Raw genomic sequence first — 57,671 nt, 5'->3', positions numbered from 1 at the left:
AAGAAGGATACGTTCCCAGATCAAACAGCTGTTGCTGGCACTTGCGATTTTTTAAAAGCACTAATCGTCTGTCGTTAAAACGATCTTGCAGAGCTTCAAGGAAAGTCAATGCACCATCGGTTAAAATTTCCGGATGATAGTTCTTTACCTCCTTAGAGAAGCTAATTTTTTGACTAAGGTTTGTCTGAGTTTCCATAGTTTTTGTTTTTAAATGCCCATTATGGGCTTCCATCACTATATTGTCTTAGTTAAACAATGTTATAAAAGATCTATTTGTCAAGAACTAGTTCCAGACTTTTCTCGCTGTTGGCTGTATCAAATTGATTACTGGTATTTTTAGCTCCACCAGCCTTTAAGGCTTTATCGCCAGCAAAGAATGTTTTATGATCATCCCCTAAATCTGAACCTGCCATTCGTTGATGTTTTACACAAGCTACGCCTTTTCTTATTTCTTGACGTTGTACAGAATCCACATAAGCTAACATTCCCATATCTCCAAAATAGCCTTCTACCAGGTCATTCATATGTAATGCTGTAGTATGATATGTTGGTAATGTAATTAGGTGGTGAAAAATACCAGCTTCGCGAGATGATTCTTCCTGAAATGTTCGAATCATTTCGTCTGCTCGGTTTGCTAATTCAGTACCATCATATTTTGCATCCATTAGCTCAGCGCGGTTATAAGCAGAGGTGTCTTTACCTAATTCCACCATAAGATCATATGCCTGTTGACGGAAATTGATGGTCCAGTTGAATGATGGCGAATTGTTATACACTAATTTGGCGTTTGGTACTTTTTCTCGTACTCGATTTATCATATGTGCGATTTGCTTCACATTTGGAGTAGGAGTTTCAATCCATAATAAGTCAGCACCGTTCTCCAAACTCGTAATACAATCCAATACAACACGATCGATATTAGATCCTTTTTTAAATTTGTACAAACCATTAGGTAATCTTACCGGTCGAACTAGTTTGCCATTTCGTTTGAATAGTACATCATTTTCATTAATATCTTCTAAAGTAACTTCTTCAGCATCGATAAAATCCATATACTGTGAAGCCAAATCTCCTGTTACTGTAGAAACCGGAAGTTTCTGTGTTAAACCTGCTCCTTCAGAATCGGTTCTGGCAACAATTACACCTTCGTCTACTCCTAACTCTAAGAATGCGTATCGGAGTGCATTTAACTTAGCGACAAAATCTTCATGCGGAACAGTTACCTTACCGTCTTGGTGACCACATTGCTTTGCGTCTGAAACCTGATTTTCGATTTGAAGCGCGCATGCACCAGCTTCAATCATTTTTTTAGCTAAAAGATACGTTGCTTCTTCATTACCAAATCCTGCATCAATATCTGCAATAATAGGTACAACATGTGTCTCAAAATTGTCGATCTCATCTTGAACATCTTCTCCGGCATCCAGACGACGAAAAAGATCATTTAGTTCTACAGCGTCGGCTTGGCGCAAGAATGTGTATATTTCTTCGATTAATTTAGGAACTGAAGTTTTTTCGTGCATCGACTGATCTGGTAAAGGCCCAAACTCAGACCGTAATGCTGCGACCATCCATCCCGAAAGATATAGATATGTTTTATTAGTGGTGCCCTTATGCTTTTTTACAGCGATCATTTTTTGTTGGGCCACAAAACCATGCCAGCACCCTAATGATTGTGTGTAGTTTGCACTATTGGCATCATACTCGGCCATGTCTTTACGCATGATAGATGCTGTATATCTGGCAATATCTAGCCCTGTTTTAAATCTGTTTTGTACAGCAATACGTGCTGCATTTTCTGGAGTTATAGTTGCCCAATTATCTCCGTGTTTAGCTTTTAGATTGCGTACAGTGTCAAGTACCGAATTGTAAGTAGCCATAATTTTGTTCTTTAAAATTTATTTTAAGGGTTAACGTAACTAAATCGTTTGAGTGAACAATATTAAAAAAAAGTTTTTTATAATACAAGCGAACGTTCGCTAAATGTGAATTTTTTCTTTTTTCGTTATTTACGCAGAAATTACTATTTTTGATCTTATGGCAATAGCAGAAGAATATATTAGATTAATTTTCGGACTGAAAATCAAGCAGATACGCACAGAGAAAGACTTGTCTTTATTTGGATTATCTAAGTTAAGTGGACTGTCAAAATCGTATTTGAACGAAATAGAAAAAGGGAAAAAGTATCCTAAAACCGATAAAATTATTAAGTTAGCAGAGACTTTAGAGGTGCCGTATGATCAATTGGTATCTCTAAAACTAGATAAAAACTTAGCTCCTATTGGTGAGATTTTGCAGTCTGGAATACTTGATGAAATTCCTTTAGAATTGTTTGGAATACAACAAAGTGATCTCATCGATATTATTGCGAATGCTCCCTCTAAGGTAAATGCATTTATTAGCACGATTATCGAGATTGCTCAGCACTATAATATGAGTCGTGAAGGATTTTATCTGGCTTCGTTACGATCATATCAAGAGGCGCATAATAATTTCTTCAAAAATCTTGAAGACAAAGTCATCAAATGTGCAAACTCGTATCAATTGGATCTAGAGGGTAAGATCACCTCAAATGAACTAGAAGAAATTCTAAAGGAAGAATATGGATATACGATTAATGAAGCGGGTATTCCTGAAGAAGAAGAGTTGGACAATTTACGATGTGTATTTATTCCCGCGACAAAGACATTATTGTTGTCGGATAGAGTTGATGAGGCCCAAAAAACCTTTATTTATGCTAAGGAACTGGGATATCAATATCTCGAAATTACTGAGAGACCTTATACTTTTTCCTGGATACGATATGATAATTTTGAAGAAGTACTACATAATTTTTATGCATCGTACTTTGCCGGGGCTCTCATAATTCCTAGAAATCATCTAAGAAACCATCTTAAAGAGCTTTTTGCAATGAAACGATTCTCTGAAAAGGCTTTTCATAAGATTATGAATATGTATAATGCGTCTCCAGAATCTTTTTACCAGCGCCTTACCAACGTGTTGCCCAAAGATTTTGGGATGCAAAATGTGTTTTTCCTACGATTTACTCATCAACTAGGAGTAGAGAAGTTTAATCTGGTTAAAGAATTACATATCACACATCAGCAGCAACCCCATGCTAACGAGATTAATGAGCATTATTGCAGACGTTGGATGGCTATAAAAACGTTGCAACGCACGGCAAATGAAGATTTGGATTATGCTTTTAATATACAAATATCAGATTATGCAGATACCGATCAGCAATACTTGGTGTTTACTTCGGCAACAAAAGATCCTTTCAGAAAAGATTATTATCGTAGTATAGGAATCGGCTTTTTAATCTCACCAGCTCTGGAAAAAAAGATTGGCTTCGTAAATGACTCCAAAATTCCTAAAGTAAAAGTTGGAGTAACTTGCGAGTCTTGTTCGCTGACTGATTGTGAAGTAAGGATGGCTCCACCAAAACGATTACTCGCTAAAGAAAAATATAAGAGAACAGCTAGTTTGGTTGAAGATATAGTTAAACAATATTCGAAATAGTCCCTGTATTATAATTTCTAATTCTCATAAAGGCGATATTACTGTTTCTTTGTTAGAGAATCTATAAAGTGTTTTCGATAATCTGAAGGAGCAGTGCCATATTCTTCCCTAAAAATTTTGGCCAGATAACTTTTGCTGGAAATCCCTGCTAAATCTACTATTTCAGACATTGAATACTCTGTGTTTAAAACCAGATCTTTTATAAGATTGAGTCGTGTTTGCTTTATGTATTGTTTTACAGAAGTACCATATAAACTCTGAAAACCTTCTTGTAGCTTATTTGCATTCAGGCCTACTTCAGAAGCAATTTCAGCTATATTATCTAGTTTGGAGATTCTTTTTCTGATTAATTCCGATGCTAGTTCTATTTGTTTAATTTCAGTTCTTCTTAAAATGTTTCTTCCGGATATATCATTTAAATCATCTTCATATTGAAGAATTTGTTCTGTGAGCATCTGATAAGCTTTTCCTTCTAAAAAGAGTTTCTTTAAAAAATCCCCTCCTTGAAAAGTCTGCATTTCTCTAAAAAGATCAGCTAATTTAAGACTATAGAAACCATCATGATAAAATAATTCTTTGGCTTCAATATCGTTAAAAAGCTTTTGTAGTTTATCATCCATGGTCACAAGTTCACATTGAATTTTCTTTTGAAATTCGTTTCTTGTAATTTCTAAACTATTAATAATGGTATGTGTCTTGGGTTTGAAACAAAGTATATGTCCATTAAATAAGTCACTTGCCACTATGGCCTCTTGATATTGTACAATTTCATGTTGATCATCATAACCTTCAAATCGATGCTCGAGAGAACCTTCTAAACAGTATAAAAATTTAAGTGGATGAACTTTGTTAATGGTGAAATGAAACTCAACTTCTTCTTCAAAAATGCAGTCATATTGTACAATACCCATTCCTCCTTCAAAATTAATTCCTCGAATATTTCCTTTCCCAATATGTTCGGGAAGGTTTAGAAAATACTCCCCGCAACTCTGTTCATAAGTCGTTTCAAAAGCTTCGGCAATATTATTTATAACCTCCTTGATAGGAAGAGATTTTACTTCGATAAGCATCATTGTTGTTTTTGGTCGGAAATAGTTCGTTTATATTTTGAAAAATTTACGAAGTCAAAGTTTAAATTATGTCTTCAATTACCAAAAATTATAACCCTATCGATAATTGTAAGTTCTGTACTTTTTTTACGTTTATCTAGAGCTTATGTAATTTGAAACTTAAAAATTCGCAATAAAAGGTATTGAATAAGAAGATTATGTAAACTTTAATGAAAGTTATGTAATAGAAATAAGTGTAATTATAACGAAATTTACTTTTGTTAATTTTTAAGACATGAAATTTTTTCTACTAATATTTTTATCAGGCTTTACAATATTTGCCTTAAGTTCTATGACCGTTTATGAGTTAATCGATAATGATTTGGACGCTAAGACAAGTTTTGTGAATTCTGGCGACATTGATGATAAGGTAGGTTTTTCGATAATCGATAAAGAAGATTTTCCAATTAACACAAGTTCAAGAAATAAAATAGTATTTCCTGTTGAGATTACCGAAAATTATGACGTTGATGCTACGTATGATATGGGTGTTGATGTAGAAGGATTAAAGTAAATAGGCCACCACTCGAAAAGAGTTCTATATATAAAAACCCGTTTTGAAATTTTCAAAACGGGTTTTTTCTATATCATATTCAGCTTGTCAAAAGTTTTTTAAAAATAAGCTAAATTACTTCGCTGTCGTTTGCACGATCTAACTACATCATTCCTGGCATACCTCCGCCCATTGGTGGCATTCCGCCACCGCCAGCAGGAGCTTCTTCCTTGATGTCAGTTAATGCACATTCTGTAGTCAAGATCATACCTGATACTGAAGCAGCATTTTCAAGAGCGATGCGTGTCACTTTTTTAGGATCGATGATCCCAGCTTTAAGCATATCTACGTACTCTTCAGATTTTGCATCGTAACCAAAATTGTCTTTACCTTCAAGAACTTTGGCAATTACTACAGATCCTTCTCCACCAGCATTTTCCACGATAGTTCTTAGCGGAGCTTCAATAGCACGATTTACAATCTGTACGCCAGTAGCCTCGTCTGCATTTTCTGTTTTAATTTTATCTAATACTGCTTTTGCTCTTACTAAGGCAACACCACCACCAGCAACGATACCTTCTTCTACAGCTGCACGAGTTGCGTGAAGTGCGTCATCCACACGGTCTTTCTTTTCTTTCATTTCTACTTCCGAAGCAGCACCAACATATAACACAGCTACACCCCCTGCAAGCTTAGCTAGACGTTCCTGTAATTTTTCTTTGTCATAGTCAGAAGTAGTAGTTTCGATCTGTACTTTGATCTCATTAACCCTAGCTTTGATTAATTTTTCATCGCCAGCACCGTTTACTACTGTCGTATTATCTTTATCGATCGCTACTTTTTCTGCAGTACCTAAATCTTCAATAGTAGCTTTTTCAAGAGTGAAACCTCTTTCCTCAGAGATTACCGTACCTCCTGTAAGAATGGCAAGGTCTTCTAACATTGCTTTACGTCTATCTCCAAATCCCGGAGCTTTAACAGCAGCAATTTTTAAGGCACCACGTAACTTGTTTACCACTAATGTAGCCAAAGCTTCTCCATCAACATCCTCTGCAATAATTAAAAGAGGTTTTCCTGTCTGTGCAACTGGTTCTAAAATTGGCAATAAATCTTTCATTGCAGAGATCTTCTTGTCATATAATAAAATATATGGATTTTCAAGATCTGCCGTCATTTTTTCACTATTTGTAACAAAATAGGGAGAAAGATATCCTCTGTCAAATTGCATACCTTCTACGATATCAACAGTAGTATCTGTTCCTTTTGCTTCTTCTACAGTAATCACTCCTTCTTTTCCTACCTTTCCGAAAGCTTGTGCAATAAGATCCCCAATAGTTTCGTCGTTGTTAGCAGAAATGGCTGCTACTTGCTTGATTTTATCAGAAGAATCACCTACTTCTTCAGTTTGTTTTTCTAAATCTTTTGTAATTGCCTCTACTGCTTTATCGATACCTTTTTTAAGGTCCATTGGGTTAGCACCTGCGGCAACATTCTTAAGGCCTTCTTTTACAATAGCTTGTGCTAGTACAGTTGCAGTAGTCGTTCCATCACCTGCAAGATCATTAGTTTTTGAAGCTACTTCTTTAACCATTTGCGCACCCATATTTTCAAGAGCGTCTTCTAATTCTACTTCTTTAGCAACAGTAACACCATCTTTGGTTACCTGCGGAGCGCCAAAGGATTTGCTAATAATTACATTTCGTCCTTTAGGTCCAAGAGTTACTTTTACTGCATTGGCTAATGCATCTACACCACGTTTAATACCGTCACGTGCTTCTATGTCAAATTTTATATCTTTTGCCATAATATTTATGATTTTGAAAATTTAAATCCCAAACAGAAAAGTTTTGCGGGATTTGTGATTTGTGTTTTTGAATTGATTTTGCTTAAACAATTGCAAGGATATCGTCCTCACGCATGATTAAATAATCTTTTCCATCTAATTTTAGTTCGGTTCCAGAATATTTTCCGTAGAGAACAGTGTCACCAACCTTTACGGTCATTTCATGATCCTTTTTACCGCTACCAACCGCAGCTACTTTACCTTTTTGTTGTTTTTCCTGAGCAGAGTCAGGGATGTATAATCCAGATGCTGTTTGTGTTTCAGCAGGAAGTGGTTCTACAACCACACGGTCTGAAAGAGGTTTAATGTTTAATCCCATTATGATTAGTTTTTATTATAAAATTAAAATGAAATATTTGATGCTGTATATTTCAGAAATTGTGCCAGTAGCATGATCCTGACAAATTGAAACAAAAAATGTCGACTGTATGACAAGTCGACATTTTTGTAGTTATTTTTTACAAGATATTATTCTTGAGTGTCATCTTCTGTAGCCGGAGTCGCAGGAGCTTCTAGTTGAACATCTTCAGTATTTACCTTAGAATCCTGAGCGGGACCTTCATTCATTAAATCAATATTAGATAATAAGATCAGTACTAATAATAATGTAGCTAGAGTCCAGGTGCTTTTATCTAAAAAGTCTGTCGTCTTTTTTACACCACCAAGTTGTTGTGTTCCGCCACCTCCAAAAGAAGAAGATAAACCACCTCCTTTAGGATTCTGTACCATAATAACTACCACGAGTAGAAATGATACGATAACGATTAATATTAAAAAGATTGAAAACGTTGTCATTATATTATAATTTATTTTCTTGTAATTTCTTTATTGCTCGAATTTGGTCTGCAAAGAAACCACTTTTTTCGGGATTTTTCAAAATTAATATGTTATAAGCTTGAATTGCTTTTTTGTAGTTTTTTTGTGCGAGATATACTCTAGCCAAGGTTTCTGTCATTAGCTCATCGTTGGGGGCCATATTTTCCTTAGCAAGATTACGTTTGGGAGCGTTTTTTGATACCGGTTGAATCTTGGGATTATTAGCGATAAATTCGTCTATAAGTTCAAATTTATCCTTCTGATGAAGGGGTTTTTGTGTATCTTTTTCTTCTGTGTCTTGAGAGGAAATATTGATTTCCTTAATATTTTCTTCATCAAGGGGTGTTACCGAAGTTAGTTTTAACCACTCTGCGAAAGAATGTGTTTCTTTCTTGTCAAAATCCAGGGGCTGATCTATTTGTAAGGTTTCCTCTGGAGTTTTATTTTGATTTTGAGGCTCTTGTTGATCTTTTTCTTGATTTGGCGCAATAGATTCTTCTGCAATTATAACCTGTTTTCGAGTGCTTTCTTCTCTTCTTGTAGCAAATAGTGCAGGATCGAGCACATCTTCCGCCTCTTCCATCTTCATTCTGACAGCATCATCCATAGGTATTCTGGGTAATGCCTTTATTTCTTGTGGATCAATAACACTGATATCTGATTTGCTTTTTACTTTGATGTCTTTTGTGTCAGTATTGTCTCTGAATAAATCTGAGGTTATAAAATCAAATAAGACACTCCTGTCTGTTGTGTAAGCAGCTGTAGTTTTTAGCTCTTGATTATATCTAAAACTTTTCTGATCCTTGAGAGCTTTTAATAGTAAAGGCCTTACAGATTGAAAATAAGGAAACTCAAGAGAAATTTTTTCCAAGGAGTTTACTTGCTCTCTAGTAAGCGTGGTAGGGTGTTGAAGCAGATATGTGAGTTCTTTGGTATTCAATTTTAAATATAAATGGTTTATGCTACCAACGTGCTAGCGTTGCGTTAAACATATCTTGTGTAATTCGTTCAAAAATAACTTGTAATGCCTCATCTCTTATATTATTTTCTGATGCAGAGGCCGGATAATCAAAGAAAAAAGAGAAACGTTGTTCTAAGTCTAGAGATGGATCCTTGGCATCATAAAATCTCATATTCACTGCAACAGTTAAACGGTTTTGGGCAGCTGTGATGTCTGATGTAGCAGTATTGGGAGCTACATAATCTTGCACAATTTCTCCTTCATAAACAATATCTCCACCAGAGGTGGTTAAGTTTAGATTAGTTTGATTCAAGATCAAATCTTGCAGTTGATTCGTAAATCTTTGATCTATGCCGGGAAAAATTCTTGGAGCTTGATTTTGGAAAAAATTTACCTGAAATGTCTTAACGTCTGGAGAAATGTTGGTCCCACTAAAAGAATACACGCCGCATCCTTGAATTAGTACAAGTGTAAAAATACTAACTACAATATGTTTTATACTACTCATCAATTTTTTATAAATTTCGATAATTCCATTTTTCTCAAACCTCAAACCTCAAACCTATTACAGGTCATATTGTTTGATTTTTCTGTAAAGGGTACGTTCGCTTATTCCCAATTCTTCTGCAGCTGCTTTACGTTTTCCTCGATGACGCTCTAATGATTTTTTGATCAATTCGAGTTCTTTATCATGCAAAGATAATGTCTCTTCTTCTTCGATTTCTTCGGCAAAATGATATTTATCCTCTTCTTTTGACGGAGTAGAAGGAGAAGGTATTTGTAAGACCTCGGCAGGTGCTGCAGGTTCTTCAAAGCGAACTTCTTCTTGTTCATCTTCCCTATAGATCTTCCTGATCAATCCTTCATTATCCTTTTGTACTTGCTGCATATTACCACTTTGCATTAACTCCATAGTTAACTTTTTGAGGTCATTAAGATCACTTTTCATATCGAAAAGTACTTTGTATAAAATCTCTCTTTCGTTACTAAAATCGCTTTCTTTTTTACTTGAAGAAATTACAGCGGGTAGATTACTTCCTATATTAGGTAAATAGCCATGCAAGCTAGTAGCTGATATAGTTCTCTCTTGTTCAAGGACCGAAATTTGTTCTGCAATGTTGCGTAATTGTCTAATATTACCGCTCCAGTGATATTTTTCCAGCAAGCTAACTGCATCATCTGTTAAACGAATGGTTGGCATTTTATATTTTGTAGCAAAATCTGAAGCAAATTTTCTAAATAACAGATGAATATCTCCTTTGCGTTCTCTAAGTGGAGGCAGAAGGATTTCTACTGTACTTAAACGATAATACAGATCTTCTCTGAACCTTTCTTTTTTAATAGCTTCAAACATATTTACGTTTGTTGCTGCTACAATACGAACATCTGTTTTTTGCACTTTTGAAGACCCAACTTTTATAAATTCGCCATTTTCAAGAACTCTTAATAAACGTACTTGCGTAGTTAGGGGAAGTTCTCCTACTTCGTCAAGAAATATGGTGCCACCACTTGCAACTTCAAAATATCCACTACGAGTTTGTGTAGCTCCGGTGAATGCTCCTTTTTCGTGACCAAAAAGCTCACTATCAATTGTTCCTTCTGGTATTGCACCACAGTTTACAGCAATATATTTTCCGTGCTTACGATGAGATAATGAGTGAATAATTTTAGGGATACTTTCTTTTCCCACTCCACTTTCTCCAGTTACCAGTACCGAAATATCTGTGGGAGCAACCTGAATGGCTTTTTCTACCGCACGATTAAGTTTTGGATCGTTTCCTATAATTCCAAATCGTTGTTTTATGGCCTGAACTGATTCCATGTGTAAAAACTATAATTAGTTTGATTTCAATTATTTTCTGAATATCCCACAGCTTCTCCTAGCAAGGTGGCACTCGTACAATCATCAATACGAACCATGACAAAATCTCCTATTTTATAAGCCCCTTTCGGAAAAACTGCTACAGTATTTTGAGTGGTTCTTCCGCTCCAATGGGCATCAGATTTTTTTGATTCTTTTTCGATCAGAACCTCTAATGTTTGTCCAATAAAAGCACGATGTCGATACTCGCTATGCTTACGTTGTAGCCCAATAATCTCTGCAAGGCGTCTTTTCTTAACTTCCTCTGGAACATCATCTTCCATTTTGCGTTCTGCAAGCGTTCCTGGTCTTTCAGAATAGGCAAACATAAATCCATAATCGTATTTTACGTATTCCATTAGAGATAAAGTATCCTGGTGGTCTTCTTCAGTTTCTGTAGGGAATCCTGTAATAATGTCTTGCGATATCGCACACTCTGGAATCATTTTTTTAATATTATCTATCAAATCAAAGTATTCCTGGCGCGTATGCAATCGGTTCATCTCTTTTAGAATACGATCACTTCCACTTTGTATGGGCAGGTGAATATATTTACATATGTTTTTGTACTTCGCCATAACTTCAATCACATCCAAGGTCATGTCTTGTGGGTTTGATGTAGTAAAACGCAATCTAAGTTTCGGGTGTTTTTCAGCAACCATATCCAGTAGTTTAGCAAAATTTACCGAGGTTGCCTTCTGGAAGTCAGAAGCTTTATTGAAATCTTTCTTCAGCCCACCGCCATACCATAAATAACTATCTACGTTTTGTCCTAATAGTGTGACTTCTTTGAAATTCTGAGCTGCTAATTCATCAATTTCTTGCAGAATACTTTGTGGGTCACGACTTCGTTCTCTTCCTCTGGTAAAAGGGACTACGCAAAAGGTGCACATATTGTCGCAACCTCTGGTAATCGATACAAAAGCAGAAACGCCATTACTTTGTAAACGTACAGGTGAAATGTCGCCATACGTTTCTTCTTTAGAAAGAATTACATTAACTGCATTACGTCCGGCATCCACTTCTTCAATTAGATTAGGAAGATCTTTATACGCATCGGGGCCAACAACCAAGTCTACTATTTTTTCTTCTTCCAGGAATTTACTTTTTAAACGTTCTGCCATACAACCCAGAACACCCACTTTCATTCCTGGATTGATTTTTTTTACAGCGTTATATTTCTCTAGACGTTTTCTAACGGTTTGCTCGGCTTTTTCACGAATAGAACACGTATTGACCAATACCAGGTCGGCATCTTCAAGGTTTTGGGTGGTATTAAAACCTTCTTTGGCCAAAATTGAAGCTACAATTTCACTATCGCTAAAATTCATCTGACAACCATAACTTTCTATAAAAAGCTTACGATTGTTCCCTCGCTTCTGATCAAGAACTAGTGGTTGTCCTTGTATATTTTCATCAATAATCTTCTCCATAAAAAAATAATTCATTAACCATTGGAGGTCAATTAATGTGCAAAGATACTTTTTAATACGATTTGTGACAAAGTGTCAGGGTTTTATTTTTTAAAAAATCTATATTTGATCTTTTACAACCTATAAAATAGTATGTATGACATCAGGTAAACTCTTTGAAAGAATAGAAAACAGCACTTCCTTGGATTTTGGAGATGTGTTTAGTAAAAGTTTTGAACTTTTTAAAAAAGTATGGGTCCAGGGATTCGTCCATTTATTAATATCCCTACTGGTAATGCTCCCATTGTTTTTTGCTATGTATATTCCTCTTTTTGCTATCATAGGTATTGATGGATTTGAACAAAACTATAATGGACATGATGATTTTCCCAAAGAAGAGCTATCAATAGGTTTAATGATCTTATTTATTATTTTGGTCATCGTAATCACTATGATTGCTGCAGCTCTTCAGTTTGCAATTACGGCTCATTTTTACAGGGTTTGTAAACAAGTTGATCACGGTCTTCCAGGAACCTCTTCGTATTTTATGTTCTTAAAAGGTAAATATATAGGAAAAGTATTTACTATTGCAATTGCTTCTTTTGGAATCGCTTTATTAGCCGCATTATTATGTTATCTTCCAATTTTTTATGTAATGGTTCCGCTTCAGTTATTAGGAGTGATGTTTGCATTTAACCCCGACGTTAATACTTCAGATCTGATCAAGGCTAGCTTTAAATTAGGTAATAAAATTTGGCTAGTTGCTTTCGGGCTAATACTTATTTCCTCAATTTTATCTCAATTAGTTGGGACCTTGTTGTGTTTTGTAGGGATATTTCTTACAGCTTCTTTTGTACACATGCCTGTGTATCATATGTATAAGGACACCATTGGTTTTGAAGATGATGGAACCGAAAAAGACCCTACACTATTTGTAAAATAAAAATCAAAAAACCTGTCCAGAGACAGGTTTTTTTTAAAGTAATTTTTTAATAAAGAATCTGGATATCATTTTTTTGATATACTTTTGTGGTCAGAAATTAAAGGACTATGGCTAAGAATTTAGTGATTGTAGAGTCACCTGCAAAGGCAAAAACAATAGAAAAATTTCTTGGAAAAGATTACACAGTTGCATCCAGTTTTGGGCACATCGCAGATTTACCTTCAAAAGAATTAGGAGTTGATGTCGATGGTGATTTTAAACCAAAATATATTGTCTCTAAAGATAAAAAGGATGTTGTAAAAAAACTGAAAGATCTTTCTAAGAATGCTGAGATGGTATGGCTCGCAAGTGATGAGGATCGAGAGGGAGAAGCCATCGCATGGCACCTTGCCGAAACCCTAAAGCTTGATAAAAATAAAACCAAAAGAATTGTTTTTCATGAGATTACCAAAAATGCAATTCTTAAAGCAATAGAAAATCCGCGTACTATCGATTATAACCTCGTAAATGCGCAACAGGCCAGGCGTGTTTTGGATCGGCTGGTTGGGTATGAGCTATCCCCTGTACTTTGGCGCAAAGTAAAAGGAGGGTTATCTGCGGGTAGAGTACAATCGGTTTCTGTACGATTAATTGTAGAGAGAGAGAGAGAGATAATCGATTTTAAACCTGAAGCTTCCTATAGAATTGATGCCGAATTTTCTAACGAAGCTGGTAAGTCCTTTAAGGCAAAGCTTCCTAAAAATTTTAAGACCAGAGAAGAGGCTGAATCCTTTTTGAATAAAAATATAGGTGCGAATTTTAAAGTTGCAGATCTTTCTACGAAACCTGCAAAAAAGTCTCCGGCGCCACCATTTACAACCTCAACGCTGCAACAAGAGGCTTCTAGAAAATTATATTTCTCTGTAAGTAAGACCATGACAATGGCGCAACGGTTATATGAGGCCGGGTTGATCACTTATATGAGAACCGATAGTGTTAACCTGTCTGTAGAAGCTCAAAACGGAGCAAAGGCTGAAATTATCTCTGCCTACGGAGAAGATTTTAGTAATCCCAGGAAATATAAAGGTAAGTCAAAAGGTGCACAAGAAGCTCACGAAGCAATACGCCCGACAGATTTTTCCAAGCATTCTGTTAATGTGGATTACGACCAGCAGCGACTATACGAGTTGATCTGGAAACGAGCTATTGCTTCGCAAATGAGTGACGCAAGATTAGAAAGAACCAATGTCAAAATTGATGCGAATACGCATAATGATCAATTCACGGCAAGTGGCGAAGTAATCAAATTTGAAGGGTTTTTAAAAGTATATCTGGAAGGGAACGATGATGAAGATGAAGAGCAAGAGGGAATCCTTCCTGCGATGAAAGTAAACGAAACCCTATTTAATAAATATATTACCGCCACAGAAAGATTTACCAGGCCTCCAAGCCGTTACACAGAAGCTTCTTTGGTTAAAAAACTTGAAGAATTAGGTATTGGTCGCCCTTCAACATATGCACCAACCATTTCAACCATTCAAAATAGAAATTACGTAGAAAAAGGAGCTAAAGAAGGTGAGGTTCGTAATTACATCCAGATGACACTTTCGGGAGATTCGGTACACGAGAAAAAACTTTCCGAAAAGGTAGGAAGTGACAAAGGAAAACTAATCCCAACAGATGTAGGAATGGTAGTTAATGATTTTCTCGTAAATCATTTTTCTTCAATCCTGGATTATAATTTTACTGCAAAAGTAGAGCAAGATTTTGATGAAATAGCTGAAGGTCAGGAAGATTGGACAAATGTAATGAGAGAGTTCTATGAAGAATTTCATCCCAGAGTAGAAGATGTGGCGCAAAATGCAGAACGAGAAGTGGGTGAACGTATTCTTGGAGAAGATCCTTCTACAGGTAAAGTCGTGAGTGTACGCTTGGGTAAATTTGGTCCAATGGTACAGATAGGAACTGCAGATGATGAAGATAAACCTAAATTTGCAAGTCTGCCTCCAGGCCAAACATTAAGCAGTATTTCTTTTGAAGAGGCGATGAATTTATTTCAGTTGCCGAAAGAATTAGGTGAATATAAAGGAGAGACTATCGTAGTGAATAATGGTCGTTTTGGACCCTATGTTCGATTTGCAGAAAAGTTTGTTTCGCTTGAAAAAGGCGAGGATCCACTTAATATTACTCTGGATAGAGCGATCGAGTTGATCGATGCTAAAGAAAAAGCCGATGCTCCTATATATATGTATGAAAATCTTCCGGTTCAAAAAGGAAAAGGTAGATTTGGTCCATTTATTAAATGGAACAACATGTTTATCAATGTGAATAAGAAATATGATTTCGATAATTTATCAGAAAATGATATCGTTACATTGATAGAGGAGAAGAAACAAAAGGAAATCGATAAAGTTATCCATAATTGGGAAGAAGAAGGTATTCGAGTAGAAAAAGCAAGATGGGGTAGGAGCAATATTTTAAAAGGTAAAATTAAAATTGAATTACCGAAAACTGTTGACGCCTCCAAATTAACTTTAGAAAAGGTAAAAGATCTTATCGAGAAAAACGCTCCTAAGAAAAAAACAGCTAAAAAGAAAACTACAACCAAAAAGAAGTAATACATGTCTTTCGAATTTCTTGTTCCAGTTAGTGATTTGGTTGCCGCACATACTAAATTGCTTTCAGATCATTCATTGGGGAAACAAATTAAAATTCATACGGCAGATAATGGGGTTCCTGATCTTAAAAAAACTGATATTGCAATTCTGGGGATTCGGGAAAATAGAAATGATGTTAATTTTCTCGGAGAGAAATTGAGTTTTGATACTATACGAAAGTCCTTATACGAGCTTTATCCAGGAAACTGGGATGTAAACATCGCTGATCTTGGTGATATTAATCCCGGTAGCGAAGTAAGCGATACTTATTATTTGGTTCAGGAAGTATTGTCGGCATTACTACAAAAAAATATTATTCCGGTTATAATAGGAGGAAGTCAAGACCTCGTATATGCTCAATACAGATCTTTTGATATTTTAGAGCGAATGGTCAACCTTGCTAATGTAGATAGTAAATTTGATTTGGGAAACTCTTCAGAACCCATTACTAATACTTCTTTCATAGGTAAAATTATTGTAGAACAACCATATAATCTTTTTAATTATAGTAATATAGGATATCAAACCTATTTCAATGCTCAAGAAGAGATTGACCTCATAGAAAAATTGTATTTTGATGCCTATCGTTTGGGAGAGGTCATTTCAGATGTGACTATAGTAGAGCCTATCATGAGAGATGCAGATATTGTTTCAGTTGATTTAGGGGTTATGAATTCTAATAGTATGAATGGCGTTACTTCTTCTCCCAATGGTTTTAACGGAAGAGAAATTTGTACTATCTCTAGATATGCAGGAATTAGCGATAAAGTAAAAAGTTTTGGAATTTACGAGTTTAAGAATTTCAAGAATGAAGAGATGACATCGATGCTAATTGCCCAAATCATCTGGTATTTTATAGAGGGATTTAATTACAGGTCTAACGAACTAGACATAAAGAATCAAAAAAGTACCTTACACTATAATGTGCCTATCGATGATGAAATTTTGTCTTTTTACAAGAGTGTAAAAACCGGAAGATGGTGGATAGAAATACCTTTTCTTTCATCTGGTAATAATAAATTGGAAAGACATACGTTATTACCTTGCACGTACAACGATTATGAGCGTGCTTGTAATCAAGAAATACCTGAAAGATGGTATAAGGCAAAACGAAAAAACGAAGTTTAACATTTTTATTAGGCTGATTTAAGGTTTTTTTTAGAAAAAAATTGTTTTTCTGGAAATAAATAAATAGGTTTACGTCCTTAAATCTAGAAGATCTTAACCTAAAACACGTTATGAAGAAATTTGTATCACTCTTTGCTATTTTAGCAATGCTCTATAGTTGTGGTGGTGGAAGCCGCGGAGAACTAGTAGGAGCACAAGGAAAAAAATGGCACCCACAGAAACCATATGGAATGGCTCTCATCCCCGGAGGATCGTTTATTATGGGTAAATCTGATGATGACAAAGCGGCGCTGGCAAATGCACCAACGAAAATGGTTACTGTTCGTTCGTTCTATATGGACGAGACCGAAATTACTAATAGTGAGTATAGGCAATTTGTAAATTGGGTTCGAGATTCTACGATCCGAATGAGACTTGCTATTATGGCTGATGAATTAGGTAAAACACCTGGTGATGATGGAATTGGTGAGTATGCATTCTTAGATGCCGATACCGAAAACATGACAGTGTATGAAAAATATATGTACGATAATTACAGTGGTACAGGAACTACTGGCTATGAAGGTAGACAGCTTAACAAAGACATAGATATCGAGTGGGATATCGATGATTATCCAGATGAGTTTTATGCTGAAGTTATGGATACTATGTATGTGCCATTAGAAGAATCATACAATGGAAGACGTACTTTAGATGTAAGTAAATTTAAATTTAGATTTACTTGGATGGATATTCAGGCAGCAGCACGTGCAAGAAAAGGAGGAAGAAAAGATTTTGTAAAAGAAGAAGTAATAGAAGTGTATCCAGATACAACAGTTTGGATTAAAGATTTTAGTTACTCTTATAACGAACCTATGCATAATGATTATTTCTGGCATAGTGCGTATGATGATTACCCGGTAGTAGGTGTGTCTTGGGAGCAAGCAAAAGCTTTCTGTCGTTGGAGAACCATTGAAAAAAATACCTTTCAAAAGAGGAAAGGAAAAGAATTCGTAAACTATTTTAGACTACCTACGGAAGCAGAATGGGAGTATGCAGCTAGAGGAGGTCTCGAATCGGCTACATACCCATGGGGAGGTCCTTATGCTTTGAACGATAGAGGTTGTTTCCTTGCGAATTTTAAACCTCTTAGAGGAAACTATGCAGCAGATAATTTCTTATATACTGTAGAAGCCAGAACATTTGATCCTAACGATTATAACCTGTACAACATGGCAGGAAATGTTTCTGAGTGGGTACAGTCCTCTTATGATCCATCAGCTTACGAATATGTATCATCAATGAACCCAAATGTTAATGATGATGAAAATAAACGTAAAGTAGTGCGCGGAGGATCATGGAAAGATGTTGCTTATTTCCTACAGGTAAGTACCAGAGATTACGAATATGCTGATTCTGCCAGAAGTTATATTGGATTTAGAACGGTTCAGGACTATATGGGTACTGACGTGACTGGAGAAGATAACACTGTGAATCAGAAATAAGTCCCAAAATTCTATCAACTTAATTACTAACCCTTTTTTAACATTTAGATTTAAAAAAAACAAAACAAATTTATTATGGCAAATTCAAAAGCAAGCAAAAAATTAATGAATATGGTATACGGTCTAGGAGCGGCCGTAGTAATATTAGGTGCACTTTTTAAAATTATGCACTGGCCATTTGGTAATCAAATGCTTATTATTGGTCTTATTACAGAAGCATTTGTATTTACTGTTTCTGCGTTCGAACCTGTAGATGACGAATTAGACTGGTCTCTTGTATATCCTGAATTAGCAGGAGGAAACAAAAGAGATAAGAAAGATATGACTCCAGACGGTATGTTGTCTAAAAAATTAGACGAGATGCTTAAAGAAGCTAGAGTAGATTCCAGCCTTATGAGTAGTTTAGGTGAAAGTATCCGTAACTTCGAAGGAGCGGCTAAAAACATTTCTCCAACAGTAGATGCTATTCAAGGTACTAAAAAATATAGTGAAGAAATGGCTAGTGCTGCTTCTCACCTAGAATCTTTAAATAGCTTGTACAAAGTACAGCTAGAGTCTTCTGCACGTCAGGCTGAAGCTAATCAGGCTATCGCCGATAATGCAGCAAAACTTCAAGATCAAATGGCAAGCCTTGCTAGTAACCTTTCTTCTCTTAACGGAGTATATGGTGGTATGTTAACTGCAATGAATAGAAGTTAACAGTATTTAGAAGTATTATAATAACTACCAAAATTTAAGAAGAATGGCAGGAGGAAAATTATCCCCAAGGCAGAAGATGATTAACCTGATGTATCTGGTTTTCATCGCAATGATGGCATTAAATATGTCTAAAGAGGTACTATCAGCATTCGGTTTGATGAATGAAAAATTAACCGAATCTAATACAATCTCTACAGAAAGAAATAACTCGTTTATGGCTGGTTTGGCTGAAAAAGTTAATGAACAGCCAGAAAAATACACTCCATTAAAGGAAAAAGCAGATCAGATTAGTGCTTTATCAAATGAGTTTAATACATATATCGAGCAACTTAAAACAGAATTAACTTCTGATTTAAGTGATCCTACAGATTATGAAACTATGGATAAGTCATTGGCTTTAGACCAGAAGTTTTTTGAAGGAGGAAAAGTTACAGCAGAAGCTCAGGAATTTCTAGATAATGTTGAAAAATATCGTGATGGTGTTGCTTCAGTTATTAAAGAAGTAAAAGAAGTGGATGAGTCTGTAGCTAATGATGTTTTAAAAACATTTGCTACCGCAGATGTAAAGGATCGTTCAGGAGTAAACAAAAAATGGTTAAACTATAGTTTTGAAGGTTTTCCATTAGTAGCTTCTCTTACAAAGCTTACTCAAATGCAAGCTGATGTTAAGACTACTGAAAGCAAAGTGCTTTCTGCATTATTAGCAGGACAGCAGGCTTCAGAGCTTTCGTTTAGTAACTACGAAGCAATCGTAGTAGCCGATAAAACAGCTTTCTTTAGTGGCGAGAAGTTTAAAGGCAGAATCGTTCTTGGACGTTTTGATGCTACCTTAAAGCCAACCAAAGTTATGGTTAATGGCAAAGAGCAAACTGAAGTTCAGAACGGACAGATCATGCTAGATTTCCCAGCGGGTAATGTTGGAGAAAGAGATGTAGCTGGAGAGCTTGAGTTTAAAGAAGGAGATTCTATAGTAAAGATTCCTATTAAGAGTTCTTATACTGTTATCCCTCGACCAAATTCTGCGGTAATATCGGCAGATAAAATGAATGTCGTATATCGTGGTGTAAATAATCCAATGACAATTTCTATTCCTGGTGTTCCTAACGTAAATGCTAGTGCTCCCGGATTAAGAAAAGCTGGTGGTGCTGGTAAATACATGATGAATGTTACTACGGTAAAAGCTCGTGAAGTTAGTATCAAAGTGAGTGGTAAACTTGCTAACGGTACTACGGTAAGTGATAGTAAGAAATTTAGAATCAAGGATATTCCTAGACCAGTTGGTACTGTAAGAGGTGAGGACGGATCTATCAAGATGGCAAGAAATGCATTAGAGATTTCTTCTATTGGGGCAATATTACCTGATTTTGATTTTGATATTAAATTAAAGGTTACAGGATTTAAATTTAAAGTAGAAGGTCAGCCTACTGTTAGCATTCGAGGAGGAAGATTAGATTCTAAAGCTAAATCTGCTTTACGTAAGGCTAAAAGAGGTTCTTCTGTACAAATAATTGATATAAAAGCACAGTTAACTACAAATGCAGGATATAAGCTGAAGAAAATATCTCCGGTAATTGTTGAGTTAACAAATTAAAAAACTTAATTAGTTATGAATTTGAGAAATTTTGTATTAACCGTTTTAGGTCTTTTCGTTTCTATAATTTCATACGGCCAAATCAACGTACTAAACGCTGATCAGCCCAGTGATATTGGAAAGAAAACGCAAGATCAAATCCTATACGATAATGATCACCCGCTAGAGTATGCCTATGTAGATAAGCGTGACGTATTGTGGGCAAAGACTACTTGGGAGACTATCGATCTAGATGAGCGTATAAATTTCCCATTGTATTACCCTATTGATACTAATAATATCGGAGTGAACCGTAGGTCATTATATGATGTGCTGGTATCGAATATTAAAAGCGGTAAGATCAAAAATATTTATTCAGATTCATATTTTACCGAAACACGTACTTTTCAGGATCTAGAATCTACAATGTCTAAGATAGATACTACAGATTTAGGATATGAGCAATACAATGCCGGTGAAACTGTTGATCCGCAATATATCAATAGAAGAGATATTACTTCAGCAGATATTGCAGAATATAAAATCAGAGGATATTGGTATTTTGATAAGCGTCAAGGAGAACTAAGATACAGAATGTTGGGATTAGCACCTGTTGCTCCAGATGTTAACTTTATTGATGATGATGAGCCTGATATGGTAGCTCTTTTCTGGGTTTGGTATCCAGATGTAAGAGAGATTCTTCATAATGCATCTGCGTTTAACAGAAGAAACACATCAATGCCATTTACGTTGGATCATATTCTCAACGCAAGACGCTTTAATTCTGTTATTTATAAGGAAGATAATGAACAAGGTGACCGTTCTATTACAGATTATATCGTAGATAATGCCTTGATGCAACTTCTGGAAAGTGAACGAATTAAAGAAAGTATTCGAAATTTTGAAATGGATATGTGGAGTTACTAATTTCCAAGATATTCTATAAATAATATGTAAAACGCTCAATGAAAGTTGAGCGTTTTATTATTTTTGGGACATGTTAGATTATATTGTTGTTGGATTTGGATTAGCTGGATTGTCTTTTGTTGAACAACTAGAGCTTAATAATAGATCTTTCTGTGTTTTTGAGAACTACTCTCAAAAATCATCCAGGGTGGCAGGTGGGCTTTTTAACCCTGTAATCTTGAAACGTTTCACGCCGGCTTGGAGTGCTCAAGAACAACTCGAAAAATCTATTCCTTTTTATCGAAATATCGAGACCAAATTGCAGGAATCATTGGTAATTGATCTTCCAATATTACGCAGATTCAATTCAATTGAAGAACAAAACACATGGTTTGAAGCATGTGACAAACCTATTCTGAATCAATTTCTCTCTACAAAATTACTTAAGAATAGTAATTTAGCTTTAGATATTCCTTATAGCTACGGAAAAGTAAAGCATACTGGAAGAATTGACATCAAAGGAATGCTTTCTGCTTATTTAAGATATCTCGATCAAAAGAAATGTTTGGTCAATGAATCCTTTGAGTATAATGAATTAATTATCAATGAAGACTTCGTGGCTTATAACGGTCTGAAAGCCAAAAATATCATTTTTACTGAAGGTTTTGGTATTAAGAACAATCCATTATTCAATTATTTGCCGGTAGTTGGAAATAAAGGGGAATATATTATCATTAAGTCTGAAGCATTGCAATTAGAAGAAGCCGTAAAATCTTCTGTTTTCATCATTCCATTGGGAGACAATCACTACAAAATAGGAGCCACGTATAACCATGATGATAAGTCTCCAGAAATCACAAATACAGCTAGAAAAGAAATACAAAAAAAATTAGAACGCTTTTTAAAAGTTGACTATGAAGTTGTTGGGCAGGTAGCTGGAATTAGGCCCACTGTAAGAGATCGAAGGCCTTTGGCAGGAACTCATCCAGACTACCAAAATGTTCATATCCTTAATGGTCTTGGTAGTAGAGGAATACTCATTGGCCCTACAACGGCAGAGCATCTTTATAATCACATAGAACACAATATTTCTTTGAGTAAAGAATGCGATATTGAACGTTTTGAAAAATTAAGATAGATTCTTTTCTTTACTATAATGCATGAAAATATTGATCCATATATTTCTGGACAGCCTTAAAATTATGGGTAGAAATGCTATAAGTGTTGCTACAATAGCCAAGAAAGTGCTTAGCAACCCTAATTTTAGAATTAAATTAGTGATTACAAATGCTGCCACGGCAAAAGCTATTCCTACTGCATAACTTACATACATTGCCCCATAAAAAAACGACGGTTCTATTTTATACTTGGTATCACAATGGCTACAACGCTCGTTCATTTTTAGGGTATCTCCTATTTTATAAGGATTAGAAACTTCATACATACTTTCGTTCTGGCAAACCGGGCAACTTCCGGTTAAAATGCTATAAATTTTGGTTCCTTTCAAGAAGTTCATATGTGATTTTTATGCTAACGCAAATTTAATCATCTTTGCAGAAAATATTCAAAAGCTGATGTTAAACATACATAACTTGTCGATCTCATTTGGAGGAGAATATCTTTTTGAAGAGATTAGCTATATGCTAAGTGCTGGAGATCGGGTTGGATTAGTAGGAAAGAATGGAGCCGGAAAATCTACTATGCTTAAAATTTTATCTAAAGAGCAAGAACCAGATTCTGGTCAGATTGCAATGGATAAAGAGATAAAAATTGGTTTTCTAAAACAGGATATCGATTTTGTACAAGGTCGTACAGTACTAGAGGAAGCTTATGAAGCTTTTATAGAAATTAAAAATATCGAACGCGATATTGACGACATCAATGCACAACTTGCAGAGCGAACCGATTATGAAAGTGAAAGCTATAATCAGTTAATTACCGATTTAAGCGATTATACACATCATTATGAAATCTTAGGAGGATATAATTACCAAGGAGAGACAGAAAGAGTATTACAAGGCCTGGGATTTGTGAGAGAAGATTTTGACCGATTGACCGATACATTTTCAGGAGGATGGCGCATGCGAATTGAATTGGCCAAGCTCTTACTTCAAAATAATGATATTTTATTATTAGATGAACCTACAAACCATCTCGATATAGAATCTATTATTTGGTTAGAAAATTTTCTAAAAACATATGCCGGTGTAGTGGTTATCGTTTCACATGATAAAATGTTTCTTGATAATGTAACCAATAGGACTATCGAGATTTCTTTAGGGCGTATTTATGATTATAACAAGCCATATTCAAAATATTTGGTGTCGCGCAAAGAGATTAGAGAACAACAACTAGCAGCACAAAAAAATCAGTCTAAGCAGATAGAGCAAACTGAAAAGCTAATCGAGAAATTCAGAGCCAAAGCTTCTAAGGCATCTATGGCTCAATCACTAATCAAAAAATTAGACAAGATTGACAGGATAGAAGTAGACGAAGATGATAATGCTGTGATGAATATTAATTTTCCGGTAAGTGTCCAGCCGGGTAAAGTAGTGATGGAAGCCGAGGGTATAAGAAAGAATTATGGAGACAAGGAGGTGCTAAAGAACGTTGATTTATTAGTTGAGCGTGGTTCAAAAATAGCCTTTGTCGGTCAAAATGGACAAGGAAAATCTACTTTGGCTAAGATTATTGTTAATGAAATACCTCATGACGGAGAATTTAAATTAGGCCATAATGTACAGATAGGATATTTTGCTCAAAATCAATCTGAATACCTGGATGGGGAGTTAACTGTTCATGATACCATGATTAATGCGGCTAATGAAAAAACTCGTAGTAAGGTTAGGGACATGTTGGGCGCTTTTCTTTTTAGGGGAGAAGAAGTAGATAAAAAAGTGAAGGTATTGTCGGGAGGAGAACGTAATAGGTTAGCGTTGTGCAAAATGTTACTTCAGCCATTTAATGTCCTGGTGATGGATGAGCCCACAAACCATTTGGATATCAAATCTAAAAACGTACTCAAAGCGGCGTTAAAAACGTTTGAGGGAACCTTAATCCTGATATCTCATGATAGAGATTTCTTACAGGGATTGAGCAATACAGTGTATGAATTTAAAGACAAGAAGATCAAAGAGTACCTTGGCGATATAAATTTCTATTTAGAGCAGCGCAGAATCAATGATCTTCGGGATATAGAAAAAAAAGATAAACTGGTAAAGGCTGTCTCTGACAACAAAGAGACAGCAAAACAGTCTTATGAGAGCCAAAAAAAGCTCAAATCGTTAAATAATAAGCTTAGTAATGTCGAGTCAAAAATTAATAAGCTTGAGAAAGAAATTAAAGAAATAGATATAGAATTGGCTATTAATTATGATCAAACTATAGCACAACCTAGCTTTTTTGATCAATATCAGACAAAAAAAGATGAATTATCATCTTTAATGGAAAATTGGGAGACTATTCAAGAAGAAATTGACTCGCTTACGAATGCTTAAAATAGTATCAGTTTTTTGATAGATTAACGATTTTTTTGACATTAAACTAGGGTATTTTCAGATCTGGAATTCATTTTTTGCAGATTTCAAAAACAATCATTTGTTACCTTAAAGTTAAGTTAGATATCTCGTAATACTTTTGTGATATTTTTATCGTTAGTTGCAAGTGCAACTAGATTTTTATAGATATTTTTGTACCGAAAAATTAAATATTGGTATTTATGAATAATACAAAAGCCATCGATTTAAATGCCCACGCACTGTCTTGGGTTGGTAAGATTCACTATGACTTTGGGTTTTTAGTTCAAAAAGCATTTCGCGAAAATGGATTGGACCTTTCCAAAGAACAGTGGAGTGTACTTAAAAGACTAAATGTAAATGATGGACAACCACAAAATGATTTAGCTTTCATCACCCATAGAGATAAAACTTCTATGACTATATTGGTAAATACCATGGAAAGTAAAAATCTGGTGGTTAGAAAAAGTGATGAAAACGATAGAAGGGTTAATCGCATTTTTTTGACAGATCATGGTAAGGAAATTATACAAAAAGTGCAGCCCATCATGTATGATTTGATACCCGCGGTTCAGGAAAGCCTTAGTGAAGAAGAAATAGAAACATTAATCACCGTGCTTAAAAAGATAAAAACGAAAATTGCCGATATAGCAGAATGATAATTCGTGTATTACTTTATTTTAAAAACATCTGGTAACAGATGTTTTTTTGTTTAGATTTATAAGAACGTGCACGTATGTTAATTTTTATGAGTTCTTTAACTGCAACCTAACCTTGTTGTTGATAGTTTTGTGTAGCTTTTTTAAGACAAAGCTTAAACAAAATTGTAAGTATGAGAAATATAATACTTTCTGTTCTCGGATTGTTATTAATCGTTGGAGCTGTGTTTTTTACTATAAAGATAATTAACAGCAAAACAAGGCCTAGACCAAGACCACCCAAAGTAATCAAAACTGTCTTTGTTGATACTATAAAGAATGGTACTGTACCTATAAAAATAGCTGCTAACGGAAATCTTACTGCCAAAAGAAGATTGGAACTATATGCTGAAGTTCAAGGAATTTTCAAGGGAGGGGCTAAGCTTTTTAAAACAGGACAAAAGTATCGAAGAGGTCAATCATTGATTAGAATTGATGCTTCAGAATATTATGCAAGTGTCCAATCTGCAAAGAGTAATTTGTATAATCAAGTTACCGCAATCATGCCTGATTTACGTATGGATTATCCAGAAATTTATGATAAATGGCAAACATATCTTAGTAATTTTGATATGAATAAAGCTACTCCACAGCTTCCAGAGACTACTTCAGAAAAAGAAAAATATTTTATTACAGGAAGAAATATTCACACATCCTACTACAATGTAAAGAATCTAGAGCAAAGATTGTCAAAATATACTATTTCGGCTCCGTTTGATGGTGTGTTGACAGAGGCTTTGGTGACTGAAGGAACTTTAATTCGTCAAGGTCAGAAATTAGGAGAATTTATAGAAACAGGAGTGTACGAAATGGAAGTTGCTGTAGGAAAAGAATATGCAGATCTTCTGAAATTAGGAGAGTCAGTAGAACTTTCTAACCTAAATAAGACTAAAAACTACAAGGGAACGGTTAGTAGAATTAATAGTAGGGTGGATCAAGCTACGCAAACCATTACTGCTTTTATAGAAGTTAAAGATCCTATGTTGAAAGAAGGAATCTATCTCGAAGCTAATTTAGATGCCAAAAAAGAAACTAATGCTATCGAGATCGATCGTAATCTGCTTCAGAATGGAGATCAGATCTTCGTGGTAAGAGATAGTATATTAGATGTTATCGATGTACAACCCGTTTATTTCTCTGATAAAAAGGTAGTGCTTAAAGGAGTTCCTGATGGAAATGTAATCCTGAACAAACCTGTTCCCGGAGCTTATGCAGGGATGTTAGTTAAGGTTTATCAGGAAAAAAGAAAAAAATCTTCGGTATCTGACAATAATATGATCAGTACTGGCACAAAACAGTAGTCATGCGCAAAGTTATTTCTTATTTTATCAAATATCATGTTGCTGTAGATGTTATAGTGATCGCTTTTATTGCGTTTGGAGTTTTTGGCGCACTCTCTCTGAAATCATCATTTTTTCCTCTTACAGATTCCAAAAATATAAATATCAGCGTAGCGTATCCCGGAGCATCTCCCCTAGAGATAGAAGAAGGCGTAGTGCTAAAAATTGAAGATAATCTTAAAGGATTAGAGGGGATAGAACGTGTAACTTCAACATCTAGAGAAAATAGCGGTAGTATCAATGTGGAAATCGAAAAAGGGAAAGACATCGATTTTATGCTACTCGAAGTGAAAAATGCTGTAGATAGGGTACCTTCTTTTCCCACAGGAATGGAGCCTATCGTAGTAGGTAAGCAAGAGGCTGTTCGACCCACTATTAATTTTGCAGTAAGTGGGACTAATATTCCTTTGAGTACGCTCAAACAAATTACCCGTCAGATTGAGAACGATCTTAGAGGTATTGATGGTATATCGCAGATTAATATTAGTGGTTATCCAGACGAAGAAATCGAAATAGCAGTTAATGAAAATAGTTTGTTAGCCTACAGACTCAGTTTTAATGAAGTGGCTCAGGCGGTAAGTCAGGCAAATATTTTAACTACAGGAGGAACCATCAAGACAAATGCCGAAGAATACCTTATTAGAGCCAATAATCGTTCTTATTATGGTAATGAACTTTCTAATTTGGTTATACGAGCAGATGCTTCTGGTCGAACCATACGACTTAAAGATGTTGCCGAAATAAGAGATCGCTTTTCAGAATCCCCTAACGCTACATATTTTAACGGGGATCTTGCAGTTAATGTAGAAATAACAAGTACTAACACAGAGGATCTTATTTCTTCAGCAGAAAAAACAAAAGAATACATAGAAGAATTTAATCAGAAGTATAATAACGTACAGCTTAATGTTATTAGCGATCGCTCTACAACTTTGGTACAGCGTACAAAACTTCTTACAGAGAATGCTGTTATTGGTATGCTACTCGTGCTCACCTTCTTGTCACTATTCCTTAACACTCGCCTAGCCTTTTGGGTAGCTTTTGGCTTACCCATAGCATTTTTAGGAATGTTTGTCTTTGCCGGTTATTTTAATGTTACGATCAATGTATTATCGCTATTCGGGATGATCATTGTCATTGGTATTTTGGTTGATGATGGAATCGTTATCGCAGAGAACATCTATCAACATTACGAAAAAGGAAAAACTCCGGTTCAAGCTGCTATCGATGGCACTATGGAAGTAATTCCTGCTATTGTTTCTGCTATTTTGACCACCATATTGGCCTTTGGCATCTTTTTGTTTCTTGATGGTCGAATTGGCGACTTTTTTGGAGAAGTATCTGTTATTGTTATTCTTACACTTACGGTCTCTCTTGTTGAAGCACTGATCATACTTCCTGCACATTTGGCGCATTCTAAAGCCTTAAAGGCAGAAACTGCAGCACCTAAAAAAGGGATTGCTAAACTATTTTCTAAGCTTCGTTATGTGAATACTTTTGGTGATCGAATCATGAAATGGCTTCGTGATCATATGTATAGCCCAACCTTGCAGTTCGCCTTAAAAAATAAATTTTTTACTTTTTCTATCTTTATAGTAATCCTCATATTAACTATTGGAAGTGTTGGAGGAGGAATCGTAAGAACTTCATTTTTTCCTCGTATAGCCAGTGATGCAGTTTCAGTTGATTTAGGAATGCCTAATGGTACAAATGAAAAGGTAACCGATTCTATTATATCTATGATAGAAGAAAATGCGTGGCTTATCAATCAGGAACTCACCGATGAATTTTTAAAAGGAGAAGAATATGAAGGTAAAATGTTGTTTGAAAATGTAATCAGAAGTATCTCTTCATCTTCTGGTGCTTCTTTGCGAATTAATCTTTTACCAGGAGAAGAACGTCCTGATGCTGTAAGTTCAGGACTAGTCGCAAACCGCCTACGCGAAAAAGTAGGCCCTGTATTTGGTGCAGAACGATTAATATTTGGTTCTGGGGGTAATTTTGGTGGAAGCCCTGTTTCGGTTTCTTTATTAGGAAATAATATTAGAGAGCTAAAAGCTGCAAAAGAAGAGTTTAAAAAAGTCTTGGAAGACGATGTACGATTAAAAGATGTAGCCGATAATGATCCTGCGGGAATCAAAGAGATCAGATTAGAACTCAAGGAAAACGCTTATGCTCTGGGACTTAATCTAAGGGACGTAATGGCTCAGGTAAGAGCAGGTTTCTTTGGGGTACAGGCACAACGTTTTCAAAGAGGACAAGATGAAATTAGAGTTTGGGTACGTTATGATCGCGAAAATCGCTCTTCTATTTTGGATTTGGATAATATGCGAATAGCCACAACAACAGGCGAGAGAGTGCCACTAAATGAAATCGCAGAGTATACTATAGAGCGTGGAGATGTTGCAGTAAACCATCTAGATGGAAGACGTGAAATTCAGATTTCGGCAGATCTAAAAAATCCTGAAACGACCAGTTCCACAGATGTTTTAGATGAAATTCGTACAATAATAATGCCTGATATTATTTCAAAATATCCTACAGTAACTCCTTCTTATGAAGGGCAAAACAGAGAAGCAGGTAAGTTTTTAGGGTCCTTAGGGCCAGTCGGTCTCACCTCTTTGGCATTAATATATATTACTATAGCGTTTACGTTTAGAAGTTATAGTCAACCATTATTGCTATTACTCTTGATTCCGTTAAGTCTTCCCGCGGTAGCATTAGGACACTGGATACACGGTTTCCCTATCAATATATTGTCATTATTAGGAATTATTGCACTCATTGGGATTATGGTCAATGATGGATTGGTACTCATAGGGAAGTTTAACAGTAATCTTCGATCAGGAATGACTTTTGATGATGCTATCTATGAGGCTGGTAAATCACGTTTTAGAGCCATTTTCCTAACGTCTTTAACGACTATAGCTGGATTGGCACCATTGATTTTTGAACAGAGTCGTCAAGCGCAATTCCTGATTCCTATGGCAATTTCTATTGCTTATGGGATTGGTTTTGCAACAGTACTTACATTATTGGTATTACCATTATATCTATCATTTAGCAATAGTATTAAAGTAGGAACCAAGTGGTTGGCTACCGGAAATAGAATAACCAAGGAAGAAGTAGAACGAGCTATAAAAGAACAAAAAGAAGTAGATGAAGAACCTAAGGAACTGCAAGAAGCGTAATTATATGCAAACATTGATTTTCTTTCTGTTTTTAACTTCTGGAGTGGTAGCTCAAAAGTTAACAAAGCAGGAAGCTATACGACTAACATTAGAGAATAATTTCGGAATATTGATCGCCACCAACGACATACAAATAGCGTCAAATAATAAAAACATTTTAAATTCGGGTTATTTGCCCAACGTAACTGGTGATGCTGCTGCCGTTTATAATAGAGATAATATCGAAGCACAGTTTGCTAATGGAGAGACGAATATTTTAAATGGTGCAGAGAGTGATCGTTATAACGCAGCGGTTAATCTTAATTATACATTGTTTGACGGATTAGGGCGTTGGTATAATTATAAGAGACTAAAGGAACAATATAATTTAACTGAATTACAAGCACGAGAAACCATAGAAAATACAATCCTTCAGCTGTTTACTGTGTATTTTGAAATAGCAAGACTTACAGAAAATGTTGCAATTTTAAAAGAAACTTTGCAAATTTCCGAAGAAAGAATAACCAGATCTAATTATCAATTTGAATATGGTCAAAATACAAAACTTGATGTGCTTAACGCTCAGGTTGATGTGGCCAACGATAGTATAAATTTAATTAATACGAAACAACTATTAGTAAATACCAAACGTGATTTAAATCTGATTGTTAATAATGATCTTACCAAAACGTTTGAAGTGGATACGACCATTAATTTTGTAAACCGATTGCAGATCGACGGCTTTCTAGAAAAATCATTTGAAAATAACGTAAGAATTTTACGCAATCAAAGCAATATCAAAATCAACGAATATGATCTTAAAGTAAGTAAATCGGGTTATTTACCTACTATTGGTTTAACCGGAACATACGGATGGAACAAAAACAATAACAATGCTGCAGCCTTCTTAGCAACGCTTACGTCAGATGGTCTTTCGGCATCTGTAAATTTGAGTTGGAATCTTTTTGATGGAGGACGTACTATTACAGAAATTAAGAATGCAAAAATTGCCTTAGAAACTCAGGAAATTCAACAAGAACAACTAGAGCAAGAGGTGAAACGAGATATTGCCAATGCATTGGGCAATTATGAAAATCGTTTGAAAGTTTACGAAATACAGCAACAAAATGTTGTGACCAATCAAAATAACTTTGAGCGTTCTAAAGAACGATTTAATCTTGGTCAGATTACCTCTATAGAATTTAGACAAGCACAGATTAATTTGATTCAAGCTCAAACCAATAAAACCTTGGCGAAATACGATGCTAAGCTTGCAGAGTTGCAGCTATTGCAATTAACAGGGCAGTTGTTGAATATAGAGTTTTAGAGTTTTACGGTATAATACATAACTTAAATGTTCGAACATTTTTTTCAATGTCCATATTGTTGGGAAGAAATCTCGATGCTGTTGGATCCATCAGTGACCTATCAGGTATATGTTGAAGATTGCGAAGTATGTTGCAATCCTATAGAGTTGCATCCAAGGTTCGAAGATCAAGAATTAGTAGGCTTCGAAGCAATTAATATTGAACAATAACCTTAAAATGCTTATTAAAAGATACTTATCATCTTTTTAGAATTTTTTAATAAAAATAGTGTTGTTTACAATAAAAATGATCGTATATTTGCCATCCGCAAGGAATAATAAGTAGTTTGTCGAGCTCATAACTCGAAGTTTAAAAGACGAGTAAATCATTTATTATATATCGCGGGATAGAGCAGTAGGCAGCTCGTCGGGCTCATAACCCGAAGGTCACAGGTTCGAGTCCTGTTCCCGCTACTAGTAACCATCTCAATATGAGGTGGTTATTTTGTTTAAGAACGTTTTTCTTTCTTAAAAAAACATCAATTTTGACGTTTACGTACCGTATTACGTACCGCAAATTTTACTTTTTGACTCCGAGAGTGTTTTTTCTTCTAAATTAACCTCTACTTTAAGTAATTTTACTTTAATATTAAATATTTGAAGATCAATTTTTTATGTTAGTTTTGAAGTGTAGGTTTTTCCTGCTATCATGCTATAAAAATTATGCTCTTAGGGCAGGATATCCAGAAGACTGCCAAAAATCTTTATTGGAAATATATTTTCTAATATCTCAGATTTTCTTCTTCATCAATAATCTGCTCTCTTTTAATTTCTTTTTCATAATTTTCGACCTCTTGGATAGCCCATTTGTTTAGGTTGTCAAATTTATGACCCACTAATTCTTTAACTAAATTTTGTCTTGATTTTAAATAAGGAACTCTAGATCCCACCGTTGACATAGAGTATAGATTACTCGATAATTCACTAATGAAATCAACATTATTACCAAATTCATCAATCATTTTTTTTGTAAATTCAAACCAACTATTGCCCTCAGAATACAAAGGAGATATTCGTATGAACCAATTAGCCACTTTAGGATGTTTTTTGCACCATTCAAAGATTTTATTATTTCTTTCGGTATTTTGAAAAAATCTGTGAGTATTTTTAGCTCCCATTATAAAACCGATATCAAATATTTCACCAAAGATTATATAATCTTCCCTTTTAAACAATAGTTTAGAGAAAATTCCCCAAGATTTTTCAAAATTTAGTTCTAAAGTCTTTATAGCAATATTTGCTATATGATAATCATTTGTATAGTTAGGGAAAGTATTTTTAGAAAAGGTCATAATATCTTTAGAAACTTTATTAACTATATCTTCTCCGTAATGATCTAGGGAAAAATTCATCAGATCTTCCCACGCGTATAAATCAATATTTATTGAACACTCTAATAAGTTATGGTTTAATACTAATTTTTTACAGTAATCAATAATTTGTTGAGGAAAAGATAAATTTTCTCTCTTTTGGTTCCAGATATAATGATGTAGGACATTAATCAAAATAGATAAATCAGAATTCATCGATTCTAAATCTGAAAGGAATTTTGTTAGATCATCAATTGGTAATTTGATTAATTCGTATTTACTATAGTCTAATCGGTTTATATTATGACCATTTTTTATTAATTCAAGAAGTTTAGATGCATTTTTATAGGATGGTATAATATGCCTGAATACCGAAAACGAAAATATAGATTTATTTTTAAAAAATATATCGAAGATCTGTTGCCGTTCATTTTCTTTTATAGAAACCACGTATCCATTTAAAAAGGAAGCACTCCATGCTTTATTTTCTATGGTCAGGAGATAATTTACCAAATCCGAAACAAAAGCCTTATCATATCCAATGCCTTCTCCATATTTTTTTCCAAAGTTGAAAGTTTGAAATTGGTAGCCTAAAAAAAGCTTATCAAAATATGGAGCCAAATCTACATTTTTGTCTATAATTTCTTTTGAGAACTTTTCGGCAACTAATTTAGCTTCGTCAGTTCGATTTCCTTTACGGTCTTCATTGTATATTGGTTCAGGTTCTGAAACATAGCGAGTTATTTTTTCTTCTATAGTGGTTGGGACAGAAAGTTTTAAAAATTCATCTATAAACTCTTTCCCTTTTTTTGAAATTCCATTAAAGGACCTAATTCTACCAATGGTTTTGGAAAACTCTTTTTTATACATTGGGTTTTCCGCTATATCTATCATCAAGTCTTTGATTTTATTAAAATCATATTGATATTGATCAAGAGTAAAAAGATTAGTATAAAGGAGTTTTTGTGCTAAAACAGCTAAATCATTGGTTTTATGAATAAAATGCCTAATTATATTAATAACTTCATCCAAATATTCTTGTACTTCTCCATAAGATTTTGGTTGATAATCTTTTAGAGGTGTTGATCCTCCTTGATTTTCTGCTCCTATTATCCTACTATTCGTACCTCTTTGGGATAATGCGGATTCACAGGCTCCTAGACAAAGTCTATCAAAATCATTATTGTTTTTGTTGATCCCCCAATTTAAAACTTCAACTCTTTTTCCATAGGAAACTTCAGTACCAGCCAAGTATATTCTAAAAAGTTGTTTAAAATAACTAGAGGAATTATTACTATAGTAAGTTTCGATCTCGGCTACTGCAAAACACATTAAAACCTTAGTAGCGTCCAAAAAAGTTTCATTTCTAAAACATAATTTTTCTAATGCCCATACTAGATTCTGTCTCCCTTCAACTATTGTCTCTAAGTATTCTTTTGGTTTGTCAAGAAAGTGTTTTACTAAAACTTTGGTTGTAGCTTCAGGATTCACAGTAACAATAGAGCGAAAAAGTTGTGAACCCATATTAGAATTTAATATTTCCGCTGTCGAAAAATTTCCATTAACTCCCCATATTGTATTAACGAGTTCTTTCGCTTTATTAACATTACCAATTCTTCCTAATTGTTGAGAAAGAGGATCCAAATGTGATTTGGGTATTTCTTGTATGAATTTTTTATATTTAGGAGGTGTTAACTCGTTCCAAAATAATATAGACAATTTAAGAGCAAGAGGACCAGGTCTTACCATAATCAAATTTCCGCGTCTTTCTATGGTACCTTTTTGTAGAAATTTATTAATTGTTGTATAGATTTTATCTTCAGTTATACCAAAAAAGTTTGAGAAAAATTTGGTTGCTTCCAAAAGTTGATCATAATGATTCTCGTTTATTTGATGGTACTCATCCGAAGGAAATTCTACGGTTTTGAAAACTGAAATTATTTTTAAAATTTTAAATTCTACTTCATTAACATCTTCTCGACCAAACACTAACTTTCTAACTAATTCATCATCAAAGTTTTCATTTAGATTGACCTTGCTGATCGAGGCTTTTGCAAAATCTATTGCCATTTTAGTATTTCCTTCTGAAAAATTTACTAGGAAATCAATTTCATTATCTAATAAAACACCGTTATATTTTTCCTTTAAAATAGATTTTGTAATAGAAGCATAGTATTTGCCCTTTAGCTCTAAGATTTTTTCGCTTTCAGTGTTATAAGTGTTATTTACTTTATCATAATCAATAGTAATAATTTGCAAATTGCTTCCCCATCTATTAACTTCTTTTACGAATAGATTGTAGTCTGATGGTGAGCAATTATCAAGGACAAGTAAAGCTCGTATATCTTGTGAATGACTTTTAATGAAATTTAACAATCTAGAACTACCTTGGTTAAGGTCAAAATAAAGAGTACTGTCAGAAAGTGTTTTTTGTTTTAGGTCATATTCTCCATTATTTCTATCTCCAGGATCTAACACTTCACAAACTAGCCTTGTCTTTCCTATCCCTGAAATACCTTCAATTCTAATGTTTTTTCCATTAAAAAGGTCATTTCTAAGAGAATTAATTATATTGTCTAGATCTATATTAGACTTGAAGACTTCTGTATTTTCTTTATACGATTTCAACTCCTCCCAAGTTAATAAACCTAAAGGTCTAGTTATTCCTATACATTTTTGTACATATATAACTGTAGATATGAATTCGTTTGTCCAATCACTTAATTTATTTGCGTCATATATTTTAACTTTAGCATTTTTCGAAAAACTTTCTGCATCTTTTTCGGGAACCCCTTCTTTTATTTTGGCTTCTTTTATGCCTTCCCTTATGGCCATTACTCTTTCGCTTAATTCATTAACCCTATTTTCCACTATAGCTTGAGTAGTAACAAGTATATATGTACCGTTTTTATCTAAAACTTCTTTTACTTGGGGTTTTAATTCTTTACTTTTAGTAAGTATTTCTTCTTTACACTTTCCCTTAGGCATATCGGAAGCTTTGCATTGGAATAGACAAGTTTTGTTGATTACCCAACGGGATGTCTTAAAGTCAGAAGTTTCAATTCTTCCATCTTCACCTCCATCAGCAGCATTAATATTTTGGGGGACACTTATATAACAATCAGGGAAACTAAATTTTTTGTGTTCTAAGTGTAGCAGCTTTAGGAGCAATTCTGTAAGTTGTTTTGCTTCTAACTCTTTTATGTTATTATAGGTAATTGTGTTCATAGTAATTGGTTAATAAGTAGGCTTTAATTTAAAGAAAAACATTTACATAACTATTCACATATCTTGATAAAATTTAGAGAAAAAGTGTCTTTTATGAAGCAATAGTGTTTGAGTTGTTTAATATAAATTTCTTTCCTAGTTGTTTAAAAAGGTACGTACCGTTTACGTACCGCAAATACGTACCTTTTTGTATGGATTTGTAGAGATTTGTGCCGAATTGTATATCTTGATTCTAGTAAAACTCTTATAAACAGAAGGTTAATTTAGTGCTTTTTTAGGCTCATAACCCGAAGGTCACAGGTTCGAGTCCTGTTCCCGCTACGAAGGAAAAAGCTTTACAGAGATGTGAAGCTTTTTTATTGTTATAATGTTAATACCACTTGGCAGGACGAGAAGTTTATCCTGAGCAAGGTACGAGTCGAAGGGAGTCCTGTTCCCGCTACGAAGAAAAAGCTTCACAGAAATGTGGAGCTTTTTTTAATGTCATAATGTATTGAAGACTTGACAAGGGCGAGAGGTTTATCCTGAGTGAAGTATGAGTCGAAGGGAGCTCCGTTACCGGTATTAGTAACCACCTAATTTTGAGGCGGTTATTTTTGTTTATAAAAGTTTCCGTAATCAGGGAATGGATCAAAACCAATGGTTATGTTTATACAATTATTCTGGTAATTCTAAAATAATTTGATTTTTCTTCAAAAAAAGTTTTTGATGTCACTTTTTTATTACTTTTGAATATAATTAATAATGAGTCTAGAAGGACGCATTGCCTACATAAATGAAAACGTTTTTCAGATTCGGGCTTAGGAGCATAAAGAAGTCTACTCCAAAAGCTGCCTCAGGGATGGGGAACCGAATTCTCAGGCTGACTTCTAAAAAATATACCACTACACTAAGATCTTTAGAGCGAATACCATTCGTTCCTTATACTATTTCTATTATTCGAGTATGAGATAATTGATACAAATGGCATTGCCGTTTTCTTATCAATTTCAATTTTTTTTAATCTCAAATAATGGAAGATCCATAGATTTTCAGGCTCATTTGGTCTGTGTTTTCAATGGTGAATTCATCTGCAAATCAAAACAAATCAGATGAAAACAAAATATATCGATCTTATTGATCAAACGTTTCATTTCCCTCAAGAAGAATTTAAACTAGAGGATAACCAATTACAATTTCATGGCATCAACCTTATGCAGTTGATCGCCCAATATGGTACGCCTCTAAAATTTACTTATCTCCCTAAAATATCAGAAAATATTAACAGGGCCAAAGGATGGTTCGATAATGCCATCAAAGCGAATAATTATGCCGGTAATTATAACTATTGCTATTGTACCAAAAGCTCTCATTTTCAACACGTATTAAATGAAGCACTAAAAAATGATATTCATATAGAAACCTCCTCAGCTTTTGATATTGATATTGTTGAAAACTTAAAGGCACAAGGTAAAATTAATAATGACACTTATGTGATTAGTAATGGCTTCAAACGTGATCAATATATTCAGAATATTGCCCGATTGATTAATAACGGGCATCATAACTGTATTCCAATCATTGATAATTACGAAGAATTAGATTTATTAAGCAATGTGATTAATGAAGATTTTCAGGTAGGTATCCGTATTGCTTCTGAAGAAGAACCTAAATTTGAATTCTATACCTCCAGATTAGGGATTGGCTATCGAAATATCGTGTCTTTTTACAACAATCAAATTAAAAACAATCCTAGAGTGAAACTGAAAATGCTTCACTTCTTTATCAATACAGGTATTCGCGATACCGCGTACTATTGGAATGAGCTGTTAAAATGCCTAAAAGTATACATTAGTCTTAAAAAAATATGTCCATCACTGGATAGTTTAAATATTGGTGGTGGTTTCCCTATAAAAAACTCTTTGGCATTCGATTATGACTACCAGTATATGATCAATGAAATCGTAAATCAAATCCAGATTGCCTGTGAAGAAGCGAGAGTAGATGTCCCTCATATATTTACCGAATTTGGCAGTTTTACCGTAGGTGAAAGTGGTGGGGCTATTTATGAGGTGCTCTATCAAAAACAGCAAAACGATCGCGAAAAATGGAATATGATCAATTCGTCTTTTATTACAACAATGCCAGATACCTGGGCAATAAATAAGCGTTTTGTAATGCTTCCGGTAAATAGATGGCAAGATGAATATGAACGCGTACTGCTTGGTGGATTAACATGTGATAGTGATGATTATTATAATTCTGAACAACATATGAACGCTATATATCTACCAAAATATAAAAAAGACAAACCCTTGTATATCGGTTTTTTCAATACGGGTGCATATCAGGAAACTATTGGTGGTTTTGGCGGATTGCAACATTGCCTGATTCCCCAACCTAAGCATATTTTGATAAATCGCGACAAAAATGGAGCGTTAACAACAGAAGTTTTTGCCCCACAACAAACCTCAGAACAGTTACTATCTATTCTAGGATATCAAAAAACAGCACAAGAAGTAACATCAGAACATTCGAAAAAAGAAACACTTATACCTCATAATTAATTTAATCTAAGTTAATCGAAACATTTTTTAAAATGGAAACTAAGAAAACATATGCCGGAATTCCAGAACAATATGCTGGCTATGACAAATCAAAAGTAGTATTAATACCTGTTCCTTATGATGGTACCAGTACTTGGGGTAAGGGAGCCGATAAAGGACCTGAAGCGTTCTTACACGCTTCAGAAAATATGGAGCTATATGATATAGAGACTAATAGCGAAATATACAAACAAGGAATTTATCTCGCAGATGCCATTGATGAAAACTCCTCGCCAGAAGCTATGGTTACCGCTGTACACAATGTTGTTAAATCTTCTATAAAACGTAACAAGTTTGTGACGCTTTTTGGAGGAGAACATTCTATTGCTATTGGAGCTATACGGGCTTTTGATGAATGTTTTAACGATTTAACAGTAGTTCAAATAGATGCTCATGCTGATCTGAGAAAAGAGTATGAGGGGTCTAAGTACAATCACGCCTGTGCATTGTATGAAGCCAATCAAAACACCAACCTTATTCAAGTGGGTATTCGCAGTATGGATGCTTCAGAAAAATTGGTAATGAATGAAGATCATGTGTTCTTTGCTCACGAAATGGCAACAGATGATTATTGGATGGATAACGCCATCGAACTAATGACAGATAATGTTTACATCACTTTTGATCTGGATGCTCTCGATCCTTCTATTCTACCGGCTACGGGAACACCAGAACCAGGGGGATTATTATGGTATGAAACTCTTGAATTTCTTAAGAAAATATTTGAAGAAAAAAATGTAGTAGGATTTGATATTGTAGAATTATGCCCTAATAAAGATGATAAATCCTCTGATTTTGCTGCTGCCAAATTATACTATAAAATGTTGAGTTACAAATTTGCAGAACAGGATGAGGATGATGAGAACGAGAATTTATACACCAACCAAAAAGAAAACAATTTGAATCGCTTAAAATATAACTCAGATGAAGACTAAAGGAGCTATATCGCAATTTATAGAAAACTATTATTTGCACTTCAATGCTGCTACTTTGGTCGATGCTGCAAAAGGATATGAATCCCAACTGGATCATGGTGGAAAGATGCTGGTTTCTCTAGCAGGTGCTATGAGTACTGCAGAACTGGGAAAAATCTTTGCGGAAATAATTCGTCAGGATAAAGTACACATCGTTTCTTGTACAGGAGCAAATCTCGAAGAAGATATTATGAATCTTGTGGCGCATAGCCATTACAAAAGAATACCAAATTATCGAGATTTAACCCCACAACAGGAATGGGAGTTATTAGAAAAAGGTCTAAATAGAGTTACTGATACCTGTATACCAGAAGAAGAAGCTTTCAGAAGATTACAGAAACATATTTTTAAGATTTGGAAAGACGCTGAAGAAGCAGGAGAACGCTACTTTCCGCACGAATTTATGTATAAAATGTTATTATCTGGTGTGTTAGAACAATACTATGAGATAGATATAAAAGACAGTTGGATGTACGCAGCTGCCAAAGCTAACCTGCCAATGGTAGTACCTGGATGGGAAGACAGTACAATGGGTAACATTTTTGCCAGCTATGTAATGAAAGGTGAACTGAAAGCAAGTACCATGAAATCTGGTATCGAGTATATGACCTTTCTGGCCGATTGGTATACCGATAATTCTAAAAATGGCATTGGATTCTTTCAAATAGGTGGTGGTATTGCAGGAGATTTTCCTATTTGTGTTGTTCCCATGTTATATCAGGATATGGAGCGTACCGATACTCCTTTTTGGAATTATTTCTGCCAAATAAGTGACTCAACCACAAGTTATGGATCGTATAGCGGAGCCGTACCTAATGAAAAAATCACCTGGGGTAAGTTAGATATTAACACTCCAAAATTCATTATCGAATCAGATGCTACCATTGTAGCACCTTTACTATTTGCCTACCTACTAAATATGTAATGATATGAAAAGATCAAAAAACGATCATTTAAAAAAAGTTATTGTTGATTTCAAAAAGTTAACTAATACCATTCTGGATTTGTTAGTGATGAAATATCCAGACGGGTATGATGAAGAAGATATTATTACGTTTAGAAATGCAAAAAACGAAGTCGTAGAATGTGTAGAAGTAAAAACTGAAGACACTTTATATTTGGTTAAAGTTAGTAAACGACTAGTTAGTGCGATGGAAAGTCACGAAGATGAAGATGATCAAGAGCAGGCAACTGAATTACCAGAACAACCAGAAATCGAAGAAGATTAAAATTAATGTAACCATGAAAAAAGCAGAATTTCACTTAGCATTACCGTGTGAAGATCTAGAAAAAACAAAAAATTTCTATAATTATAAACTTGGAGCTAAATTAGGAAGATTTACAGATGGTTGGGCAGATATTAATTTATATGGAAACCAGATTACCTTCACCAAAGCTGGAGATTTTAATTTTAATTTCAAAAATTATCGCCTAGGAGATCAGATATTACCGTCTTTTCACTTCGGAGTAATCATAGATGTAGAAACTTGGGGTAAGTTATATTCTCGACTCTTTTCAATGGATATAGACGTAACCACTGAAGTTACTTTTTTTGAAAACAAGGTTGGAGAACATCTTTCCTTTTTTGTAAAAGATCCTAATGGATATATGGTAGAGTTTAAGAGTTTTAAAGACCACGGAGAGATATTCACCGCCTAACAATCATGAAAACTGAAGCGTATGCGATTCAAATTGCCGATGTCATTTCGATAAAGAATTGCAGAAAAAATTTCGAGGCCGAATTATTATTTTTTGATACAGATGAACTGTTTTACGAATATGATCAGGGACAGTATATCTATATTTTCAAATATGGAGTGATTTGTTTTTATAATATCAGTAAAGATAATGCTGAAGAGATTTGTAATGAGATATTGATGTATGGTAAAAGTTTCATTAAAGAAGAAGTTTCTGAAAACATAGACATCATTATTGGAGGAACATCAAATACCGTATCCTTTGGGACTGTTACCCTGAAGCACTTTAATGTTGAATCATTACGGCTAGTGATGCTCAATGTTTCCCAATCTGTTGCACTTGATAGTTATTCAAACATCTCAGAACAAATCTTAGAAGACACCAAGGTCCATACCACATATCTTGAGGAAAAAGGCAAGTTAGATATTAGTGGTAAAAACCTTAAAAAGTATATTGGGCGTGTTTTAAATATCAAAAATAAAATTTCAGAGAATCTTTACATATTTGATTCTCATGATGTGACTTGGGATGATGAAACCCTTAATAAATTAGATCAGGATCTAAAACGGGTTTTTGATCTAAAAGATCGCTATAGAAGTATTCATGATCAGATCGAAATTATAAAAGAAAACTTAGAGCTTTTTAAAGATATCATGTTTCATAAAGAAAGTAGTAAGTTGGAGTGGATCATTATCATTTTAATCTTGTTCGAAGTTATTGATATGTTCGTTATAAAATTAATGTAAATACAAACAAGACATTGGAAATAAAAGATCTGAAAATAATAGGCAGTGAAGAATGGTGTGTATTCAAGGAGTTTGGAATTCCAGCAATCAAAGCACGCGTAGATTCTGGAGCAAAAACCTCTTCGATACAGGCAAACAATATAAAAATACTGTATAAAGGTACAGAGGAATGGGTACGCTTTGAAGTTAATCCAATTCAGGATAATCGTAGCATTATCATAACGTGTGAAACCAAACTCCACGATAAACGCATTGTGAAAAGTTCCTCCGGGATTTCAGAACAACGTTTCGTAATCAAGACACCGGTGTCTATAGGTGACAAAACTTTTGAAATCGAATTGACACTAGCTAATCGTGATGCAATGGAATTTCGCATGCTATTAGGTCGTGAGGCATTAATGGGGCGATATATGGTAAATCCATCTGCCACCTATATGGCAACTAGCTTTACTTCAGAACAAATAACAGAAAAATATGCTCCATTTATTAAGGCGAAGTCAGGGTTGAAAATTGCATTGTTAGCGAGTAATCCAGAACTATATAGTAATAAACGTATTGTTGAAGCAGGTGTAGCCAGAGGTCACGAAATGGTATTTCTAAACGTAGAGCAGGCATACATGAAATTGGATGCTATACAACCCGAAATACGGTACCGTGGAGGAAATATTATTGATGAATTTGATGCCATTATTCCAAGGATACGGCCCTCTATGACGTTCTATGCATGTGCATTAATCCGGCAATTCGATTCTATGGGAGCGTATTGTTTGAATACAGCAGAAGCGATTACCCAATCCAGAGATAAGCTACTCGCAACCCAACTTTTTGCCAAACATGATATACATATCCCGATTACAGGTTTTGCAAAGTCCCCTCTGGATACCAAAGACTTGATCAAAATGGTCAATGGAGCACCATTAATTATCAAACTCTTAGAAAGTACTCAAGGCAAAGGTGTTGTGCTCGCAGAAACTAACAAAGCTGCAGAAAGCGTGATCAATGCCTTTAAAAGTGTACAAACCAACATTTTGGTACAGGAGTTTATTAAAGAAGCTAACGGACAGGACATTCGTTGTTTTGTCGTAAACGGAAAAGTAGTTGCCTCTATGCAAAGGCAAGCTGCCAGAGGCGAGTTTAGAGCTAACATCCACCAAGGTGGATCTGCATCCAAAATCAAAATAACTACCGAAGAGCGAAAACTGGCAATTAAGGCAGCAAAAATTTTAAATCTTCCGGTAGCTGGTGTAGATATCATTAGATCTAATAAGGGCCCTCTATTGTTAGAAGTGAATTCATCCCCTGGACTAGAGGGAATAGAAAATGCAACCGGATTAGATATTGCCAATATTATGATTGAAGCTATCGAAAAGAAGTTAAAATTTAAGCGATGATACATCCTAACACAGAAATACGGTTTATAAGCGATGAGATTTCTGCTGAAGAAGTGGTCAAAGAAATTGATGGAAACACGGCAAAACCGAAAAAGAAAGAGCCCAAATTTTATTCGATTACCGTTAGTCCTTCAAAATATGAATTGAAAAAATTGCAGAACAACAGCCAAGATTTAAAAAGGTACACCAGAGAGCTGATTTAAGATTATGTGGCATCCTTCAATCGGGAAATTAACGGACGACCTATTACAGTTGATGATATAAAATACTTTGCGAAAATCGAACATCAGAGAACCTTTAAAGGAACAGATTTTCAGATTAAATAAAACCTAAATTACCAAATAGCTGATATTGGAAATTTCTAAAACCTGAGATAGGTAATTAAGGCCACATTATGTTGATTTTCACTACCACTCGCGAAATATTCACCTTTGATGAGACCGGAATAAAACAATTCAAAGCTTAAAAAAGCGCTGGGTGCCCACTCCAATTCTATGCTGGGTATTAGACCTACATAACTATTTTCACTTTCATAAGCATTACCGAAATAAGGTAAGCCCGGTGGTGAATAGATAACATCTGAAGTATTCTGCCGCCAAGCAAAGGCTGTTTCCGCTGTGACTGCGATTCCTTTAGGCAATAACAGACGATACGAAGGATTTACCGTTATCAGGTTGCTAAAGTTTAAGAAGGGCGCACGGCTTAAAAATCCTAATGCCGGATTAAGCGGATTGTAGGTATTTGATTCGCCGTCGTTTGCTTCTTTATCTCCACTAAAAATGTTGGCCTCCAGACCTAATCGATGTTCTTTTTGATTAATCTTCCAAAAGTATTCTATGTCTGTACTTATGGAATAGGCGTTAACATCGGTTTCACCGGCACTCCCAAACTGATAGTTTGCCTCTAGGTCAAAATCAAAACCGGTATCAAGATTGCGGCGGTGGACCAATCTTGCACCCACGGTCTGTCTTTCATCTTCCTCGATGATATCTTGGTTAAAGTTTTCCCAATGGTCGATACCAACATAATATAATTCCAGATTTAACCTGTTCTCTTGTTTATGTAATGGTGTGGTCATGTAAATACCAAACAGTTCACGGTCTGCTAACCAATCATTATCAAAAACATTGGGTTCAATAGGTACTTCCCTAAAATAAAAAAGGTCTGCCTTAAATCGGTTGATAAAAAGATTACTGCGAACACCGTCATATGACCGTCTTACATTAGGGTCTTCACGAATGGCAAACAATCGACCAGACCCTATGAAGGCTTCCTGTCTGCCTATACGTAGGTAAGATTGTTTTCCGGTGCTTTCATGTGGGTATTTCAGTATGAAAAAGAGTTGATGAAGTGCTAAGTCATCTGCATCTACAGGAGCTTCTGGCAAATCATTGCCTAATCGCCACGCAGAAAGTACCTGTGAGAACACTCCAAAGTATTTATGACGAATAGCGGCATGAAACATCAAACGCTGGTCGTAGCGGTATTCTTCCGTAGGCGTTTCTAATCTTTCGAAATTATCTGTTTTAAAATAGTCAAAACGTGTTCTTAAATCACCTCCTATAGAAAGATATGTATTGGTTTTTTTATGTATGGGAATAAATTTTAAGCGTTCCCAAAAATTGATTTTTTCATTCGTTCGCAGATAATCAAACTTGTCCAAGTATCGAATAATATTGAATCTTCTACTAATGAATAACTGACCGTGGATATCATTAACTTCAAACTGTTCTAGCCCAGTACTGTCTTGCGCTTTTCCTTCTTGGGCAAACATACTGGTGTTTATCCATACTATCGCTAGAATAAAAAGACCGAAAGTCCTTTGAAAATTATGCTTAATTATATTTTTCATATTTCTTTTCTTCTACAAAGCCTGCCCCCCCGAAATTTCGATGCGCTCCCCGTTAATCCACTGAGCGGCGTCACTACATAAGAAAGCAACTACCTGACCTATGTCATCGGGTTGACCGACACGGCCTAAAGCGATCATATTGGCAAGTTTTTGTTGCACTTCTTCGTCATCCCTGGCTTTGGCATTATTAAAATCAGTAGCAATGGCTCCAGGTGCCACTGCAACCGACCTAATACCACGATTACCATATTCTTGCGCCACATGTTTTGTAAGCGTTTCCAAGGCACTTTTTAACGAACTATAGAGCGAATATCCAGGAATACAATAACGGGTAGTGGCACTGGTAATGAAAACAATACAACCACCATCATTAACCGCAGGAATTAATTTTTGGGTTAAGAAATAGACACTTTTATAATGTATGTACAGTAACTGGTCAAATTTTTCTTCAGTACAATCCTCGATACTAATACTCGCTCCAATGCCACCATTGTGTATTAAGAAATCGAAAGTTTCAACTCCCCATTCCTCTTTAAGTATGGTCCTGAACTTTTGAACAAACTCATCTAGTAGATTAAACTGTACAAGGTCTAATTGTAGCGTCTGTGACGATTGCCCTTTTTCAACTAATTCTGCTACTACACTTTGGGCCTCTTCAACTTCGATATAATAAGTGAAAATGATGTCTACACCATCATTGGCCAGTGCGAGTGCCATGTTCTTTCCTAAGCCACGGCTACCACCGGTAACCAAGGCTATCTTGTTTTTGGCTTTCATATGTTTGTGTTTTTAATTATTCCGCTATCTCCAAAAGCTTTTCGGGTTTGTAAGGTAGCGACCGTATCCTTACGCCTGTTGCATGATAAATAGCATTCATGATGGCTGCCTGTAAGCCTACACCGCCCAGTTCACCTACCGATTTAACCTCTAGTATATTGGCCTCTTTATCAGTATAGTCTAAAAAGGAAAGGTCAAGGTCCGGAATGTCTGCCTGTACTGGCATATGATAGCCGCCCAAATCTGAGTTGAGATAGCGAAAATTGCTTAAATCTCTTTCAGCGGCTTCTTGCATCGCCATACCGATCGCAAAAACACAACCGCCTATCAGTTGAGAATGTGCAGTTTTCGGATTAATGATTTTTCCACAATCGTAAACCCCTACAATTCTTTTGAGCGATGCCCAGCCGGTAATGGGGTCAACTTCTACTTCCACAAAATTGGCTCCAAAGGAAGAAGATGATTTTTTGAACATTTCTGGACTGTATTGTGTCTGAAGTTGTGTCTCTACATAGGGTCGGCCTGCGCGCTTTAATGTTGTTTGAAGGCTTTCTTCTTTTGTACCATTGGTAATCGTTCCATTGCTGATGTTTAGTGTTTCTGCTTTAAGTCCAAATAGGGGCGAAGCTTCATTTGAAGTCGCGAGCCTGATAAGATTCGTTTTTAATTGCTCACAGACCTTTGCAATGGTAGTACCTACACTAGCAGCGGTAAATGCAGCCACGGTTGGTGGTGTTTTGGGATAACGCGTGTTTCCCATTATTACCTTGATGTTTTTGATATCTACCCCTAGATAGTCGGCAGCAATTTGCCGAATAATGGTATTGGTCCCTGTACCTATTTCCTGAGTACCTACAATGAGCTCTACGCTACCGTCATTTAATAATTTCGCTTTCGCGGAAGCGGGATGAAACAAGGTAGGATAACTGCCACTGGCCATGCCGTAACCTACAAGCATACCGTCTTTCCTCATGCTGCCTAACTTTGGATTGCGTTTGTCCCATCCAAATTTTCTTGCCCCTACATCATAACATTCATTCAGGTGTTTTGAAGTCCACGGAAGGTTTGTTTCCAGGTTTTTATCGGCATGGTTCTTTTTTCGTAAGGCTATCGGGTCCATGTCTAATTTATAGGAAAGCTCATCTAGAGCAGATTCCAGTAAAAACAGACCACTGGCTTCCCCAGGGGAACGCATGGGTACGGGACCGCTAATAGGTACTGGTGTGACTTCCATCTTTGCCCGCATATGAGGGTTGCTATACATCATCCGTGGTGCAATGACACTGGACTCAAAAGCTGTTTTCTGGAATTCAGGCGTTTCGCCCGTGGTATGAATAATGATAGAATTAATGGTACCATCTTTTTCAGCACCTACTTTTACCTCGCTATGTGTAGCCGAGCGTAAGCCGACGCATCCAAACAATTGTTTTCTGGTCAATTCAACACGTAACGGGCGGTTCATTTCCTTCGCAGCAGCGGCTACGATGCCAGTATGCGGTGCCACCAAACCTTTTCCGCCAAACGCACCACCAACATAAGGGGAACTAACGGTTACATCTTCAACAGGCATTCCCAGCATTTCTGCCACCCCTTTTTGATGGCCGAAAATCCAGGCAGTCGGTTCATAAATCGTCAGCTGTTCTGAGTTCCAAACCGCGGTTGTGCCATGGCGCTCCATAGGTTGGTGGTGCATGGTCTGGGTTGTATAGGTTTGCTCCAGCTTTACTTCGCTCTCTTCAAAGGCTGCTTCCGGTTCACCTCTATGATAATCACCTTCCATGATTCCGAAAAGAAATTCCAATTCTTCGGCATATTTAGGATTGGGATGCTCTTCATAAGTTCCTTTTTCTTCTTCATAGACAACTTCAATAAGGTGACCCGCTTCTTGCGCTACTTCGAAAGATTCTGCGACTACAAGAGCAATATATTGCAAGTCATAGGCAATCTTATCGTCCTGCATGGGGACGTGTTTTTGTTGCCCACTATCACCACTTGGGTCAAAAGGTGAGATGTACGTTGGCGGACTGTAGAGCCTTGGCATATTTTTATGGGTAAATATTTTGAGTACGCCTTTTTGGCTTTGAGCCCTTTCTGTATTGATGGACTTCACCCGGCCTTTGGCAATGGTGGCAGAAATCAAGTAACCAAAGGCCAAATTTTTAATGGCTACATCATTGGCGTAGGTAATTTTGCCCGAAACTTTATCAGGACCGTCAACACGGTTAATTGGTTTAGTTATTTGTTCCATAAGGTGTGTTTTTTGCCATTAATAGGGTTCGTATTAAGATTTTTTCAAGAAGTTTTACTTTAAAAGCATTGTTTTTTTTGGGTTGGGCACCACTAACAGCAATTTTTGCTGCTTGCCTAAAATTAGTTTCGGTAGCAGATTTCCCTTGCAGGTAATTTTCTGCTTCTTCAAATCGCCAGGGTATTGTGCCTACCCATCCTGAGGCTAATCCAGCATTGAGTATGGTTCCTGTTTGAATATTGAGTGCTGCCGCACCCGAAATAAGCGCAAATGCGTATGATTTTCTGTCTCTAACTTTTAGGTAAGCCGAATGGTTAAAACCATGTTCTAGCGGAATTTCAACTCCAACAATCATTTCGCCATCCTGTAAATGGGTGATTTTGGTGTTTTCTTTAACAGGGATGTGATAAAACTTATCTAGCGCAAGTTTACGGGTATCATTTTTCGATTGTAATACCACTTTTGATCTTAAGGCTAACATACCCACAGCCATATCCGAAGGATGTGGGGTATTGCAACTCTCGTTCAGCCCGAATAGCGCATTGGTTCTAATACCATCCTTGGCCGTTACCGTTGGGCACACATCTCCCACAGTTCTTCGCCCACAAGAGGCAGAAACATCGTAGAAAAAAGGGCAGCGTGATTCTTGCATTAAGTTGCCCCCTATGGTCGCCATATTTCGTATCTGCTGAGTGGCGCCTTTTACAATACTTTGCGATACAAGGGGTGCAAAGTTGATAATCTTCTCAGATTCTGCTGCTGCGGTATTGGAAGCGAGCGTACCCAGGTACACCGTATCCCCCGTATTTTTTATTTCGCGTAAGCCTGAAATGGTATTAATATCAACAAGCTGTTGTGGGTGTTGGATACCCTCTTTCATCATATCGACCAGGTTAGAACCTCCGGCTATAAAGTAAGAAGCCTCTTTTTCCTGTTTGGCCTTGATAGCATCGCGCGTTGTTTTTGCTTCAGTATATTGAAAAAAATTCATAATCTATGTTATTTAGATGCCGCTTTAACTGCTTTAATGATATTTGGATAAGCTCCACAGCGGCAAATGTTACCGCTCATGTATTCCTTAATTTCTTCCGTACTTTTATTATGCCCTTCTTTAATACAGGCGACGGCAGACATCACTTGTCCAGAGGTACAATACCCACATTGAAAAGCGTCATTATCAACAAAGGCTTGTTGTACCGGATGTAACACCCCATCTTTTGATAGCCCTTCAATGGTTGTAATTTTATCGTTTTGATGGCGCATTGCAAGCGTAAGGCAAGACAACTTGCGTTCGCCGTTAATGTGAATGGTGCACGCTCCGCAGTGTCCCGCATCGCAACCTTTTTTTGTTCCCGTCATGTTTAGCTTATACCTTAAGGTATCTAGCAGGCTGGCACGTGGGTCTATTTTTAGCTTTATAGTCTCGTTATTGATATTTAGTTGCACATCAACAGCGTTAGGTACTTCAAAAGGTCGTTCGGGATTCTTCTGTTCTGTAGCCTGCGCACCTAAAAGGGGTGCAACCGCCAATCCTGCTACACCGGTACCGGAAACTTGTAAAAAATTTCTGCGGCTAAATCCTTTCTTTATCGGTTTGTTTTCTTCTTTCATTTATGTTTTGGTTATAAAGTTTTTAAAATATTTTGATATGAGCGGAACCACAGCATAAATCATGGTACTGCAAATAAGAAAAGAGCTAATGCCAATTGTGACTGGCTCAGAAGCATCAGGAATAATTAGATGCACAATAAAACCGGCCAAGTAGATAAGACCATAAACACAAGGCCAAGCTAATAAGACTATTCTCCAACGTATTTGTCTGGGCTTCTTTTTATCCATTATATTGTATATGCATTTACTTCTTCCTCAGCAGGAAATCCCATATACAGTTCTTGGTCAGGCTCCATGACTTGAGTTTTTGACAAATCGCCGATAAATGCCGGCTTAAAACCAATATCTGAAATGAGTTGCAATGTGATTTCTTTTGCTTGTCTATTACTTGCGCCAAAGGGTACAATCTCTTGCGCATCTTCTTTTTTAAATGCTTTGTCTCTCAATTGCGCGGCTGGTATGGTATTAAATGCTTTGCTAACAGCCGCTCCTTTAAAATAATGCGCCACCCATTCGGATTCTCTATAGTTTTGTGCATTCATCTGCTTTTTGATTTCCGCACCATCGCGTTGCACATAAAAGTTGGTGGTATCAATAAGGATTGTACCTTCTAGGTTACCAATTCTTTCATGAATTTCCGGAAGCATTCCATAAGGCGTGGCAAGTAAAATGACCTCTCCAAAAGTAGCGGCTTCTTCAACGGTTCCCCGATGTGCCCGTTGGCCAATTTCGTTGACCAAGCCTGAAAGCTTTTCCGGATTACGGGAACTAAAGAATACCTCATGTCCAGCCTTTGCAAAGTGCTTGCCCAGGTTACCTCCAATATTTCCCGAGCCTATGATTCCTATTTTCATAACTTTTATGTTTACTAATTTTTATGGTCAATCCATCAATTTGTACTGTAAAACCATTCTTTTATCACTTGACCAGGCTTCCTGTTGTAAGTGATTTTATCTTATGAGGTTCTCATGGCTTAAATCTAAATTTTATCTCCATTTTTTATTTAATCCTTTTTAAAGACTCACATCCATACCCTATCTAAGTGATGCCTTCATTTTTTAAACATTAAAAGAAAAAAGTTGAATACATCCTGAAGTATTGCATACCATCAACAGCTCCAATATTTTGCAATAATTCACGATTGAAAAAAGGTGCATACTTTATAAAAAATGACCAATGCCTATTCATTAGAAAGTGTAATTCCATATTAAGCTGGTTACCAATATAGGTGGATTCAGTTTCTTGTGCTGTGAAGAGAAGCGAACGGTAAGGACCGTAAACGGCTTCGTTTCGATTTGCCCTAAAAATGAATTGATAGTCCGTTAATACCTTTAGCTTGTCTGTTAAATTCAACGTTACGGCCGGTTGAAAAGTAATATAATTACCCCCAGCAGGTAAACCAGCCCCAACAAAAATCTTTTGAAATGGAGCCTGAAATGTACCAATTCTGTCATCTGCAATGTCTCCATCGCCTGAAACATATAAAAATTTGTGACCTAAAATTGGGCGTAAGGGAAGATTCGAAAACTGATAGGTAATAATATTTCCAAACTGATAACCACTTATATTGGCATCTTTAGCATTTCCGAATTGATAAGTCGTCTCTAGGTCTATGTTCCAATGAGATGTATTGATATTGTACCTCAAACCTATGGAATGCCTAGTCTGATTTGACATTCCAGATAAGGATGGATAATCTCCGTAATGACCGAAATAGTAGAAATCAAAAATACTTTTTTTGGTCAAAGAAAGACTAGTATACGTACCCCAGAGCAACTCGTCATCATTAAGTAGATTATTGTCCAAAAAGCCTTCTTCAAAAAAAACAGGACGACTAATAAATAGGGTACTTTCTGATTTACCGATATTGATTATGGAACTAAGCCCATCATGAGTTCTTCTATTATTGGGTCCCCCTTGTACGGCAACCATCAAACCTGTACCAAAATCCAGTGCTTGTCTTCCAAACCTAAAAGTGATGTCATTCTTTTTTGAAAAAGGAAAATTATAATCGATAAAGCTTTGGAAAACTGAAAGGTAATCATCGTCAATAAATCGAGAACCATTAGGCCTTCCTATTTGAGAAGCATGGTTTAATTCAAGATAAAACCTAAATTTTTTAGAACGGTAATCTCCAAACAATGATATCCTATTTAAATTGTATATATCGCCAGATTGCCTTGACCAACCTTCTCTCTTGAAACTTTCATATGCCAGTCTCAAGTCGCCACCTAAAGCAAGTTTGCCTTTAGCCAATTTCTTAAGGTTATCAGACCAGTCTTTCCTTACAATGGAATCCTTTAAATAAGAATAATCATTTCTATGATGAAAATAATTATACGAAGGCGCTTCCTTTAGAAATGGACTTTTTCCACCTTGACCGTAAACCAAAGCAGTCTGTAAATACAATAAACTGCTTATTACATATACTATTTTTAAACCCTTCTGTTTCAAACTTGTTTAATAAAATTGCTGACTCAACTATGAAGACGTTTCTTGAAGTCCGCCTTTAAAAGCATTACTATTTTTTCTTAGAAACTATCTCTTTAGAGATAGCATCTATATTTAATTCAAGCAGATTCTCGATGGCGGCTACTGGCACGTATCCCTTATAATCCCTTTTCATGGTCTTCACTATTTTGTTCTTTTCATCTTCATCTACATTGTTGTCCTTTTCAAGAGCACTTCTTACATACTCTCTGAAGGTCTTCAAATAGTCTATCTGGTTATCTATCAATTGATTGAATGAACCTGGAAAACCATGACCGGGATAAACTGTTTCGGCATTTGGAAATGTATCCTTTAAATCATTCAATTGTTCTATCCAATTTAGAGTATTGGCATCTATTAAAAATGGAGTCATTGCATTAACCAAAACATCTCCTGCAAATAATACGTTGAGTTGAGGAAGGTAAAAAACAGACATTTCAGGAGCCTCTCCTTCGCCCATCTCTAGCGTTTGGATTTCAAGCCCAGCAATTTTTATCTTTTCATTATTCTTAAAAATCGTATTTGGCAAAGTCAGATTTTCATCAAAATCATCACCCAAAACAAGCTTGGTCTGTTTGTTGAATCCTAATTCATCGTTAGCAATAATTTCTTTTGTTCTTTCAGACGTGTGGATTTTTGCATTCGGATATTTGGTATAAATAGTTTTTAAACCGCCATAGTGGTCTGGATGACCATGGGTAATAAAAATCGCCTTGACTTCCTTACCTATACGTTGAATGATACGGTTTACTTTTTCGGCATTAGAAATACTGCGCTGGACATCAATTAGTACTATGGCATCGGGCAATTCAATCAAATAGGTATTTACGGAAGAAAAACCGCTGATAGAAAAACCATGGATAATCACTTCTTGTTCTGAAAACTCTGTTAAAAAATGATTCTTTTGAGCTGTTAATCTTATTGGCAAGAATAAATAGATAAGAGAGACAGACAACCAGATTCTGTAATCGTATTGTAGCTTTTTATTTTTAGTTTGTAATCGCATTTTATAAATTAATTAATTTAAAACTTCTATGTAGGTAATTTGCCTCCATTCACTTCAATGACCTGTCCGTTTATAAACGAATTCATCATAATAGTCGTTGCCATTTGAGCAATATCCTCTGACCTTCCGATTCGGTTGACAGCTATTTGTTTTTTGTTTTCTTCAAATAGTTTTTCACGTTCCTTTTCTTCCTTAAAATCCCAGAATCCACTGTCAATAAACCCCGGTCGGATGACATTAAAGCGAATTGGCGCCATTTCGACCGTCAGCGCCTTGGCAAAGCCCTCTACCGCATGAAATGCAGCAGAAACCAGTACCGTTCCCTTAATTGGATTTTTGGTAAAACCTCCTGTAATGAACGTGATAGAACCCTTTTTTGAGATTTTCTTAACCGCTTCTTTGGTTATCATAAACAAACTCCAAAATTTACCATAGATATAGGTTTCTTTGATTTCCAGTGGTGCCTCCACAAAATCCCCTGTACCTCCGGGTGCTGCGGTAACAAATAAGTGGTCTACACCCTTTACATTTTTAAACAGTTTTTGGATGGATTTAGGGTCTACAACATCAACATAAAAGGCATCAGCAGCATCTGATAGTTGTTCAAGGGCTTTATTGTTTTTTTCTTCATTATGCCCGGCAATGATAGTATTACCACCTAGCTTTTCAACCAGTTGGGCCGTAGCAAAACCCATCCCTGTGGCTCCACCAATAATAAGCACTGTCTTGTTAGTTAAATCCATTAGTCTTTTTTATGGAAAGTTACACGAAATAATACCTGTTATCCCAAGCAAAACGGGCAAAAGAGTTGGGCATTTTCCCTGTTATCTTTTCGAAATCTTTGGTTTCTACCTTTTCAAGGTAACCGGCTGCACCTGCCTTATAGAATTCTTTGACGATGGCCGGAGAACCTGTTTTTTCTGAATGCTTGTCAAAGGCGGTCTCTTCTTTGTTCCAAGTGAAAGACTTACCAGTTAGGTTGGACAACTCTTCAACAATTTCATTGCCCGTCACCGCTGTAGGACCGGTTAAGAAGAAGAAGTCATTTTCCAGCTTCTCGGGTTTTTCGGGAGCAAGCAGCAATTCGCTCATGGCATAGGCAATATCCCTGCAGTCCACAAAGGCAATTTTACCATCGCCGGTAGGTAAGTAGAAAGTGTCATCGCCTTTTTCGTAAAGCCCTGGCACGATTAAAAAGTGCTGCATAAAGATGGTAGGCCTTAGCATCGTTGGCGGGATGCGACTTTTTCTAATCATTTCTTCTCCTGCCCAATGTGCTGCACCTGGTCCTTCTTGTGCGTTGGGACTGGCCGCGTCTACACTAATTTTTACAATGTAGTGTATGCCTTGTTTTTTGGCTTCGTCTACAACCATTTGCTGAAAATCGACCATTTTATCAGATAAAGGCGTGATCAAACAAATTTTGGTAACGTCTTTAAGTGCTTCTGTTATAGTGCTCTTGTCTTCTATATCAAAATGTACCGGTTTTACGGTATGCGGGTTAAACCGATGCAACAGTTGCGCTTTTTGGGATTCTGGATTTCTAGTTGCTATCTGTACTTCGCCCACATTTGGATGTGTTGCTAATAGTCCGGTAAGTTCGCTACCGATATTCCCTGTGGCTGCGGTTATTAAAATTGTTTCTTTCATTTTATCTTTGGTTTAAATTTTGTCACAAAACACCAAAAAATTGTGATTTTAATTTATGCTAACACTTTTATTGAACCTTTCCTGCTAATCCCGCAGTTGGCATTTTTACCGTCATACCGCCGTCAATAGCCAGAATTTGTCCGGATACATAAGATGACCTCTCAGAGGCGAAATACAAAATGGCATCTGCAATTTCATTTGATTGGCCGGCTCGTTGTAACGGGATATTGGCTTCATAGAAAGCTGACATGTCTCCATTTTGCGTAAAGCGTTGTAACATAGGTGTTATAATGGGACCAGGGGACACGCAATTAACACGAACCCCCAAAGGTCCTTGTTCAACAGCTAATTGCCGTGTTAAGCCATTAACCCCCGTTTTGGAAGCTGTGTAGGCCGATAGTCCGGCACCACCTAGGAATGTCCATTCCGTAGATAGTAAAATAATTGAACCCCCAGGCCTACGAAGCAAGGGTAATCCATATTTTAAAGTGAGCCAAGTACCTTTGAGGTTGGTATCTATCATTACATCCATATCATCATCGCCAAGTTGGTCAATGGGAAGGGTATGAGGTTGTTCCCGTCCTGCATTGGCTACAATAATATCCAGCGCCTCAAATTTTTCTTTTATTGTATCATAGCCGTTGATGATAGAATCTCTGTCGGTAACATCCATTTGAAGAAATAGGCTTTTTACACCTTTTTCTTTTAAAGTTTTTGCCACGGCTTCACCTTTTTCTTTACGTCTGCCCGTAACAATCACATGGGCTCCTTCCTCTGCAAAATGATGTGCTGTAACTTCACCGATACCTGAAGTAGCTCCGGTGAGTAGTACTACTTTATCTTTTAATTGTAAATTCATTTTTTTATTATTTAAATGATTATATGGTTAAAACTGTTTTTCCTTTGAGGCTTCTTTCACTCATTTTTTGAAATACGTTGTTAGCATCTTCGAATGGGAATGTATTATCAGGCTCGGGGAAATTGAGTTTTCCTTTGGCGTACCACTTGAAAAGTTTTTGAACCGTTTTCCGAACCGTTTTTGGTTCTTTTACGATATAAGCTGCAAAATCTGTCCCTACTAAGGAAGCATTTCGAATAAGCATTTCTATCGAGGTCAATTGTGGTATTTTGCCACTGGCCGCACCTATCGGAAGTATTCTGCCTTCCCAGGCAACAGTTTCCAATGCTTTTTGGAATAAGTTCCCACCGACCAGGTCGGCAATAACATCTACACCTCTGCCAGCTGTGATTTCTTTGGCGCGTGCTATGATATCTTCTGTTTTGTAATTGATGAATTCCTTTGCACCCAAAGACTTTAAATAATCCATTTCTTCCGCTTTGGAATAGATTGCAATAACATGTGCCCCCTTGGCCACTCCTATTTCGACCATTCTTGAACCCACACCGCCTGTAGCTCCGAAAATCAAAAGACTTTCTCCTGACTTTAAATTACCACGATGTATTGTAGAAATATAGGCAGTGCCATACGCAATGGGTATCGCTGCCGCTTGGGTAAATGATACAGATTCAGGAATGATTTCTAATAAATTCTCAGGAACGTCTACATATTCTTGATACGCTCCAAAATCCATAGATGCCATGACCTGGTCACCCTCTTTATACTTCTTCGAATGAGATGCGGTCACTTGCCCGGAAACTTCAAATCCAGGACTAAAAGGTAACGGTGGCGGATTTTGGTGGGTGCCCATCACCTGCATTAAATCTGCTGGGTTAACACCGATTGCGCGCACTTTAATCCGCACTTTGCCTTTTGAGAGTTCGTTCTGTTGGATGTCCTGAAGCTTGAACTGCTCAAGGTCTCCAGGTTCCATAATTCGCCATGATTTCATCTGTTCTTTAGTTGTTTAAATGGTTCTTATTGCGTGAGATGATTTGTAGACCCTAAAGCTAAACACTAGAGACCCATTGGCGTTTTACTATTCCTCGTTTCTATGTCATTTTAACACGCTTCATTCAAGAAAATAGTTAATATTTTACTAAGGCTTCGCTACGCTCTTGCCACAATTGAAAAAACTGCTCGGCTATGGCAGTAGCATTGTGTTTTTGCGAAGTTTCAGAGACTTCACCGAATACTTCTAAGGCTCCGGCGTACATGCCTTCTTCCTTGAATGCTGCAAATAACTGCGGTGCCATATTTCTAATACCTGCTTTAGCAATAGAAGTGGTCGCAAAATCTGCACTGGGATAATCAGCAAAACCACCACCGGTCAATAAAAGACCTCCTTCATTTTCCTTGAGTGTTCCAAAAAGCGTATTGATGACCGTAATGATTCCTCCCAGACCTATGTGCAAGCCGTTTATAAAACTTTCGGTATCGTACTTTAAAAGATGTTTTGGTGCCATAGGTGCCACATTGTAATGTACCACGGTAACGTTGGGTAATTTTTCATCTAGTTCTCGCAATGCTTCGGAAAAAGCTTCGACATCAGTGACATCGGCAGTAGCATATACTGTTGCGATACCATCATTCTCTAATTGTTCTTTTAACGTTTCGAGGCTTTTCTCTTTTCTACTAATTAGACCAACGTTATAGCCCTTCATACCAAATTTTTGCGCTACGCCATGTCCTATTCCTGGTCCAGCACCTATTATCAGGATTGATTTTTCTGTGT

49 protein-coding genes, 1 tRNA gene and 1 pseudogene (2 of these 51 cut by a window edge) are annotated in these 57,671 nt (G+C 36.1%); 25 read left to right on the top strand and 26 right to left on the bottom strand.

Going from position 1 to position 57,671, the window contains the following annotated elements; genetic code table 11:
* Positions 1-196, bottom strand: the start of a protein-coding gene (gene aceB, locus ACFSJT_RS07845; protein WP_378319692.1) for a malate synthase A. Its footprint begins 1,403 nt before the window's first position; the window shows 196 of its 1,599 coding nt (coding positions 1-196); its start codon is at positions 194-196; its stop codon lies off the left edge, out of view.
* Positions 197-269: 73 nt separating this feature from the next.
* A complete protein-coding gene (locus ACFSJT_RS07840) occupies positions 270-1,880 on the bottom strand; it encodes an isocitrate lyase (RefSeq protein ID WP_378319691.1) in 1,611 nt (536 codons plus the stop codon).
* 157 nt (positions 1,881-2,037) lie between these two features.
* Between ACFSJT_RS07840 and ACFSJT_RS07835 the strand changes: the two genes are divergently transcribed.
* Positions 2,038-3,522, top strand: coding sequence for a helix-turn-helix domain-containing protein (locus ACFSJT_RS07835; protein WP_378319689.1), 1,485 nt, complete (start codon positions 2,038-2,040; stop codon positions 3,520-3,522).
* A 38-nt stretch (positions 3,523-3,560) separates the two neighbouring features.
* Here the strand turns inward: ACFSJT_RS07835 and ACFSJT_RS07830 are convergent, their stop codons facing one another.
* On the bottom strand, positions 3,561-4,592 hold the full coding sequence (locus ACFSJT_RS07830; RefSeq protein ID WP_378319688.1) for a helix-turn-helix domain-containing protein: 1,032 nt from the start codon (positions 4,590-4,592) through the stop codon (positions 3,561-3,563).
* 274 nt (positions 4,593-4,866) lie between these two features.
* On the opposite strand from ACFSJT_RS07830, the gene ACFSJT_RS07825 reads away from it, so the two are divergent.
* A complete protein-coding gene (locus tag ACFSJT_RS07825; RefSeq protein WP_378319687.1) occupies positions 4,867-5,145 on the top strand; it encodes a hypothetical protein in 279 nt (92 codons plus the stop codon).
* Between the two features lie 142 nt (positions 5,146-5,287).
* On the opposite strand, the gene groL is transcribed toward ACFSJT_RS07825, so the two are convergent.
* The 7 genes from groL to miaB all read right to left on the bottom strand — a co-directional run bounded on the left by groL (position 5,288) and on the right by miaB (position 12,038).
* The gene (groL, locus tag ACFSJT_RS07820) at positions 5,288-6,928 is read right to left on the bottom strand and encodes a chaperonin GroEL (RefSeq protein WP_378319686.1); all 1,641 of its coding nucleotides are present in this window, start codon (positions 6,926-6,928) and stop codon (positions 5,288-5,290) included.
* Between the two features lie 82 nt (positions 6,929-7,010).
* Entirely contained in the window at positions 7,011-7,286 is a 276-nt protein-coding gene (locus ACFSJT_RS07815; protein WP_378319685.1) for a co-chaperone GroES, read from the bottom strand.
* Positions 7,287-7,435: 149 nt separating this feature from the next.
* Positions 7,436-7,762 carry a preprotein translocase subunit SecG gene (secG, locus tag ACFSJT_RS07810; protein WP_378319683.1) on the bottom strand — a complete coding sequence of 109 codons (327 nt, stop codon included), beginning with the start codon at positions 7,760-7,762 and terminating at the stop codon, positions 7,436-7,438.
* 4 nt (positions 7,763-7,766) lie between these two features.
* Positions 7,767-8,723 (bottom strand): hypothetical protein, encoded by a 957-nt coding sequence (locus ACFSJT_RS07805; RefSeq protein WP_378319682.1) that lies wholly within the window; start codon positions 8,721-8,723, stop codon positions 7,767-7,769.
* A 22-nt stretch (positions 8,724-8,745) separates the two neighbouring features.
* Positions 8,746-9,252: an LPS assembly lipoprotein LptE gene (lptE, locus tag ACFSJT_RS07800; protein ID WP_378319681.1), complete on the bottom strand. Its 507-nt coding sequence runs from the start codon at positions 9,250-9,252 to the stop codon at positions 8,746-8,748.
* Between the two features lie 57 nt (positions 9,253-9,309).
* Positions 9,310-10,566 carry a sigma-54 interaction domain-containing protein gene (locus ACFSJT_RS07795; protein ID WP_378319680.1) on the bottom strand — a complete coding sequence of 419 codons (1,257 nt, stop codon included), beginning with the start codon at positions 10,564-10,566 and terminating at the stop codon, positions 9,310-9,312.
* 26 nt (positions 10,567-10,592) lie between these two features.
* Complete coding sequence (miaB, locus tag ACFSJT_RS07790) at positions 10,593-12,038, bottom strand: tRNA (N6-isopentenyl adenosine(37)-C2)-methylthiotransferase MiaB (RefSeq protein ID WP_378319679.1); 1,446 nt, start codon at positions 12,036-12,038, stop codon at positions 10,593-10,595.
* A 136-nt stretch (positions 12,039-12,174) separates the two neighbouring features.
* Here miaB and ACFSJT_RS07785 point away from each other — a divergent pair, with 136 nt between their 5' ends.
* The 8 genes from ACFSJT_RS07785 to ACFSJT_RS07750 all read left to right on the top strand — a co-directional run bounded on the left by ACFSJT_RS07785 (position 12,175) and on the right by ACFSJT_RS07750 (position 22,521).
* Positions 12,175-12,960 carry a hypothetical protein gene (locus ACFSJT_RS07785; RefSeq protein WP_378319678.1) on the top strand — a complete coding sequence of 262 codons (786 nt, stop codon included), beginning with the start codon at positions 12,175-12,177 and terminating at the stop codon, positions 12,958-12,960.
* Between the two features lie 107 nt (positions 12,961-13,067).
* Positions 13,068-15,557: a type I DNA topoisomerase gene (topA, locus tag ACFSJT_RS07780; protein ID WP_378319677.1), complete on the top strand. Its 2,490-nt coding sequence runs from the start codon at positions 13,068-13,070 to the stop codon at positions 15,555-15,557.
* 3 nt (positions 15,558-15,560) lie between these two features.
* Positions 15,561-16,724, top strand: a complete 1,164-nt coding sequence (locus ACFSJT_RS07775; RefSeq protein ID WP_378319676.1) for a formimidoylglutamase — start codon at positions 15,561-15,563, stop codon at positions 16,722-16,724.
* Positions 16,725-16,834: 110 nt separating this feature from the next.
* A complete protein-coding gene (gene porK, locus ACFSJT_RS07770; protein ID WP_378319675.1) occupies positions 16,835-18,208 on the top strand; it encodes a T9SS ring complex lipoprotein PorK/GldK in 1,374 nt (457 codons plus the stop codon).
* Between the two features lie 75 nt (positions 18,209-18,283).
* Entirely contained in the window at positions 18,284-18,907 is a 624-nt protein-coding gene (gene porL, locus ACFSJT_RS07765) for a type IX secretion system motor protein PorL/GldL (protein ID WP_378319674.1), read from the top strand.
* 43 nt (positions 18,908-18,950) lie between these two features.
* Positions 18,951-20,498 (top strand): type IX secretion system motor protein PorM/GldM, encoded by a 1,548-nt coding sequence (gene porM / locus ACFSJT_RS07760; protein WP_378319673.1) that lies wholly within the window; start codon positions 18,951-18,953, stop codon positions 20,496-20,498.
* 15 nt (positions 20,499-20,513) lie between these two features.
* Positions 20,514-21,404: a type IX secretion system ring subunit PorN/GldN gene (porN, locus tag ACFSJT_RS07755; RefSeq protein ID WP_378319672.1), complete on the top strand. Its 891-nt coding sequence runs from the start codon at positions 20,514-20,516 to the stop codon at positions 21,402-21,404.
* A gap of 70 nt (positions 21,405-21,474) precedes the next feature.
* The gene (locus ACFSJT_RS07750) at positions 21,475-22,521 is read left to right on the top strand and encodes an NAD(P)/FAD-dependent oxidoreductase (RefSeq protein WP_378319671.1); all 1,047 of its coding nucleotides are present in this window, start codon (positions 21,475-21,477) and stop codon (positions 22,519-22,521) included.
* On the opposite strand, the gene ACFSJT_RS07745 is transcribed toward ACFSJT_RS07750, so the two are convergent.
* A complete protein-coding gene (locus ACFSJT_RS07745; protein ID WP_378319670.1) occupies positions 22,513-22,899 on the bottom strand; it encodes a DUF983 domain-containing protein in 387 nt (128 codons plus the stop codon). The genes ACFSJT_RS07750 and ACFSJT_RS07745 overlap by 9 nt on opposite strands.
* Positions 22,900-22,957: 58 nt before the next feature.
* On the opposite strand from ACFSJT_RS07745, the gene ACFSJT_RS07740 reads away from it, so the two are divergent.
* From ACFSJT_RS07740 to ACFSJT_RS07710, 7 genes are all read left to right on the top strand, one after another.
* Positions 22,958-24,880 carry an ABC-F family ATP-binding cassette domain-containing protein gene (locus ACFSJT_RS07740; protein ID WP_378319669.1) on the top strand — a complete coding sequence of 641 codons (1,923 nt, stop codon included), beginning with the start codon at positions 22,958-22,960 and terminating at the stop codon, positions 24,878-24,880.
* 221 nt (positions 24,881-25,101) lie between these two features.
* Complete coding sequence (locus ACFSJT_RS07735) at positions 25,102-25,557, top strand: MarR family winged helix-turn-helix transcriptional regulator (RefSeq protein WP_378319668.1); 456 nt, start codon at positions 25,102-25,104, stop codon at positions 25,555-25,557.
* Between the two features lie 173 nt (positions 25,558-25,730).
* On the top strand, positions 25,731-26,897 hold the full coding sequence (locus tag ACFSJT_RS07730; protein ID WP_378319666.1) for an efflux RND transporter periplasmic adaptor subunit: 1,167 nt from the start codon (positions 25,731-25,733) through the stop codon (positions 26,895-26,897).
* Positions 26,898-26,899: 2 nt separating this feature from the next.
* Positions 26,900-30,127: an efflux RND transporter permease subunit gene (locus ACFSJT_RS07725; RefSeq protein WP_378319665.1), complete on the top strand. Its 3,228-nt coding sequence runs from the start codon at positions 26,900-26,902 to the stop codon at positions 30,125-30,127.
* A 4-nt stretch (positions 30,128-30,131) separates the two neighbouring features.
* On the top strand, positions 30,132-31,433 hold the full coding sequence (locus ACFSJT_RS07720; protein WP_378319664.1) for a TolC family protein: 1,302 nt from the start codon (positions 30,132-30,134) through the stop codon (positions 31,431-31,433).
* Positions 31,434-31,460: 27 nt separating this feature from the next.
* Entirely contained in the window at positions 31,461-31,643 is a 183-nt protein-coding gene (locus ACFSJT_RS07715; protein ID WP_378319663.1) for a CPXCG motif-containing cysteine-rich protein, read from the top strand.
* 170 nt (positions 31,644-31,813) lie between these two features.
* Positions 31,814-31,886 (top strand) — tRNA-Met (locus tag ACFSJT_RS07710).
* A 308-nt stretch (positions 31,887-32,194) separates the two neighbouring features.
* Here ACFSJT_RS07710 and ACFSJT_RS07705 read toward each other — a convergent pair.
* Positions 32,195-36,010 (bottom strand): hypothetical protein, encoded by a 3,816-nt coding sequence (locus tag ACFSJT_RS07705; protein ID WP_378319662.1) that lies wholly within the window; start codon positions 36,008-36,010, stop codon positions 32,195-32,197.
* Positions 36,011-37,101: 1,091 nt separating this feature from the next.
* On the opposite strand from ACFSJT_RS07705, the gene ACFSJT_RS07700 reads away from it, so the two are divergent.
* The 8 genes and pseudogenes from ACFSJT_RS07700 to ACFSJT_RS07665 all read left to right on the top strand — a co-directional run.
* On the top strand, positions 37,102-38,556 hold the full coding sequence (locus tag ACFSJT_RS07700; RefSeq protein WP_378319661.1) for an arginine decarboxylase: 1,455 nt from the start codon (positions 37,102-37,104) through the stop codon (positions 38,554-38,556).
* A 32-nt stretch (positions 38,557-38,588) separates the two neighbouring features.
* Entirely contained in the window at positions 38,589-39,530 is a 942-nt protein-coding gene (gene speB / locus ACFSJT_RS07695) for an agmatinase (RefSeq protein ID WP_378319660.1), read from the top strand.
* A complete protein-coding gene (locus tag ACFSJT_RS07690; protein ID WP_378319659.1) occupies positions 39,520-40,494 on the top strand; it encodes a deoxyhypusine synthase family protein in 975 nt (324 codons plus the stop codon). Before speB ends, ACFSJT_RS07690 begins: the two co-directional genes overlap by 11 nt.
* A gap of 4 nt (positions 40,495-40,498) precedes the next feature.
* Entirely contained in the window at positions 40,499-40,798 is a 300-nt protein-coding gene (locus ACFSJT_RS07685; protein ID WP_378319658.1) for a hypothetical protein, read from the top strand.
* 13 nt (positions 40,799-40,811) lie between these two features.
* Complete coding sequence (locus ACFSJT_RS07680; protein WP_378319657.1) at positions 40,812-41,228, top strand: VOC family protein; 417 nt, start codon at positions 40,812-40,814, stop codon at positions 41,226-41,228.
* A gap of 5 nt (positions 41,229-41,233) precedes the next feature.
* The gene (locus tag ACFSJT_RS07675; RefSeq protein WP_378319656.1) at positions 41,234-42,013 is read left to right on the top strand and encodes an RMD1 family protein; all 780 of its coding nucleotides are present in this window, start codon (positions 41,234-41,236) and stop codon (positions 42,011-42,013) included.
* Between the two features lie 20 nt (positions 42,014-42,033).
* Positions 42,034-43,404 carry a 30S ribosomal protein S6--L-glutamate ligase gene (gene rimK, locus ACFSJT_RS07670; RefSeq protein ID WP_378319812.1) on the top strand — a complete coding sequence of 457 codons (1,371 nt, stop codon included), beginning with the start codon at positions 42,034-42,036 and terminating at the stop codon, positions 43,402-43,404.
* Positions 43,405-43,436: 32 nt separating this feature from the next.
* Positions 43,437-43,727, top strand: a pseudogene (locus ACFSJT_RS07665) (DUF5712 family protein); the annotation flags it as partial.
* A gap of 38 nt (positions 43,728-43,765) precedes the next feature.
* On the opposite strand, the gene ACFSJT_RS07660 reads toward ACFSJT_RS07665, so the two are convergent.
* The 14 genes from ACFSJT_RS07660 to ACFSJT_RS07595 all read right to left on the bottom strand — a co-directional run.
* Complete coding sequence (locus ACFSJT_RS07660) at positions 43,766-45,256, bottom strand: alginate export family protein (RefSeq protein ID WP_378319655.1); 1,491 nt, start codon at positions 45,254-45,256, stop codon at positions 43,766-43,768.
* A 12-nt stretch (positions 45,257-45,268) separates the two neighbouring features.
* Complete coding sequence (locus ACFSJT_RS07655) at positions 45,269-46,033, bottom strand: SDR family NAD(P)-dependent oxidoreductase (RefSeq protein ID WP_378319654.1); 765 nt, start codon at positions 46,031-46,033, stop codon at positions 45,269-45,271.
* A gap of 16 nt (positions 46,034-46,049) precedes the next feature.
* Positions 46,050-48,281 carry a xanthine dehydrogenase family protein molybdopterin-binding subunit gene (locus ACFSJT_RS07650; protein ID WP_378319653.1) on the bottom strand — a complete coding sequence of 744 codons (2,232 nt, stop codon included), beginning with the start codon at positions 48,279-48,281 and terminating at the stop codon, positions 46,050-46,052.
* A complete protein-coding gene (locus ACFSJT_RS07645) occupies positions 48,265-49,272 on the bottom strand; it encodes an FAD binding domain-containing protein (protein ID WP_378319652.1) in 1,008 nt (335 codons plus the stop codon). The genes ACFSJT_RS07650 and ACFSJT_RS07645 overlap by 17 nt, the downstream gene beginning before the upstream one ends.
* A gap of 8 nt (positions 49,273-49,280) precedes the next feature.
* Positions 49,281-49,892 carry a (2Fe-2S)-binding protein gene (locus ACFSJT_RS07640; RefSeq protein ID WP_378319651.1) on the bottom strand — a complete coding sequence of 204 codons (612 nt, stop codon included), beginning with the start codon at positions 49,890-49,892 and terminating at the stop codon, positions 49,281-49,283.
* Positions 49,893-50,120: a putative antibiotic biosynthesis monooxygenase gene (locus ACFSJT_RS07635; RefSeq protein ID WP_378319650.1), complete on the bottom strand. Its 228-nt coding sequence runs from the start codon at positions 50,118-50,120 to the stop codon at positions 49,893-49,895.
* Entirely contained in the window at positions 50,120-50,746 is a 627-nt protein-coding gene (locus ACFSJT_RS07630) for an NADPH-dependent F420 reductase (protein WP_378319649.1), read from the bottom strand. Before ACFSJT_RS07630 ends, ACFSJT_RS07635 begins: the two co-directional genes overlap by 1 nt.
* 211 nt (positions 50,747-50,957) lie before the next feature.
* Positions 50,958-52,346, bottom strand: a complete 1,389-nt coding sequence (locus ACFSJT_RS07625; protein ID WP_378319648.1) for an alginate export family protein — start codon at positions 52,344-52,346, stop codon at positions 50,958-50,960.
* 67 nt (positions 52,347-52,413) lie between these two features.
* Positions 52,414-53,388, bottom strand: a complete 975-nt coding sequence (locus tag ACFSJT_RS07620; RefSeq protein ID WP_378319647.1) for an MBL fold metallo-hydrolase — start codon at positions 53,386-53,388, stop codon at positions 52,414-52,416.
* A gap of 26 nt (positions 53,389-53,414) precedes the next feature.
* Positions 53,415-54,131, bottom strand: a complete 717-nt coding sequence (locus ACFSJT_RS07615; protein ID WP_378319646.1) for an SDR family oxidoreductase — start codon at positions 54,129-54,131, stop codon at positions 53,415-53,417.
* Between the two features lie 19 nt (positions 54,132-54,150).
* Positions 54,151-55,038, bottom strand: coding sequence for an NmrA family NAD(P)-binding protein (locus ACFSJT_RS07610; RefSeq protein WP_378319645.1), 888 nt, complete (start codon positions 55,036-55,038; stop codon positions 54,151-54,153).
* A gap of 67 nt (positions 55,039-55,105) precedes the next feature.
* Entirely contained in the window at positions 55,106-55,897 is a 792-nt protein-coding gene (locus tag ACFSJT_RS07605) for an SDR family NAD(P)-dependent oxidoreductase (RefSeq protein WP_378319644.1), read from the bottom strand.
* A gap of 19 nt (positions 55,898-55,916) precedes the next feature.
* A complete protein-coding gene (locus ACFSJT_RS07600) occupies positions 55,917-56,888 on the bottom strand; it encodes an NADPH:quinone oxidoreductase family protein (protein WP_378319643.1) in 972 nt (323 codons plus the stop codon).
* Between the two features lie 136 nt (positions 56,889-57,024).
* Positions 57,025-57,671: the 3' portion of an SDR family NAD(P)-dependent oxidoreductase gene (locus tag ACFSJT_RS07595; RefSeq protein ID WP_378319642.1), read on the bottom strand. Its footprint extends 7 nt past the window's final position; 647 of the gene's 654 nt are visible here — the last part of the coding sequence; the start codon falls outside the window, past its right edge; the stop codon is at positions 57,025-57,027.

The sequence above is a fragment of the Aquimarina celericrescens genome, from assembly GCF_042682765.1.
Classification (GTDB): domain Bacteria; phylum Bacteroidota; class Bacteroidia; order Flavobacteriales; family Flavobacteriaceae; genus Aquimarina; species Aquimarina celericrescens.
This window is presented reverse-complemented; position numbering and strand designations above follow the sequence as displayed.

Bases quoted from the DNA above. Each gene is read 5' to 3' on its own strand.
- miaB (WP_378319679.1), bottom strand. From the start codon at position 12,038: ATGGAGAAGATTATTGATGAAAATATACAAGGACAACCACTAGTTCTT.
- ACFSJT_RS07675 (WP_378319656.1), top strand. From the start codon at position 41,234: ATGAAAACTGAAGCGTATGCGATTCAAATTGCCGATGTCATTTCGATA.
- ACFSJT_RS07745 (WP_378319670.1), bottom strand. From the start codon at position 22,899: ATGAACTTCTTGAAAGGAACCAAAATTTATAGCATTTTAACCGGAAGT.
- ACFSJT_RS07635 (WP_378319650.1), bottom strand. From the start codon at position 50,120: ATGGATAAAAAGAAGCCCAGACAAATACGTTGGAGAATAGTCTTATTA.
- porM (WP_378319673.1), top strand. From the start codon at position 18,951: ATGGCAGGAGGAAAATTATCCCCAAGGCAGAAGATGATTAACCTGATG.
- ACFSJT_RS07825 (WP_378319687.1), top strand. From the start codon at position 4,867: ATGAAATTTTTTCTACTAATATTTTTATCAGGCTTTACAATATTTGCC.
- ACFSJT_RS07605 (WP_378319644.1), bottom strand. From the start codon at position 55,897: ATGAATTTACAATTAAAAGATAAAGTAGTACTACTCACCGGAGCTACT.
- ACFSJT_RS07620 (WP_378319647.1), bottom strand. From the start codon at position 53,388: ATGCGATTACAAACTAAAAATAAAAAGCTACAATACGATTACAGAATC.
- speB (WP_378319660.1), top strand. From the start codon at position 38,589: ATGGAAACTAAGAAAACATATGCCGGAATTCCAGAACAATATGCTGGC.
- ACFSJT_RS07630 (WP_378319649.1), bottom strand. From the start codon at position 50,746: ATGAAAATAGGAATCATAGGCTCGGGAAATATTGGAGGTAACCTGGGC.
- ACFSJT_RS07840 (WP_378319691.1), bottom strand. From the start codon at position 1,880: ATGGCTACTTACAATTCGGTACTTGACACTGTACGCAATCTAAAAGCT.
- ACFSJT_RS07720 (WP_378319664.1), top strand. From the start codon at position 30,132: ATGCAAACATTGATTTTCTTTCTGTTTTTAACTTCTGGAGTGGTAGCT.
- groL (WP_378319686.1), bottom strand. From the start codon at position 6,928: ATGGCAAAAGATATAAAATTTGACATAGAAGCACGTGACGGTATTAAA.
- ACFSJT_RS07700 (WP_378319661.1), top strand. From the start codon at position 37,102: ATGAAAACAAAATATATCGATCTTATTGATCAAACGTTTCATTTCCCT.
- ACFSJT_RS07740 (WP_378319669.1), top strand. From the start codon at position 22,958: ATGTTAAACATACATAACTTGTCGATCTCATTTGGAGGAGAATATCTT.
- ACFSJT_RS07655 (WP_378319654.1), bottom strand. From the start codon at position 46,033: ATGAAAGCCAAAAACAAGATAGCCTTGGTTACCGGTGGTAGCCGTGGC.
- topA (WP_378319677.1), top strand. From the start codon at position 13,068: ATGGCTAAGAATTTAGTGATTGTAGAGTCACCTGCAAAGGCAAAAACA.
- ACFSJT_RS07795 (WP_378319680.1), bottom strand. From the start codon at position 10,566: ATGGAATCAGTTCAGGCCATAAAACAACGATTTGGAATTATAGGAAAC.
- ACFSJT_RS07735 (WP_378319668.1), top strand. From the start codon at position 25,102: ATGAATAATACAAAAGCCATCGATTTAAATGCCCACGCACTGTCTTGG.
- ACFSJT_RS07775 (WP_378319676.1), top strand. From the start codon at position 15,561: ATGTCTTTCGAATTTCTTGTTCCAGTTAGTGATTTGGTTGCCGCACAT.
- ACFSJT_RS07750 (WP_378319671.1), top strand. From the start codon at position 21,475: ATGTTAGATTATATTGTTGTTGGATTTGGATTAGCTGGATTGTCTTTT.
- ACFSJT_RS07640 (WP_378319651.1), bottom strand. From the start codon at position 49,892: ATGAAAGAAGAAAACAAACCGATAAAGAAAGGATTTAGCCGCAGAAAT.
- ACFSJT_RS07610 (WP_378319645.1), bottom strand. From the start codon at position 55,038: ATGAAAGAAACAATTTTAATAACCGCAGCCACAGGGAATATCGGTAGC.
- ACFSJT_RS07600 (WP_378319643.1), bottom strand. From the start codon at position 56,888: ATGAAATCATGGCGAATTATGGAACCTGGAGACCTTGAGCAGTTCAAG.
- ACFSJT_RS07725 (WP_378319665.1), top strand. From the start codon at position 26,900: ATGCGCAAAGTTATTTCTTATTTTATCAAATATCATGTTGCTGTAGAT.
- ACFSJT_RS07830 (WP_378319688.1), bottom strand. From the start codon at position 4,592: ATGCTTATCGAAGTAAAATCTCTTCCTATCAAGGAGGTTATAAATAAT.
- ACFSJT_RS07680 (WP_378319657.1), top strand. From the start codon at position 40,812: ATGAAAAAAGCAGAATTTCACTTAGCATTACCGTGTGAAGATCTAGAA.
- porK (WP_378319675.1), top strand. From the start codon at position 16,835: ATGAAGAAATTTGTATCACTCTTTGCTATTTTAGCAATGCTCTATAGT.
- ACFSJT_RS07730 (WP_378319666.1), top strand. From the start codon at position 25,731: ATGAGAAATATAATACTTTCTGTTCTCGGATTGTTATTAATCGTTGGA.
- porL (WP_378319674.1), top strand. From the start codon at position 18,284: ATGGCAAATTCAAAAGCAAGCAAAAAATTAATGAATATGGTATACGGT.
- ACFSJT_RS07690 (WP_378319659.1), top strand. From the start codon at position 39,520: ATGAAGACTAAAGGAGCTATATCGCAATTTATAGAAAACTATTATTTG.
- porN (WP_378319672.1), top strand. From the start codon at position 20,514: ATGAATTTGAGAAATTTTGTATTAACCGTTTTAGGTCTTTTCGTTTCT.
- lptE (WP_378319681.1), bottom strand. From the start codon at position 9,252: ATGAGTAGTATAAAACATATTGTAGTTAGTATTTTTACACTTGTACTA.
- ACFSJT_RS07835 (WP_378319689.1), top strand. From the start codon at position 2,038: ATGGCAATAGCAGAAGAATATATTAGATTAATTTTCGGACTGAAAATC.
- ACFSJT_RS07705 (WP_378319662.1), bottom strand. From the start codon at position 36,010: ATGAACACAATTACCTATAATAACATAAAAGAGTTAGAAGCAAAACAA.
- ACFSJT_RS07715 (WP_378319663.1), top strand. From the start codon at position 31,461: ATGTTCGAACATTTTTTTCAATGTCCATATTGTTGGGAAGAAATCTCG.
- ACFSJT_RS07645 (WP_378319652.1), bottom strand. From the start codon at position 49,272: ATGAATTTTTTTCAATATACTGAAGCAAAAACAACGCGCGATGCTATC.
- ACFSJT_RS07615 (WP_378319646.1), bottom strand. From the start codon at position 54,131: ATGGATTTAACTAACAAGACAGTGCTTATTATTGGTGGAGCCACAGGG.
- ACFSJT_RS07785 (WP_378319678.1), top strand. From the start codon at position 12,175: ATGACATCAGGTAAACTCTTTGAAAGAATAGAAAACAGCACTTCCTTG.
- ACFSJT_RS07650 (WP_378319653.1), bottom strand. From the start codon at position 48,281: ATGGAACAAATAACTAAACCAATTAACCGTGTTGACGGTCCTGATAAA.
- ACFSJT_RS07660 (WP_378319655.1), bottom strand. From the start codon at position 45,256: ATGAAAAATATAATTAAGCATAATTTTCAAAGGACTTTCGGTCTTTTT.
- ACFSJT_RS07815 (WP_378319685.1), bottom strand. From the start codon at position 7,286: ATGGGATTAAACATTAAACCTCTTTCAGACCGTGTGGTTGTAGAACCA.
- ACFSJT_RS07685 (WP_378319658.1), top strand. From the start codon at position 40,499: ATGAAAAGATCAAAAAACGATCATTTAAAAAAAGTTATTGTTGATTTC.
- secG (WP_378319683.1), bottom strand. From the start codon at position 7,762: ATGACAACGTTTTCAATCTTTTTAATATTAATCGTTATCGTATCATTT.